Annotated in this window: 48 protein-coding genes and 2 tRNA genes (1 of these 50 running past the window's edge); 19 read left to right on the plus strand and 31 right to left on the minus strand. The window is 36.6% G+C overall.

Annotated features, from left to right (window positions below; genetic code table 11):
- Positions 1 to 834: 834 nt before the first annotated feature.
- The 12 genes from ACUTSE_RS10825 to ACUTSE_RS10880 all read right to left on the minus strand — a co-directional run bounded on the left by ACUTSE_RS10825 (position 835) and on the right by ACUTSE_RS10880 (position 16,182).
- Positions 835 to 2,007: a porin gene (locus tag ACUTSE_RS10825; RefSeq protein ID WP_445640240.1), complete on the minus strand. Its 1,173-nt coding sequence runs from the start codon at positions 2,005 to 2,007 to the stop codon at positions 835 to 837.
- A 28-nt stretch (positions 2,008 to 2,035) separates the two neighbouring features.
- Positions 2,036 to 3,388 carry an anaerobic C4-dicarboxylate transporter family protein gene (locus ACUTSE_RS10830; protein ID WP_002987966.1) on the minus strand — a complete coding sequence of 451 codons (1,353 nt, stop codon included), beginning with the start codon at positions 3,386 to 3,388 and terminating at the stop codon, positions 2,036 to 2,038.
- Positions 3,389 to 3,507: 119 nt separating this feature from the next.
- Positions 3,508 to 4,578, minus strand: coding sequence for a type II asparaginase (locus tag ACUTSE_RS10835; RefSeq protein ID WP_445640241.1), 1,071 nt, complete (start codon positions 4,576 to 4,578; stop codon positions 3,508 to 3,510).
- 17 nt (positions 4,579 to 4,595) lie between these two features.
- On the minus strand, positions 4,596 to 6,005 hold the full coding sequence (gene aspA / locus ACUTSE_RS10840; protein ID WP_060874233.1) for an aspartate ammonia-lyase: 1,410 nt from the start codon (positions 6,003 to 6,005) through the stop codon (positions 4,596 to 4,598).
- 499 nt (positions 6,006 to 6,504) lie between these two features.
- The gene (gene dnaG, locus ACUTSE_RS10845) at positions 6,505 to 8,481 is read right to left on the minus strand and encodes a DNA primase (RefSeq protein WP_115091911.1); all 1,977 of its coding nucleotides are present in this window, start codon (positions 8,479 to 8,481) and stop codon (positions 6,505 to 6,507) included.
- Between the two features lie 154 nt (positions 8,482 to 8,635).
- A complete protein-coding gene (locus ACUTSE_RS10850) occupies positions 8,636 to 9,790 on the minus strand; it encodes a hypothetical protein (RefSeq protein WP_445640242.1) in 1,155 nt (384 codons plus the stop codon).
- Positions 9,780 to 10,400 (minus strand): hypothetical protein, encoded by a 621-nt coding sequence (locus ACUTSE_RS10855; protein ID WP_445640243.1) that lies wholly within the window; start codon positions 10,398 to 10,400, stop codon positions 9,780 to 9,782. The genes ACUTSE_RS10850 and ACUTSE_RS10855 overlap by 11 nt, the downstream gene beginning before the upstream one ends.
- A complete protein-coding gene (locus ACUTSE_RS10860; protein WP_445640244.1) occupies positions 10,382 to 10,954 on the minus strand; it encodes an RNA polymerase sigma factor in 573 nt (190 codons plus the stop codon). The genes ACUTSE_RS10855 and ACUTSE_RS10860 overlap by 19 nt, the downstream gene beginning before the upstream one ends.
- Positions 10,955 to 11,473: 519 nt before the next feature.
- Complete coding sequence (locus ACUTSE_RS10865) at positions 11,474 to 12,451, minus strand: polyprenyl synthetase family protein (protein ID WP_445640245.1); 978 nt, start codon at positions 12,449 to 12,451, stop codon at positions 11,474 to 11,476.
- 95 nt (positions 12,452 to 12,546) lie between these two features.
- Entirely contained in the window at positions 12,547 to 13,587 is a 1,041-nt protein-coding gene (rlmN, locus tag ACUTSE_RS10870) for a 23S rRNA (adenine(2503)-C(2))-methyltransferase RlmN (protein ID WP_115091916.1), read from the minus strand.
- Positions 13,588 to 13,684: 97 nt separating this feature from the next.
- Positions 13,685 to 14,425 (minus strand): SDR family NAD(P)-dependent oxidoreductase, encoded by a 741-nt coding sequence (locus ACUTSE_RS10875; protein WP_259189430.1) that lies wholly within the window; start codon positions 14,423 to 14,425, stop codon positions 13,685 to 13,687.
- Positions 14,426 to 14,580: 155 nt separating this feature from the next.
- The gene (locus tag ACUTSE_RS10880) at positions 14,581 to 16,182 is read right to left on the minus strand and encodes a fumarate hydratase (protein ID WP_353102177.1); all 1,602 of its coding nucleotides are present in this window, start codon (positions 16,180 to 16,182) and stop codon (positions 14,581 to 14,583) included.
- Positions 16,183 to 16,452: 270 nt separating this feature from the next.
- On the opposite strand from ACUTSE_RS10880, the gene ACUTSE_RS10885 reads away from it, so the two are divergent.
- Positions 16,453 to 17,301: an alpha/beta hydrolase gene (locus ACUTSE_RS10885; protein WP_353102179.1), complete on the plus strand. Its 849-nt coding sequence runs from the start codon at positions 16,453 to 16,455 to the stop codon at positions 17,299 to 17,301.
- Between the two features lie 107 nt (positions 17,302 to 17,408).
- Here ACUTSE_RS10885 and ACUTSE_RS10890 read toward each other — a convergent pair whose 3' ends face one another.
- From ACUTSE_RS10890 to hemA, 8 genes are all read right to left on the minus strand, one after another.
- The gene (locus ACUTSE_RS10890) at positions 17,409 to 17,822 is read right to left on the minus strand and encodes a c-type cytochrome (RefSeq protein WP_002987994.1); all 414 of its coding nucleotides are present in this window, start codon (positions 17,820 to 17,822) and stop codon (positions 17,409 to 17,411) included.
- Positions 17,823 to 17,989: 167 nt separating this feature from the next.
- On the minus strand, positions 17,990 to 18,982 hold the full coding sequence (hemB, locus tag ACUTSE_RS10895; RefSeq protein ID WP_115091920.1) for a porphobilinogen synthase: 993 nt from the start codon (positions 18,980 to 18,982) through the stop codon (positions 17,990 to 17,992).
- Positions 18,983 to 19,145: 163 nt separating this feature from the next.
- Positions 19,146 to 20,060 (minus strand): oxygen-dependent coproporphyrinogen oxidase, encoded by a 915-nt coding sequence (hemF, locus tag ACUTSE_RS10900; protein ID WP_445640246.1) that lies wholly within the window; start codon positions 20,058 to 20,060, stop codon positions 19,146 to 19,148.
- A gap of 38 nt (positions 20,061 to 20,098) precedes the next feature.
- Entirely contained in the window at positions 20,099 to 20,458 is a 360-nt protein-coding gene (locus tag ACUTSE_RS10905; RefSeq protein ID WP_002988000.1) for a hypothetical protein, read from the minus strand.
- Between the two features lie 63 nt (positions 20,459 to 20,521).
- Complete coding sequence (gene hemE, locus ACUTSE_RS10910) at positions 20,522 to 21,550, minus strand: uroporphyrinogen decarboxylase (protein WP_445640247.1); 1,029 nt, start codon at positions 21,548 to 21,550, stop codon at positions 20,522 to 20,524.
- Positions 21,551 to 21,586: 36 nt separating this feature from the next.
- A complete protein-coding gene (locus ACUTSE_RS10915; RefSeq protein WP_445640248.1) occupies positions 21,587 to 22,243 on the minus strand; it encodes a uroporphyrinogen-III synthase in 657 nt (218 codons plus the stop codon).
- Positions 22,244 to 22,246: 3 nt separating this feature from the next.
- Positions 22,247 to 23,179 carry a hydroxymethylbilane synthase gene (gene hemC, locus ACUTSE_RS10920; RefSeq protein WP_445640249.1) on the minus strand — a complete coding sequence of 311 codons (933 nt, stop codon included), beginning with the start codon at positions 23,177 to 23,179 and terminating at the stop codon, positions 22,247 to 22,249.
- A complete protein-coding gene (gene hemA / locus ACUTSE_RS10925) occupies positions 23,172 to 24,431 on the minus strand; it encodes a glutamyl-tRNA reductase (protein ID WP_445640250.1) in 1,260 nt (419 codons plus the stop codon). The genes hemC and hemA overlap by 8 nt, the downstream gene beginning before the upstream one ends.
- A gap of 227 nt (positions 24,432 to 24,658) precedes the next feature.
- Here hemA and ACUTSE_RS10930 point away from each other — a divergent pair, with 227 nt between their 5' ends.
- The 5 genes from ACUTSE_RS10930 to ACUTSE_RS10950 are packed head-to-tail and all read left to right on the plus strand — an operon-like array spanning position 24,659 to position 29,367.
- Positions 24,659 to 25,534, plus strand: coding sequence for an AraC family transcriptional regulator (locus tag ACUTSE_RS10930; protein WP_002988013.1), 876 nt, complete (start codon positions 24,659 to 24,661; stop codon positions 25,532 to 25,534).
- Entirely contained in the window at positions 25,534 to 26,553 is a 1,020-nt protein-coding gene (gene hemH, locus ACUTSE_RS10935; protein ID WP_115091925.1) for a ferrochelatase, read from the plus strand. The genes ACUTSE_RS10930 and hemH overlap by 1 nt, the downstream gene beginning before the upstream one ends.
- 8 nt (positions 26,554 to 26,561) lie before the next feature.
- On the plus strand, positions 26,562 to 27,107 hold the full coding sequence (locus ACUTSE_RS10940; RefSeq protein ID WP_445640251.1) for a CopD family protein: 546 nt from the start codon (positions 26,562 to 26,564) through the stop codon (positions 27,105 to 27,107).
- On the plus strand, positions 27,104 to 28,573 hold the full coding sequence (locus ACUTSE_RS10945; RefSeq protein WP_445640252.1) for a sensor histidine kinase: 1,470 nt from the start codon (positions 27,104 to 27,106) through the stop codon (positions 28,571 to 28,573). Before ACUTSE_RS10940 ends, ACUTSE_RS10945 begins: the two co-directional genes overlap by 4 nt.
- A 14-nt stretch (positions 28,574 to 28,587) precedes the next feature.
- Positions 28,588 to 29,367: an enoyl-CoA hydratase/isomerase family protein gene (locus ACUTSE_RS10950; RefSeq protein WP_445640253.1), complete on the plus strand. Its 780-nt coding sequence runs from the start codon at positions 28,588 to 28,590 to the stop codon at positions 29,365 to 29,367.
- Positions 29,368 to 29,453: 86 nt separating this feature from the next.
- On the opposite strand, the gene ACUTSE_RS10955 is transcribed toward ACUTSE_RS10950, so the two are convergent.
- Positions 29,454 to 29,524 (minus strand) — tRNA-Gln (locus ACUTSE_RS10955).
- 511 nt (positions 29,525 to 30,035) lie between these two features.
- Positions 30,036 to 30,106 (minus strand) — tRNA-Gln (locus tag ACUTSE_RS10960).
- Between the two features lie 177 nt (positions 30,107 to 30,283).
- Here ACUTSE_RS10960 and ACUTSE_RS10965 point away from each other — a divergent pair.
- From ACUTSE_RS10965 to ACUTSE_RS11005, 9 genes are all read left to right on the plus strand, one after another.
- Positions 30,284 to 33,523 (plus strand): glycosyltransferase family 117 protein, encoded by a 3,240-nt coding sequence (locus tag ACUTSE_RS10965; protein ID WP_445640254.1) that lies wholly within the window; start codon positions 30,284 to 30,286, stop codon positions 33,521 to 33,523.
- Positions 33,524 to 33,665: 142 nt separating this feature from the next.
- Positions 33,666 to 34,709 (plus strand): thiamine-phosphate kinase, encoded by a 1,044-nt coding sequence (gene thiL, locus ACUTSE_RS10970; RefSeq protein ID WP_002988030.1) that lies wholly within the window; start codon positions 33,666 to 33,668, stop codon positions 34,707 to 34,709.
- 144 nt (positions 34,710 to 34,853) lie between these two features.
- On the plus strand, positions 34,854 to 35,222 hold the full coding sequence (locus tag ACUTSE_RS10975) for a hypothetical protein (protein ID WP_445640255.1): 369 nt from the start codon (positions 34,854 to 34,856) through the stop codon (positions 35,220 to 35,222).
- Positions 35,223 to 35,401: 179 nt separating this feature from the next.
- Complete coding sequence (locus tag ACUTSE_RS10980) at positions 35,402 to 35,779, plus strand: hypothetical protein (protein ID WP_445640256.1); 378 nt, start codon at positions 35,402 to 35,404, stop codon at positions 35,777 to 35,779.
- A 224-nt stretch (positions 35,780 to 36,003) separates the two neighbouring features.
- The gene (locus ACUTSE_RS10985; RefSeq protein WP_445640257.1) at positions 36,004 to 40,362 is read left to right on the plus strand and encodes a CusA/CzcA family heavy metal efflux RND transporter; all 4,359 of its coding nucleotides are present in this window, start codon (positions 36,004 to 36,006) and stop codon (positions 40,360 to 40,362) included.
- Positions 40,363 to 40,366: 4 nt separating this feature from the next.
- Positions 40,367 to 41,530, plus strand: a complete 1,164-nt coding sequence (locus tag ACUTSE_RS10990) for an efflux RND transporter periplasmic adaptor subunit (protein ID WP_445640258.1) — start codon at positions 40,367 to 40,369, stop codon at positions 41,528 to 41,530.
- Positions 41,531 to 41,768: 238 nt separating this feature from the next.
- A complete protein-coding gene (gene blaTUS, locus ACUTSE_RS10995) occupies positions 41,769 to 42,515 on the plus strand; it encodes a TUS family subclass B1 metallo-beta-lactamase (protein WP_445640259.1) in 747 nt (248 codons plus the stop codon).
- Positions 42,516 to 42,601: 86 nt separating this feature from the next.
- Positions 42,602 to 44,146, plus strand: coding sequence for a glycine--tRNA ligase (locus tag ACUTSE_RS11000; RefSeq protein WP_002988053.1), 1,545 nt, complete (start codon positions 42,602 to 42,604; stop codon positions 44,144 to 44,146).
- 137 nt (positions 44,147 to 44,283) lie between these two features.
- Positions 44,284 to 44,859, plus strand: a complete 576-nt coding sequence (locus ACUTSE_RS11005) for a YceI family protein (protein ID WP_445640260.1) — start codon at positions 44,284 to 44,286, stop codon at positions 44,857 to 44,859.
- A 60-nt stretch (positions 44,860 to 44,919) separates the two neighbouring features.
- Here the strand turns inward: ACUTSE_RS11005 and ACUTSE_RS11010 are convergent, their stop codons facing one another.
- From ACUTSE_RS11010 to ACUTSE_RS11025, 4 genes are all read right to left on the minus strand, one after another.
- A complete protein-coding gene (locus ACUTSE_RS11010; protein ID WP_115091937.1) occupies positions 44,920 to 45,552 on the minus strand; it encodes an NAD(P)H-binding protein in 633 nt (210 codons plus the stop codon).
- Between the two features lie 57 nt (positions 45,553 to 45,609).
- Positions 45,610 to 47,016: an aspartate ammonia-lyase gene (locus ACUTSE_RS11015; RefSeq protein ID WP_445640261.1), complete on the minus strand. Its 1,407-nt coding sequence runs from the start codon at positions 47,014 to 47,016 to the stop codon at positions 45,610 to 45,612.
- A 61-nt stretch (positions 47,017 to 47,077) separates the two neighbouring features.
- Entirely contained in the window at positions 47,078 to 47,464 is a 387-nt protein-coding gene (locus ACUTSE_RS11020) for a YchJ family protein (RefSeq protein ID WP_445640262.1), read from the minus strand.
- On the minus strand, positions 47,457 to 47,648 hold the full coding sequence (locus ACUTSE_RS11025; protein WP_002988067.1) for a hypothetical protein: 192 nt from the start codon (positions 47,646 to 47,648) through the stop codon (positions 47,457 to 47,459). Before ACUTSE_RS11025 ends, ACUTSE_RS11020 begins: the two co-directional genes overlap by 8 nt.
- Before the next feature lie 109 nt (positions 47,649 to 47,757).
- Here ACUTSE_RS11025 and ACUTSE_RS11030 point away from each other — a divergent pair, with 109 nt between their 5' ends.
- On the plus strand, positions 47,758 to 48,438 hold the full coding sequence (locus ACUTSE_RS11030) for a ComF family protein (RefSeq protein ID WP_445640263.1): 681 nt from the start codon (positions 47,758 to 47,760) through the stop codon (positions 48,436 to 48,438).
- A gap of 68 nt (positions 48,439 to 48,506) precedes the next feature.
- Positions 48,507 to 50,177 carry an Ig-like domain-containing protein gene (locus tag ACUTSE_RS11035; protein ID WP_445640264.1) on the plus strand — a complete coding sequence of 557 codons (1,671 nt, stop codon included), beginning with the start codon at positions 48,507 to 48,509 and terminating at the stop codon, positions 50,175 to 50,177.
- A 61-nt stretch (positions 50,178 to 50,238) separates the two neighbouring features.
- Here ACUTSE_RS11035 and ACUTSE_RS11040 read toward each other — a convergent pair whose 3' ends face one another.
- On the minus strand, positions 50,239 to 51,471 hold the full coding sequence (locus tag ACUTSE_RS11040; RefSeq protein ID WP_445640265.1) for a hypothetical protein: 1,233 nt from the start codon (positions 51,469 to 51,471) through the stop codon (positions 50,239 to 50,241).
- 40 nt (positions 51,472 to 51,511) lie between these two features.
- Positions 51,512 to 54,016 (minus strand): DUF2339 domain-containing protein, encoded by a 2,505-nt coding sequence (locus ACUTSE_RS11045; RefSeq protein WP_445640266.1) that lies wholly within the window; start codon positions 54,014 to 54,016, stop codon positions 51,512 to 51,514.
- Positions 54,017 to 54,412: 396 nt separating this feature from the next.
- Here ACUTSE_RS11045 and ACUTSE_RS11050 point away from each other — a divergent pair, with 396 nt between their 5' ends.
- Together ACUTSE_RS11050 and ACUTSE_RS11055 are read left to right on the plus strand one after the other, a co-directional pair.
- On the plus strand, positions 54,413 to 54,835 hold the full coding sequence (locus tag ACUTSE_RS11050) for a lipocalin-like domain-containing protein (protein WP_002988083.1): 423 nt from the start codon (positions 54,413 to 54,415) through the stop codon (positions 54,833 to 54,835).
- 20 nt (positions 54,836 to 54,855) lie between these two features.
- The gene (locus ACUTSE_RS11055; RefSeq protein ID WP_445640267.1) at positions 54,856 to 55,272 is read left to right on the plus strand and encodes a lipocalin family protein; all 417 of its coding nucleotides are present in this window, start codon (positions 54,856 to 54,858) and stop codon (positions 55,270 to 55,272) included.
- Positions 55,273 to 55,364: 92 nt separating this feature from the next.
- Here ACUTSE_RS11055 and ACUTSE_RS11060 read toward each other — a convergent pair whose 3' ends face one another.
- From ACUTSE_RS11060 to ACUTSE_RS11070, 3 genes are all read right to left on the minus strand, one after another.
- Positions 55,365 to 56,132: a nitrilase family protein gene (locus ACUTSE_RS11060; protein ID WP_445640268.1), complete on the minus strand. Its 768-nt coding sequence runs from the start codon at positions 56,130 to 56,132 to the stop codon at positions 55,365 to 55,367.
- A 130-nt stretch (positions 56,133 to 56,262) separates the two neighbouring features.
- Positions 56,263 to 57,048 (minus strand): hypothetical protein, encoded by a 786-nt coding sequence (locus ACUTSE_RS11065; RefSeq protein WP_445640269.1) that lies wholly within the window; start codon positions 57,046 to 57,048, stop codon positions 56,263 to 56,265.
- A gap of 128 nt (positions 57,049 to 57,176) precedes the next feature.
- Positions 57,177 to 57,671, minus strand: partial view of a succinate dehydrogenase/fumarate reductase iron-sulfur subunit gene (locus ACUTSE_RS11070; protein ID WP_002988095.1) — the 3' portion only. Its footprint extends 246 nt past the window's final position; 495 of the gene's 741 nt are visible here — the last part of the coding sequence; its start codon lies beyond the right edge, outside the window; it ends in the stop codon at positions 57,177 to 57,179.

Here is a 57,671-nt window from a genome sequence, read left to right on the forward strand (position 1 = left end):
GCTCTCTTCTACTCTTGTTTTTCGAAGCGAGTGCAAAAGTAAACAACTTTTTTGAATTGACAAAAAAAATTTGAGATTTTTTTCTTTCCTTCTTTTCGTTATTCTCTGTCTACCAAAGCGAGTGCAAAAGTAAAAACTTTATTTGAATTAGCAAAACTTTTTTTGAAAAATATTTTCTTTCGTTTTTTGCCAATCCTCAGTATTTACTGAAGCGGACTGCAAAGATAAGACTCTTTATTTCGATTATCCAAATTTATTTTTAAAAATATTTTTGATGTAATCTAAAGTCTTTTCTTCTGCTTTTCTATGAACGTCTGCTTGTTTAATGCGGATGCAAAAGTAGCACCTTTTTCCCCACTTCCAAACTTTACGCAACCTTTTTTTAAAAGTATTTTCGATAATGGTCGCAACTCGCTATTATCATACACGTTACAACTCAAAGTTTTTTTTAGCTTTTTAAAGGAATATGATGTTGCAAAGGTGTGATGTTGCTTTTTTGCCTTTTTGTAGGGGGCATTTTTGAGGAATGCATCAAGCAAAAGAAGGGTTTCTTTTGAAAAAAGTGGTTCAGGCAAAGGGCACATTGCCATGTGCCCGTACAGGCGGGGAAAGATTTTTGTGGTTTTGATGCTCTCCTTATATATATAGGTAGGGGCACATGGCCATGTGCACGCACAGGCACGGAAAGATTTTTATGGTTTTGATTCTCTCCTTATATATAGGTAGGGGCACATGGCAATGTGCCCCTCTAAAAAGATAATCAAGCAACTTTACGAAAAAGCAAAAAAAAGCTCCCCGAAGGAAGCTTTCTCTATAAACGAAGTTCAATAATGTTTAAAAAATCAATAATGGTGCTATAAAACCAACGCTTAATCGGCCAGTATTATAATTTTCTTGTCCTAAATGCTCTTTTGCATAGCTTGAATAATTGTAATATCTACCTACATAAGAAGCATAGAAACGAATATTCATATTTTTAAATGGCAAATATTCTACGGTTGGAATAAAACCATAGCTTGAACGAATGTGGCTTACTCCACTATTTTCTGCAACTAAATTTTTAGCATACGCATTGCTATTCATCAATGTCAAGGTTACATTAACTTTTGGAGCGATCAAATATTCAGCCTTGATCCAATTTTCTAAATATGAAACGTCTTGTTGTGCTGTAACATCATCTCCAGGCATCATACCTGTAATAATTCCTTTTCGATCTATCCCTTCATTACTGTACTTCAAATCATACATTAAAGTAAATTTTCCATCGTGGTATTTATTACCTATCGAATAATAGTTCATTCCACGGTTTTTTGCTTCTTGAAAATAACTATAACTATATATTGTTTCAAATTTCCCATCAAAGAAACTTCCTCTCCAGTTGGTCACGATAGCCATAGGAGCTTTCGCTTTTTCAATTCCCTCTGGCATTTTTCCACGATATACATCTTCGAAATCGGATACGCGAGAATTTAGAACTTGTAAACCGAAGCTGTGATTATTGGAAACTTGATGTGTAATTCCAACTCCAGTCAAGAAATTATCTGCATTTTCAATAATATCATTGTACTCCAAGATATCAATTGGATTTAAATCAAATTCGAATCCTCCCCAATCTGCACTCATTTTACCCAGGTTCAGTTGAGTTTTAGGTGTCAACAAAACACCGATATACGCCATATCTGTAGCTCTACTTATATTATCTTTACTTCCAGGATCTGTACTCTTCGTATAACGATCTCTAAATCTGAAATATACTTTTTCGTGAATCTTACCTTTTATTTCTAATCGAAATTGGTTATTACTAAAGGATGATTCTTCAAATTTACCATCTCGAAACATATTGTCATTAGCAAAACGCATATTAAAAATCATATCTACGTTTTTCAACAGGTCGATTTTCTCTACTGGTAGTAAGGGTTTAGAGATGGTATCGACACTGGTTTGTGTTTCTTGTGCAAATACACCGACTTGCACAACTAACGCGAGAAATAATAAAATTTTTTTCATAGCTCCATTTTATTAAAGTGAGTGTCCCCTAGAGTAAAAAAGATCCGAGTAAGAAGCCCGCTGCGATAGCAACAGTAATAGCAACTAATCCAGGGATCATAAAACTATGGTTCACTACGAATTTTCCAATTTTTGTACTTCCTGTACGATCAAAGTTGATTGCGGCTAGTAATGTTGGATAACCTGGCAATACGAAATCTGCATTTACAGCAGGGAATATTGCAATTAAAGCTGGATTAGAAACTCCTAAAGCCATCCCTAGTGGCATCATTGTTTTTGTAGTTGCCGCCTGACTAAACATCAGTGCTCCTAACACAAATACAGCAATGGCAAAAGTCCAAGGATATAGAGTAACCACCTCACTTAAAAAGCCTTTTATAGCGACCTCATTGTGAGACATAAAAGTAGCACTCATCCAAACCACACCAAAAACAGATACAACAGCAGTTGCCATAGAAGAGAACAAACTTACTTTGGTCACGCTAATCGCACTTGTTTTTGTGATTAACATCATCAATGCCGAGGCAGAAAGTGTGATCATACTAATAACACTTACCATTTGCAATTCTCCATTGGCTTTTACAACTAAACTTGCAGCGCCTGGTTCAAATTGTGGCAATAGTTGTGGAAATGCTCCTGCAATCACAATTAATAAAACTGCAATAGCAAAAATAACCACAGAGGTTTTTGCTCCTTTTTTTAATGGTTTTTTATTTCCTGAGGCATCTTCATCCGCATCTAAACTTTTAGCGAATTCAGGATCTTTCATTTTTTCAATGAAAATAGGATCATCTTTTAATTCTTTTCCTTTGCGCAAGACCACTAAGCATGTAATCAATATACCGATTAGACAAGCGGGAATACACACTTTCATGATATCAATTAAAGCTCCAGGATAAGCGAGAATACTTGCACCAGCAAATGCTGCTGTTGCGGCACTCATTGGACTTCCCGTAATAGCTAAGTGAGAAGCAATAACAGAAACACTCAATGGTCGTTCTGGTCGGATTCTCTTTTTCGTAGCTACCTCAGCAATAATAGGCAATAAAGAATACAGCAAATGCGCTGTTCCTGCGAAAAGACAGAAAAAATACACGGTAAATGGTGCAATAAACACAATGTTAGATGGGTTACTACGAATCACACGTTCAGCTAATCGAACGAGGTAATCCAATCCACCACATGCTTGTAAAGTAGCAGCAGTAGAAACAATAGCCATAATTACCAACATTACATCAATAGGTGGGTCTCCAGGTTTCATCTGAAAGATGAAAACGAATATCAATAACCCAACCATCCCCATCACACCTAATCCAATTCCCTTCATTTGGGAACCGATTAATATCATAGCAATTAAAATTGCAAACTGAATCAATAACATAACATTCAATTTAAAGAGATCAAGCTCATCAATGGGTACAAAAAAGGGAGCGAACAACTACTTGTGTTCTGTACGCTCCCCCCCTTTCCATTATTCCCTTCTGATGTACTCGACGGGATTTAGTATGCAAAGAAAATATCTTGTAATTCTTTTTGATTATTGGTTTTAGTCAATGCTAACATCAATAAAACACGTGCTTTTTGTGGATTTAAGTCATCCGCAACTACAAATCCTAACGCTTGATCATCTACTTCATTAAATAGCGTTACTCTTCCAGCCCCTGCACGAGCCGATCTACAAACTGCAATTCCATTTTTTGCTGCTCTTTCTAAAGCCTCTCCAACAGGAGCATTGAAGTTACCATTTCCCATTCCGGCATAAACGATTCCTTTTACTCCTTCTTCGATTGCTGCATTTACAGCTTTTGGACTAGCGTCTGCATATCCATATACAATCTCCACTTGAGGTAATTTTTTCAAGCCTTTTACATCGAATTTTTGTTCTGGTGAACGAAGTGTTTTATAATAGTAACTCACTTTTCCATCATAAATTAAACCAATAGGTCCGAAATTTCTAGATTTGAATGTAGCCATGTTAGTTGTTACTGTTTTTGTAACATCTCTAGCGGCATATACTTCTTCGTTCATTGCAGTTACAACACCTACATCTTTACTATTAGGAGAAGCAGCTACCATCACTGCATCTAATAAATTGCGGTTTCCATCTTGACTCATTGCTGTTGAAGGTCGCATTGCCCCAACTAAAACAACTGGTTTTGATGATTTTACCGTTAGCTCTAAAAAGTAAGCCGTTTCTTCTTGTGTATCTGTTCCGTGTGTAACCACAACACCATCTGCTTCATTTTTCTCAAAAATCTCATTGATACGGTTACTCAACTTTAACCAAGTATCGACATTCATATCTTGACTTCCGATTTGAGCAATTTGTTCTCCTTTAATTTGAGCCACATTGTGCATTTCTGGTACAGCATTCAACAAATCATCGATAGGCACTTTTCCCGCGGTGTAAGCAGCCTTCGTAGAAGACTCCCCTGCACCAGCGATCGTTCCACCTGTGGCTAAAATAATTACACGAGGTAATTCTTTCGTCGCTTGATTGTGTTTCTTCGGTTGTGCCTGTACTTGAAAAACAAGTAATACAACAAATAATACGTTGATGATCTTTTTCATATGAGGTTTGATTTAGTTTAGGATACAATTAATTTGGGGTGAATTAAATTTTCCAATGAATATACTTCATCCCATTTGGCTTGCGTAATCAATTTTCTTTCTTCTACGACAATTTGATGTACGCTTTTTCCTGATAGCAAAGCTTCCCCTGCTACGCTTGCACAAATTTCATATCCTAAAATTGGGTTCAATTGTGTTACAATTCCGATACTGTTCATTACCAAATCAGCACAATGCGCTTCATTCGCAGTAATACCAACAATACATTTATCAATTAAAGTAGTTAAACTATTTCCTAAATATTCAAGAGACGTAAATAATGCAAATCCGATAACTGGTTCCATTACGTTCAACTGTAATTGTCCTGCTTCAGCGGCCATCGTAACCGTTAAATCTTGACCAATCACATAGAAACATGTTTGATTTACAACTTCTGGAATAACAGGATTTACTTTTCCTGGCATAATAGAAGATCCAGGTTGACGAGCAGGAAGATTAATTTCATTTAATCCGGTACGAGGTCCTGAGCTTAATAAACGCAAGTCATTACATATTTTTGATATTTTAATTGCTGCACGTTTAATTGTTCCCATGATTTGTACATACGCTCCAGTGTCGCTCGTAGCTTCGATTAAATCTGGAGATAATACTAATGGTAAACCTGTTTCTTTAGCTAAATACTCCACACATAGTTCAGGATAAGCCTCTGGTGCATTTACTTTTGTTCCAATAGCTGTAGCTCCCATGTTCACCTCTAAGATTAGGCGTTGAGCTTCGCGTAAACGCAATAAATCTTCTCCAACAGTAGTAGCAAAAGCGTGAAATTCTTGTCCTAATGTCATAGGAACTGCATCTTGCAATTGCGTACGTCCCATTTTAAGTACATTTTTGAATTGCTCTCCTTTGGCAGCAAATGCCTTTTCTAAGTTTGCAATTACTTGGCAGAATCCATCTAATTTATAGTACAAAGCCAAACGAAATGCTGTTGGATAAGCATCGTTGGTTGATTGTGAACAGTTTACGTGATTGTTAGGGTGTACATATTGATATTCTCCTTTTTTATGACCTAAATGCTCCAATGCGATATTAGCAATCACTTCATTGGCATTCATGTTAACCGAAGTACCTGCACCACCTTGAATTAAATCACTTACAAATTGATCGTCGTATTTTCCAGCAATTACTTGATCACAAGCATAACAAATCGCATCTGCAATTTTTGGATCTAACACACCACAATCTTTATTAGCTAATGCCGCCGCTTTTTTAACTTCACCCAAAGCTTTGATTAACCCTTTTTCGTGATTTAAGGTTATACCTGTAATATTAAAATTTTCAACTGCGCGGAATGTTTGAACACCGTAGTATTTGTCATTAGGGATATCTAATTCACCTAAAAAGTCGTGTTCTCTTCTAGTATCTTTCATATGCTTAAATTTTTTTGTTCTATATATAGCATTTGATTGTACAAATGCGTTTCAATTTATTTTATACCTCAAAAATAATGCTAGAATAAAAGTTAGGATATGACAAAAACACAGGGATTATTTTATTTTTTTTACGTATATTAATGAGACAACGAACTATTTATTAATAAAATCACAAGAAAAGAGTAGCGTCCCAGATAACAAATCGAAAAATATTCAAAAACAATCCAAAATTCATTCATCATATAATCCAAACTCTTAAAAAATATAAAAATAACTAAACAAATATATAAAAAAATAGTATTCATATCTTAATAGCGCAGTAAAATCTTAAAAAAGGAAAAAACGTGAATTTTTAAATAAAATGGAATTAATCATTCATTTCAATATTTACCAATACAGCGATTCAACTCTCTTGTATCTTTTTTTTAGCCCTAGCAGTTCAGAAATAGCAAAAAATAGCGCCAAAAAAACCTCATTGAAGAATGAGGTTTATATTTTATAATCGAAATCGAGTCGTTACTTGTCCTAATCTTTTAGAAAAGGTATTCATTAAAGTGGAATAATCGATGATAATCCCGAGTATTTCAAATGCCCGATCTTGCTCTACGCCTCCTAATTTACTCTTGTACTTTTCAATGATAGAATTTACTAAGTGCATGCGAAGAGTCAAGATTGTTTCTGTAGTATATTGAGCAATTCCGTCTTTCTTTTGTTTGACAAAAATATTTTGACTTTCCCAATTGTGCAGGTTCTCTTTTTCTTCTTCCATGAGAATCGTGGTAACCTGTCCCGATAACTCTCCATCTAATCGCTTGAGATATCCCTCTAAGCTCCACGTATTATTGTGATAGTAATCCATCACATCATTATACAGTCGCTTGAAAATAGGATTCGTCAATTGTACCTCATCCTCTTGCAAGCTCAAATAAATTTTCTCGTATACTTTTTGTACTATTTTGTGCTCTACCTCAACAATTTCATCATCCTCATTCGTTTCGAAAACCAATTCCACGAATTGTTCTTCTTCATTTCCATACAGCAGTAAAATCTCAATAATGCGTTGCTCTAGTAAGTAAAGGGCATCAACGGCAACTGTTTCTTGTTGTTTTTCCGCATGCACCACCTCCATTTGCTTGCGTTCTTGTCCAAACTTCTTATTCGCATCCGCAATTTCTTTCTTACTAATCTGAGCTAGCGAACTAAAAATCACCTCTTCCGAAATATCCATGATGCGAGAACATTCTTGAATATAAATTTCACGCTTGATTGGATCTGGTATTTTAGAAATACTCATTACCATATCGCGAATAATCTCTGCTTTTTTGATTGGATCTCCCTTCGCATCTTCCATCAACGCATTCGCTTTAAAACGAATAAAATCGGTTGAATTTGCTTCGAAATAAGCTTCTAACTCTTCTAACGTATGTTTACGAGCAAAACTATCGGGATCTTCTCCATCTGGTAAGGGACAAATGCGAACATTCATTCCCGCTTCGAGAATTAGATCTACTCCACGGAAAGATGCTCGTATTCCAGCAGCATCACCATCAAAAAGCATGGTGATATTCTGAGTCAAACGACTAATCAGACGAATTTGATCTGGAGTTAATGCAGTACCTGAAGAGGCTACTACGTTTTTCACTCCTGTTTGATGCATCTGAATCACATCAGTATATCCTTCTACTAAGTAACAGTTATCTTTTTTGGCAATCTCCTGCTTTGCATGGGATATTCCATAGAGCACTTTACTCTTGTGGTAAATATCACTTTCGGGAGAGTTTAGGTACTTTGCTGCTTTTTTGTCATTGGTTAAAATACGTCCACCAAATCCCAAAACACGACCAGACATACTTTGAATAGGAAACATGACACGTCCTTTAAAACGGTCAAATCGCTTATCCTCTTTGACAATCGTCAATCCTGTTTTCTCTAAATAGTCTAAAGAGTATCCTTTCTTCAAGGCTTCTTCCGTAAACGCATCCCATTTATCTGGCGAATATCCTAATCCAAAGGCCTTAATTGTATCTGACGTAAATCCTCTTTCTTTAAAATAAGATAGCCCTATAGCTCTTCCCTCTTCTGAATTTAATAGGATATCTTCAAAGTAGTTCTTGGCAAATTCAGAAACGATGAACATACTTTCTTTTTCATTCAGTTGTTCCTTCTCTGCATCCGTTTGCTCCGTTTCTTCTATTTCAATTCCGTATTTTCTCGCTAAATAGCGGATGGCTTCAGGATAGGAGAAATGTTCGTGTTCCATCAAAAAGGTAATGGCGTTTCCACCTTTACCTGAACTAAAGTCTTTCCAAATTTGCTTGACTGGAGATACCATAAAAGAAGGAGTCTTTTCGTTGACGAATGGACTCAATCCTCTATAGTTTGCACCCGCTTTCTTGAGATTGACAAAATCGCCAATCACCTCCTCTACACGAGCAGTATCAAAAACGGTATCAATGGTATTTTTGGAAATCATAATTTACATTTGTCCCACAAAGATAAAAAAAGAAGTTGCTTTATAGTAAAACAACTTCCTTTCTATTGGTAAATGATTATTTGAATTCTTCTTCTAAGTTTTCCAAAGCCTTTTGTTCTCTTCTTTGCTATACTAGTAGGAATCGTTACACTTTTTATATATCACTGCGTATCCCCAAAGACCACATGTTTTGGTTGATACTATTATTTTTAAATAGTGGAGTTACATCATATTGAAATTGTAACGACCAAGAGCGATATCCAACATAAGCACCTACTCCATATCTGACCTTACTAATCCCTAAATCTCCTTTTTCATCTACTCGGTATTGTTTACCATCTTCTCTATAGCGATATACTTGATGCCCTTTACTATCTTTATTGGTAAAACTAACATACCCTCCTATTCCACCTCGCCAAGTATGCTCACTTCTGAAGTATTTCTTTCCTGTTTTTTCATCAATTTTGGGTTTTGTAAAATCAAATTCTAAATAAACAGGCACTTGCAAACTCGCCACACTTAATCTTGATTTTCGCAAGTCTTTTTCGTGATCCACTAAAATCGTTTCTCCATCCTGTACTGTGAAATAACGATGCCCCGTAGATTTTAAGTTATTAAAACTACCTACGACACCATAACGTAGATACAATAAACTTTTATCCTTCACTAAACGTGTTTTTAGGTAAAATCCTCCTTGGAATAAATTAGAAGGTATATAGCGGATATCGGAGTTAGCAAATGCGCCTTCCGTTGCCAAGTTACTTATTCCGTATACGAGAGACATGCGAAAGGTTGTTCTTTTTTCACTCCAATGTTTCTCTCCTAATCTATCCCTGTATTCTTTCTGCGGCTTCCCAATCATAATCGTAGCAGTTCGCTTTGTTGTATCCGCCACTTTCAGAAATTCGCCATTCTTCATCGCGTAGTTCACTTGGCTTTGCACCACATTCGTCAGACTATCTTGCATGCGAACGACTTCTTTTTCAATGCGATCAGAAGCTTCTTTTGCAAATTTTGATTTGAATTCCTGTCCACGCTCTTCCGTCATCGCATTTGTATCAATAAGATTATTGATTGAATCTACTCGAATACGCAAATGTTCTTTTTCTTTTACGGTTGCGTTCTGAATATCCACTGCAATTTGGCTTACTTTATAATCAAAGGTTTTTAATGATTGATCGGTCTTTTTGGATATTTTTTCCTTTTCGTCTAATTCCCGTCCTTCACGTGTAATTGTAATTTGCGCGTAGGATTGCGTAATAAACAACAATAACCCTCCTAAAATACTATAGCTAATTCTATTTCTCATATCTACTATCTGATATATCTACCACTGCTTTCTTCGTAGTATCAATAATTTTCTTCAATTTCGTTTCTCTGTATTCTACTTCAATTTCACCCTCAACTTGTTTCAGTAGATGATTACTATCTACCATCACTTTACGTTGGGGTTTGTTCACCCAGATTTCATCAATAGTTAAGGAATCCATCTTTTCTCTCTTTGCCACAGGTGGGATTTGAATATTATTTTCCACTTGAACCAATTGCTCTAAGCGTATCTTTTTCCCCACTTCTTTTTGCTGTACAACTGGATTTGGTCGAATAGATTCTTCGTGAGTTCGTTGTTCCAATTCTTCTTCTTGTTCTGTATCTTCCGTTACTAGATAGTGTTCTGTCGTTGGAACATCAGTAGGATTAGGTTGTATCATCGGTTCAGTTTTCAAAAAAATCAAGCCCAAAATTCCACCTACAACCAAACAAGCAGCAATTCCAATCCAGGTTGTGCGTATCCCTCTTTTCTTCTTCTTATCACGGTCATCCAATTGCTGTGCTAATTTATCCCAAGCGGCAGTTGAAGGAGCAATGGATCGTTCATCCAATTGCTTTTTCCATTCCTTATCTATTTTACTCCATTCCATAACCCTCGATTTTTTAAATGCTCTAATTGTTGTTGTAATAACTTGCGTGCTTGTGCAAGTTGTGATTTTGACGTCCCTTCGCTAATTTGAAGCATCGCTGCGATTTCTTGATGCTTATATTCTTCTACGACATAGAGATTAAATATCGTTTTGCATCCCGCTGGCAATTGATCAATTAAACGTTGTATTTCTTCCAAAGAAAGATCTCCTTCATCATCCTCTATATGTTCTTCTTGATGCTCAACCTGTTCCTCTAAATAAGCAAAAGGCCGTTGTGCGCGTAAAAAAGAGATGGATTCATTGACCATGATACGCCTAATCCATCCTTCGAAGCTCCCTTTATCCTCATACTTATCCATCCTTGTAAAGACTTTCATAAAGGCACTTACCATCACATCCTCTGCATACTGAACATCTGCAATGTATTGCCTACAGACACTCAACATTTTTCCAGACAACAATTGATAGACCTCATGTTGTGCGCTCCGTTTTTCACGCCGCAAATCCTCTATGTAATCTTCTATTTTTTTGGGGTATAGTCGTATCAATTTCATTCTAGTTTATCTCCGCTAATTTCAAAATTTAAAATTTAAAAAACTCTTTTCACTTTCATTTAAGAGATAAATTGATTCACAAAAGAGAGAATCGCATCGACTAAGCTCATAATAAGTAGTAATAATCCTTTCATCGTGTGTTGTTTTATTGGTTTATCTATTACATAGACGCAACAACTTCTAAAAAGGTTGGGAAGAAAAGTGAATTTTTTATTTATTTTTTTAATTCACGTGTTATTTTGGTTTTTAAGAGAAGTGTATAAAAACAAACAAGCCCCAATTTCTGGGGCTTGTTGTACAATTTAAAATACGTTTGCTTACTTAGAAGGGGTAAGAAACAAAACATGTGGTTCATTCTTTCATTTTCTGGTATATCATAGCGTGTAATACAATTCATTCGCTACTTGATTATACCATCTGTAAGATACGCCAATTTTATTAATAATAATAAAATTAAATCACAATTTTTTATTCTTCCGTTCTCGTTTTAGCTTATTTGGTCAACGATTTGGGTTTATTTTATTTTTTTCGTTCAATTACGTAATTCACCATAGTAATCAAAGCTTCTTTGAAAGGTGAATGCGGAAAATCTTCAACCAATTGCAAGGCTTCTTGTTGATAAGCTATCATTTTCTCCGTCGCATAGGTTAATCCCCCAGCTTCTTTGACGTAATCAATGACTTCTTTTACCCTGCGTTTATCTTCGTTGTGGTTTTTTACTGAATTAATCAGCCATTTGCGCTTTTCTTTTGTCGCGGTATTCAGTGCATAAATTAAAGGCAACGTCATTTTTTGTTCTTTGATGTCAATACCCGTTGGTTTTCCAATAGGTCCATCCGTATAATCAAATAAATCATCTTTGATTTGGAATGCCATTCCGATAACTTCTCCAAACTTACGCATTCGCTCGATGAGTTCAGCATTATCTGGTTCAACAGAAGCTGCACCTAAAGCACAACAAGCCGCAATTAGCGTAGCTGTTTTTTGGCGAATAATTTCGTAATAAACATCTTCTGTAATATCTAATCGACGTGCTTTTTCAATTTGGAGTAATTCACCTTCGCTCATTTCGCGTACAGCAACCGAAATGATGCGCAATAAATCAAAATCACCATTGTCAATGGACAGTAAAAGTCCTTTGGAAAGTAAATAATCACCAACTAAAACCGCAATTTTATTTTTCCACAGCGCATTTAAAGAAAAGAACCCTCGGCGTTTGTTGCTATCATCGACCACATCATCATGCACCAACGTTGCCGTATGGATCAATTCAATCACAGACGCTCCTCTATAGGTACGTTCATTTACTTCACCCTGCACCATTTTCGCAACGAGAAAAACAAACATCGGTCGCATTTGTTTTCCTTTTCGGTTTACAATGTAGTAGGTGATTCTATTTAATAAAGCAACTTTTGTTGCCATGGATTTGTGGAACTTCTTTTCAAAGAGTTCCATTTCAACCTTAATCGGTTCCTGTATTTGCTGTACAATATTCATTATAAACAAATTTATGACTTTTTATGTCATACTATACCATTCAAATAAATATCTGGAATACAAAAAGAGCTATTCCTTCCCTTTCAGTATTTTTATTATGATTTATTCGCTAATTGTCCACAAGCCGCATCAATATCCTTTCCACGACTTCTTCTTACAACTACTGTAATATCGTTACTTTCGAGAGCTTTGATATAATTATTGATCGCTTGATTATCTGCTTGTTGAAATTCACCATCGTCAATAGGATTATACTCAATTAAATTGACTTTACTCGGCATCTGTTTACAGAATTTCACTAAAGCATCGATTGAAGCTTTATCATCGTTAATTCCTCTCCACACAACATATTCAAACGTAATTCTGCTTTTTGTTTTACTATACCAGTATTGCAAAGCATCACGTAGATCAGTCAAAGGAAAACTTTTAGAAAATGGCATGATTCGATTGCGTGTTTCTTCAATAGCAGAATGCAGCGAAACGGCTAATTTGAATTTTACTTGATCATCTGCTAATTTTCGAATCATTTTAGGAATACCTGAAGTAGAAACGGTAATGCGTTTTGGCGACATTCCCAATCCTTCATCAGACGTAATTTTATCAATCGCCGCTTGTACGTTGTTGTAGTTCATCAGCGGTTCACCCATTCCCATAAATACAATATTAGACAATGGACGGCCGTGATTCTGGCGACTTTGTTGATCAATCGTTAAGACTTGATCGTATATTTCATCTGGATTTAGGTTTCGCATACGCTTTAATTTTGCTGTAGCACAAAACTCACAATCCAAACTGCAACCTACTTGAGAAGAAACACAAGCGGTAGTACGTGTTTCTGTTGGAATCAAAACAGATTCCACGATTAATCCATCGTGTAATTTTACTCCGTTTTTAATCGTTCCATCCGAACTAATTTGCATATTATCTACGCGAATGTGATTAATCACAAAATGATCTTCTAACATTTGACGAGTAGCTTTAGAGAGATTACTCATATCTTCAAAAGAATGAGCTCCTTTACTCCATAACCACTCATACACCTGATTCCCCCTAAATGATTTATCCCCTTGAGAAACAAAAAAATCTCTCAATTGTTCTTTAGATAAACTACGTATGTCTTTTTTCTCTAATTGCATGCTGCAAATTTACTTTTTTTACTCGAATAATTGACATCTGATGTTTAGATATAAAAAAAGGATGTAGTTCCATGTCCTACATCCTTTTTTTAATTTATTATTTAGCGAGGTATCCTCCTTCAATTGGGTAATATCCTCCTGTGGCAAAAGAGGCTTTATCAGAAGCTAACCAAGCGATTATTTCGGCCACTTCTTCTGGTGTACCCAAGCGTTGCATGGCATGTTGAGACTCTAAGAAGTGTTTTACTTTGGGATCCATAGCACTCAATAAAGGGGTTTCAATAAAACCTGGTCCTACAGCGTTTACGCGAATGCCTTGTGTACCATATTCCCATCCTGCAGATTTAGTTAATCCTACTACTCCATGCTTTGCTGCTACATAAGCTGGAGAACCTGCGAAACCAACTTGTCCCAAAATCGAAGCAATGTTAATAATACTTCCACTGCCATTCTTTAACATGGCTGGAATTTGATAGCGCATTCCATAGAATACTCCATCTAAGTTAATGGAAGTTACTTTTTTCCATTCTTCTATATCATATTCCCCTGTTGGTGCAGTTGCTCCTCCAATCCCTGCATTATTGACAGCAATATCTAGTTTTCCAAATTTTTTCAGGGTTTCTGCAACTAACGCTTCATTATCCGTAGGTGAAGCGGCATTTGATTTTACAAAATGTGCATTCGCTCCAATACTTGCTGCTAATTTTTGCCCTAACTCTTCATTCAAATCAGCAATTACCACTTTCGCTCCTTCTTTACTAAAAAGTTCAACAACGGCTTTTCCAATTCCTGAAGCTCCTCCTGTAACAATAGCGACTTTATTTTCTAACATTTTCATATTTAATATTTTTAGTTCCTATTAAATTACAAACAACATTTGAAAATTTGAGTTTCCAACTAATTAATTAACAGAGTTTTAATCTTACACAAAATAAAAAAAAACTGCCTTACCGAAGTAAGACAGCTTTTCATCGTATTGAGTTCTTGTCTATTTTACAAATTTTGGAAGAAATCGTTTCCTTTATCATCTGTAATAATAAAGGCTGGGAAATCTTTTACTACAATTTTACGGACAGCTTCCATTCCCAATTCAGGGAAATCAACTACCTCAACGCTTAGGATATTTTCTTTCGCTAGGATAGCTGCTGGTCCACCGATTGATCCTAGATAGAATCCTCCGTGCTTCTTACAAGCATCCGTTACCGCTTGAGAACGGTTTCCTTTTGCTAACATAATCATACTTCCACCTACGGCTTGGAAAGGGTCTACATAAGGATCCATACGTCCTGCTGTAGTAGGTCCGAAACTTCCTGAAGGCATTCCCTCTGGTGTTTTAGCTGGTCCAGCATAATAGATTGGGTGATTTTTGAAATATTCAGGCATTTCTTGTCCATTGTCTAACATCTCTTGAATCTTCGCGTGTGCAATATCACGGGCAACAATTACTGTTCCGTTCAACATCAAACGCGTTTTGATTGGATGTTTTGTCAATTCAGCCAATTGCTCTTGCATCGGTTTATCTAAATCAATAACAATAGGATCTTCTAAATGAGGTGCTACTGCAGGTAATAAACGTGCTGGATTTTCCTCTAATTGCTCGATGAATAATCCTTCTGCAGTAATTTTAGCTTTGATATTACGATCTGCAGAACAAGAAACTCCTAATCCTACTGGACAAGAAGCAGCGTGACGTGGTAATCGAATTACGCGAACATCATGCGTGAAATACTTTCCACCGAATTGTGCTCCAATATGAGATTCTTGGCAAATTAACTGTAATTTTTTCTCCCATTCTAAATCACGGAACGCTTGGCCTCCCATATTTCCAGAAGTAGGTAAGTTATCATAGTAGCCTGCAGATGCTTTTTTCACTGCAGCTAAATTAGCCTCTGCTGATGTACCACCAATCACTAAAGCCAAGTGATATGGAGGACAAGCGGCAGTTCCTAAATCCATGATTTTATCTTTAATAAACTCGGTCAAATTTTTGTCATTCAACAGCGATTTTGTTTTTTGGTACAAGAATGTCTTATTTGCAGACCCTCCTCCTTTTGCTAAAAACAAAAACTCGTATTTCTGACCTTGAGTTGCGTAAATATCAATTTGCGCTGGTAAATTGGATCCTGAGTTTTTTTCTTCAAACATACTAATAGGTACAATTTGAGAATATCTCAAATTCTTCTTTTGGTAAGTATTGAAAATTCCTTTGGACAAACTTTCTGCATCATTTGATCCTGTATAAACGTTTTCTCCTTTTTTACCTACCACAATAGCAGTTCCTGTATCTTGACAAGAAGGTAATTGTCCTTCTACTGCTACTACTGCATTTTGCAATAAGTTATAGGCTACGAAACGATCATTATCTGTTGCTTCCGGATCATCTAAGATTGCTTTTAAGCTTTCTAAGTGAGCCGTTCTCAACATAAATGAAACATCAGTCATTGCTGCTTCAGATAAAACTTCTAAAGCCTTTGGATCCACAACTAAGATTTCGCGATCCCCTAATTTTTCGATTTTTACAAAATCAGAAGAGATTTTTTTATACTTCGTATCGTCTTTTTGAATTGGATACGGATCTTGATATATAAAGTCCATTGGATTACTCGTTTATTTTTGTTGGATAAAATTACGAAATATACCAATGAAAAAACCATAGAACGTTTCTAAATAACCCGTGTTTACTGGGTTTCTCAATAAAGAACTTTTTTATTTCACCGTTAATTGAACAAATAGATACTCAGCCAATTGGAATGAATTACATCCTCTCCCGTCACTATTACTTTACTCTAACTTTTCATTTTTATGGGACAAATTGCCATTCCCCACAGCATTTTATTTACATTTGAATTTATTAATTTATAACCTATGACATTTTTAAACAAAATACTAGCTCCTATTTTTTGTCTCGTGGCTTTTGTTGCATTTGGACAAAAAGAAGCACAAAAAATAACAATTGGTGAATCGATTACTTTGGAATCCAATATTCTAAATGAAACGAGAACCATCAATATCTATTTACCTCCGTACTATCAACCTAATGATACCATTAAATACCCTGTAGTGTATATTTTAGATGGTGGCGTAGAAGAGGACTTTATCCATTTGACAGGTATTTTCCGCGTTAATTCTCAGCCTTGGATCAATCGCTTTCCTGAGGCAATTGTAGTAGGCATCGAAAACGTCAACCGTAGAAGAGATTTTACTTTTGCTGTGCCCAACATTGATTTCTTAGATAAGGTAGGCTATAGCAAAGAATTCTTCCCACAATATGGGGGTGCAGAACCATACGCAGCTTTCTTAGAGAGTGAATTAATGCCTTATATTGATCAACACTACAATACCAACGAAGAACGTACGGTTGTTGGAGAATCCTTAGCAGGATTGATGTCTTCTTACCTTCTTATTAAACATCCTCATCTATTTACCAACTACATTATTGTAAGTCCAAGCTTTTGGTGGGGTGAAGAAAAACTGTTAGATGAAACAACGGTGTGTTTGTTGAACAAAATTAAACACCCTGTCAACGTTTATGTAGGTGTGCCTAGCAAAGAAGAAGATGCCATGATGTTTGAAGTAGCGGAGCGTTTTTATTCGTACCTACAAAAAAACCCAGTGATTCACTCTACTTTTGATTATATGCCAGATGAAGTACACGCTACGGTTTTGCATCAAGCCACTCATAATGCATTGAAAAAACAGTTTTACAAAAAATAGAATTGCATAAGCATTCGTGTTTTTATTGATAACAAAAAAAGCTTGAGTCCCCAAAAGGTACTCAAGCTTTTTTATTTAGATGACAATAACTGTAAAAATAGGATGCATTACATGCTGCGCATATAAGCTTCTAAAGCTTCTAATTCAAGATCACTCAATTTTTTGGTGATTTCTAAATTAGCCTGCATGATGATAAATTGTGCAGGGTCAACAATCGCTTCTTCTTGTCCTTTTAAAAAGGAGATAAGACTCACATCGTGTTTATCGTAAATTTCAATAATTTCTCTAATACTAGGTCCAATTACTTTTTTATCTGCCATATGGCAAGAAGCACAAGTTCCTTTTCCTTCAAAAATTTGTTTTCCTAAAGCAATTTTTTCTGCATTAGTCATTTCTGTTGCTCCACCACGTTCAGATTCATATACGGGTTCTGGCATTTGTTGTTTTTCTTCCTTTTTACCACAAGAAACCAATAGAATGGCCGCAAAAAAAGGTATCGCTTTGATGAGATAGTTACGCATAGAGTTGTTTGTTTATTTGTTGTATCAAATGTACAAAAACAATTTTGGTCTGCTCTTTCACAAATCACGCCTTTTCATGTAAAAAAACGACATCTATCCTCAATAATCTCAACGAAATACCCAAACAAGGGAATAAAAAAGCCCAGATAAAATCTGAGCTTTCTTTTTTATTTATTCAGCAAGATGGCTGCTTCTTTTGCAAAATACGTAGAGATGATACTTGCTCCTGCGCGTTTGATACATGTTAATTGTTCCATCATGATTAAATCGTGATCCAACCAACCTCTTTCAGCAGCAGCTTTCACCATGGCATATTCTCCTGAGACGTGATACACTGATACAGGTACATTCACCGCATCTTTTACTTCACGTACAATATCCAAATAGGCGATTCCTGGTTTTACCATCACAATATCCGCTCCTTCTTCAACATCATACAAGGCTTCTTTGATGGCTTCTATGCGATTCGCATAATCCATCTGATAGGTTTTTTTATCTGTTGGAATTTCAACATCTGCTCTTGGAGCACTGTCTAGCGCATCTCTAAAAGGACCGTAAAAAGCAGAGGCATATTTTGCCGAGTAGCTCATAATCCCCACATCAGTATATCCAGATTGATCTAGTGCTTCACGCATGCGCAATACACGTCCATCCATCATATCACTTGGAGCAACGAAATCAGCTCCTGCTTGAGCATGTGAAACACTCATGCGCGTTAAAGCATCCACAGTTGCATCATTCACGACCTTTCCATTTTCAATAATTCCATCATGTCCATAGATTGAATATGGATCCAATGCTACATCTGGCATCACAATCATCCCCGGGCAAGCGTCTTTAATCGCTTTAATTGCCGTTTGCATCAATCCATTAGCATTCCATGCCTCTGTCCCCGCATTGTCTTTTAAATGATCGCTTACCTTAACATAGATATTGACTGCACGAATACCTAATGCATAAAGCTCTTTTACTTCTTTTACCGTTAAATCTACAGATCTTCTATAAATTCCTGGCATAGACAAAATTGGCTCTTCTACATTCGTTCCCTCTGCAATAAACATGGGAAACATAAAATCTTGCGGCGTTACAATCGTTTCTCTTACTAGACTACGAATGGACTCACTTGTTCTTAATCTTCTACCTCTTTGTAATGGGAACATAATATTTGGTTTTTTATTGATAAGACTTTTTGTCGTTTTATTTCTAACTAATATGTACAGGGGCGAATACGTGATTGCGTACCCCAATAAGCATCTACATTTGCTTTCATCTTTATAAAAGCGTGGGGGTATTGCCATACACCCCTACAGGATCCATTAACTATCAACCGTTAACTGTCAACCAATCTTTCGGTTTAGCTAATACGTCTAGTAACTTTGCTTCTTCGCTCCCTGCTTCCGGTTGATGGTCATATACCCATTGTACATGGGGAGGCAAACTCATCAAAATGGATTCGATACGTCCATTGGTTTTTAAGCCAAATAATGTGCCTTTATCATGAACGAGATTAAATTCAACATAACGTCCTCTTCGAATTTCTTGCCAAGTGCGTTGTTCTGCTGTATAATCTAGTATTTTTCTTCTTTCTACAATTGGCACATACGCCTCTAAGAAACTATTCCCTACGGTAGTGACAAAATCATACCACTGTTGGGTTGTTTTTTCGGTTGTTTCTTCCAATCGATCGAAAAACAGTCCTCCAATTCCGCGAGCTTCTTCTCGGTGTGCATTCCAGAAATAGTCGTCACATTGTTTTTTATACTGCGGATAAAAAGCGACATCGTGTTGATCACAAGCGGTTTTACATACCTGATGAAAATGGATGGCGTCTTCATCAAAGAGATAATAGGGCGTTAAATCTTGCCCTCCGCCAAACCAAGAGCGCACCACTTGGCCTTGTTTATCATACATTTCAAAATAGCGCCAGTTCGCATGAACCGTTGGCACCATTGGACTCTTAGGATGGATAACTAAACTCAATCCACACGCATAAAAATCTACATCCCCTACATTGAAATACTTTTGCATCGCAACAGGTAGTTCCCCGTGTACAGCAGAAATATTCACTCCTCCTTTTTCAAAAACACGTCCATGTTCAATGACACGCGTTCTTCCACCTCCACCTCCGGGACGTTCCCATAAGTCTTGTTGGAATTTCGCTTCTCCATCCACTTCTTCTAATCTCGTTGTGATTTGGTCTTGAAGCTGTTGTATATATTGATAAAATTTTTCTTTCATATTGAACCTAAACCAGCGTATCTGTATCGTTTATTCTATTATAGTTGAGCTATTTTAGCCATCCTTTCAAATGAAAAGGCTTTGCTTTCATTTTGAATGAATGTATATAAACTTTTAGCTTTGGCTTTGAATTGATCTTCTTGTTTTGACCAGTTTACCAATACATCTGCAAACTGCTCCATGCGATCCCATTCGAAATTGAATTGAAGTAAATGTGCATTTAATGCTGTTGCTTCCATTTCAAGTAGAATAGCATAGGTCAATCCCATTTTAGCTAATTCAGCATCAATTTCTTCCTTTACCTTTAGATCATCGGGAACAAATCCAATCGATGAAAGTTTTACGACAATCGATTCTATACGTCTGTCTTCTTCGCTTTTAACTCCTTTGTTTAACATAAGCCTTCCTATAAAAAAGCAAAAAAGTTTACGCTCTTCCGTAAACCTTTTTGCGTTATTTTTTTATTTGTGTTCGTATTCTTTTACCGCTTCAATAAAAGCTTTGGCGTGATCTACTGGGATATGAGGCAAGATACCATGTCCTAAGTTCACGATATATTTATCTTTTCCGAAAGCATCGATCATTTCGTGTACCATTTTTTTAATGGTTGGAATTGGCGACATCAATCGGCTTGGATCAAAGTTTCCTTGTAATGTAATCTCTCCACCTGTAAATAAACGTGCATTTTTTGGGCTACAAGTCCAATCTACACCTAAAGCAGATGCTTTAGATTGTGCCATTTCTGGCAAAGCAAACCAACATCCTTTACCAAATACAATAACAGGTGTAATCTCTGCTAGTGCCTCTACAATTTGATTGATGTATTTCCAAGAAAATTCTTGATAATCAACTGGAGAAAGCATTCCTCCCCATGAATCAAAAATCTGAACCGCATTAACCCCAGCTTTTACTTTTTCTTTTAAGTATAAAATCGTGGTATCCGTAATTTTTTGCAATAATGTATGAGCTGCAACAGGATCAGAGAAACAGAATCCTTTAGCCAAATCAAAGCTTTTTGAACCTTTTCCTTCAACTGCATAGCAGAAAATCGTCCAAGGTGAACCTGCAAAACCGATCAACGGCACTTCATCGTTCAACATCTCTTTGGTTACTTTGATGGCATCCATCACATAACCTAAGGTTTCTTCAATGTTAGGAATGATAACTTGTTCCACATCTTTTGCTGAGCGAATAGGATTTGGTACCCATGGTCCTACTCCAGGTCTCATTTCCACATCAATATTCATTGCTTGTGGAACAACTAAAATATCAGAAAATAGAATGGCAGCATCTGGTTTTACAATACGAATCGGCTGTACAGTAATCTCAGCTGCTATTTCAGGCATTCTACAACGGGTAAAAAAATCGTATTTATCTCGTAAAGCACGGAATTCTGGTAGGTATCTACCTGCTTGACGCATCATCCAAACGGGTGGTCTTTCCACCGTTTCTCCTTTTAAAGCTCTTAAGAATAAATCATTTTTAATCATTTCTAAACCATTTAATTACGTCAATTTTAGCTGACACTATTTATAATATGCTAAACAAGCTGCTAAGGTAGCTTCTATTGTCGGTTGACTGGCTACCACTACCTGTGTTGTAATCTCTTTCAGTGCATCTGCTGTTGTATCACCGATACAAAAGCAAACTTCCGTTGTGATGGAATTGTTTTGTAAAAAGCTCTCAATACCCGATGGGCTATAAAAACAGATTCCATCTATTTTCTGTTGTATTTGATGGGGTTGTTTAACCGTTTGATAGGCTTCATATTCATCAAAAACAAGGTTGTGTTGTCTAAAAAATGTAGGCAATACCTCACGTCGAATATTTCCACAACAAAAAGAAAAGCTTTTATTTTTAAAATCGCGTTCAATTACTGCTGTTAATTCTTTGGCATAATGTGTCCAAGCGAGTACCTCCCAACCTTCTTGCTCTAATAAGGCTTTGGTTTTCACTCCTACACAAATCGCAGGTTTGGTCTTCAACACCGCTGCCTTCGCATTATTCAAGACGCTTTTTACTGCATTTTGACTAGTAAACACTACAATATCACGCACAGTTTCAACGGCAAATTCTTGAGGAATTATGGCAATAAAGTCCTCTTCCATCCACTGCACATCAGCTGTTTGTAGGAGTTGACGATGCGCATCACTCAATAGGCGCGTTGATAAAACTGTAGGCATTTCTTATCTTTTTAATTCTTGACGCAGTTTTTCCATCAACGCTTGTCCTCCATTAGCCAAAAGTTCTTGTGCTGCGAAGAATCCCAGTTTTTTCCACTCTTGGATTGGCACTGTCTTATTGATTTCAAACTTTTCTTTTCCATCTAAAGACAAAAGAACTCCTGTAAAATCAATCGTTTCTTCCTTTTGGTTATAAGTAGCGATAGCTCCAATTGGCGCCGTACATCCACCTTCTAATGTGCGCAAGAATTGACGTTCAATATGCGTCGTCATTTCTGCCTCATAATCATTTAATTGACGTAAAGCATCCAATGCAAAAGAATCATCCGCCATAGCAACCACCACCATTGCCCCTTGAGCTGGTGCTGGAATCATCCAATCTAAGTTAATAAATCCTTTGGGTTTCTTTTTGATGCGATCAAGACCTGCAGAAGCGAAAATTGCTCCTTTCCAGGCTTCGTTATCTGTCAATTTCTGCATTCTCGTATTGACATTTCCTCTTAAATCCACGAGTGTGTGTTTAGGGAAACGATTCAGCCACTGTGCTTTTCTTCTTAAGCTTCCCGTTGCTACAATCGCTTCTACTGCTGGATCTAAAAAGGAAGTATCTCCTTTGTGTAGTAAAATATCCACTGTATTTGCTCGTTGTAATACAGCAGCCTGTACAATACCTTGCGGTAAAGCAGTTGGTACATCTTTCATTGAATGTACAGCAATGTCCACTTTTTTATTGATCATCGCCACATCCAAGGTTTTGGTAAAAATACCCGTAATCCCCATTTCATATAAAGGCTTGTCTAAAACCAAATCCCCTTCGGATTTCACCGGAACTAATTCCGTTTTATATCCTAAAGCATTTAATGCCTTCTCCACTGTTGTTGCTTGCCACATAGCAAGCTCGCTATCGCGTGTACCGATACGAATAACTCTATCCATTTTGTCTTGTATCTAATTGAAAAACTTTTTCTATCCATTCAATGCTATCATCTACAACTGTTTCCTCTTGTCGAAGATGATTAGCAAAGTGTGTTGTGATCTTCTGAATAATACGCATTGTTAGTACTTCAGCTTGTTCACTATCAAAGTTCTCATATTTTTTTCGATGGTAGTCAATTTCCCCATCTTTTATTTGTTCTAATCGCGTTTTTAGGGCATGAATCGTCGGAGCAAACTTTCTCATCTTCGTCCAAGCGACAAATTCCGACATCACTTCATCAATAATTTCTTCCGCTTGCGGAATAAATTCTTTTCTTCTCTCAATCGTTTTATCTGTCATTTTTGACAAATCGTCCATGTGGATTAACTCCACCATCGGATGAGAGACAACTGCAGGATCAACGTTTTTAGGAATAGATAAATCCAATATCGTTAAGGGTTTATCCAGCTGCAGCTTCGTTAAATCAATCGTTGGTTGTTGTGCACCTGTTGCCACGACCAATACATCCGATTTGCTGATTTCTTCTTCTAAATTATCGTAGTCTTTCACCACCAAATTGAATTTTCCCGCAACTTCTAATGCGCGTTCTTTGGTTCTATTGATTAAGACAATATGGTCGTTATGCGTATGTTTTACCAAGTTTTCACAAGTATTACGTCCAATTTTACCTGTTCCGAACAACAAGATGTTCTTTTCGGAAATAGCAGGAACGTGGTCCATAATATATTGTACTGCTGCAAAAGAAACAGAAGTAGCACCTGAACTTAGTTCGGTTTCGTTTTTAATGCGTTTACTTGCTTGAATTACCGCATTCACTAAACGTTCAAAGTAGTTGGTTGTCAATCCTTGCTCTTTCGCCAATACAAAACCATTGCGGATTTGACTAATAATCTCGAAGTCACCTAGAATTTGGCTATCCAAACCAGTACCTACGCGGAATAAATGGCGAATTGCCTCATTATTCTTGCATACATAGGCTACTTGTCGGAAATCGTCAACCGTACCATTACTATTATCACACAATAGTTTGATCAATTCAAAAGGATGTTGAGCAAAACCATAAATCTCCGTTCGGTTACACGTAGAGATTACGATTAAACTTTCTATTCCTTCTTCTTTCGCTTGACATAATAGATTTTCTTTGGCCGTCTCACTCAAACTAAACTTTCCTCTCATCTCGGCATCCGCTTTTTTGTAGCTTAACCCAACTGCATAAAAAGTAGCTGATTTGACCTTATCTATTTTTTCCATACCTATTTCAATTTCAAAAGTAAGCAAATTTAACGCTAATGATTCGATAAAAGTAACGCTAGAAGGACTATTAATAACGCTGAAAGAAAAAGAAAAACATTTAGCAATATTTCATTATAATACAGTACATTTGCAGTATTAGCAAGGGTTACAAAAGACTTTATATAGAATCATTCTAAATAAAAAATACAAGATTACGTTTCCTTGCCTTTCAAAAAAATAACGCTATGAGTCCCATAGAAGAAATTAATATAGATCCCGAATTTTCGGTTTATAAAATAGACAATACTAGTCCGCAGCCCTATAGTTTCCACAAGGAAATCGGCACGGATATTATCCAATTTTACTTTTGTTTAAAAGGCAGTGGACAGTTTATTTACAACCACGGAGCCTATACCTTGGATTTACCTGAAGAGAAATCATTGCTTTTGTATAACCCTCAAAAACAATTGCCCGTTCACTTAGAAATAAAGAGTCAATCGGCGATTATTTGCTTGATGATTCCCATTAAAAAATTCCACTCTTTATTTTCATCTGAAGCAGAATTTATTGGCTTTCTAACGGAAGAAAACAAAGAGAAGAAGTACTATACGGAAGAAAAGATTACCCCTGCCATTGCCATTGTACTAACACAAATGCTCAATGCATCCATGCATCCTTCAGTAAAGAATTTATTCTATAAAGGGAAAACTTACGAATTACTCAGCCTTGTTTTCAACTATAACGAGGAACAAAATATAGATAACTGTCCTTTTTTATCGGATGAAGAAGATGTACTTAAGATTAAACAAGCCAAAGACATCATCATTCAACAAATGACAGAACCACCAACACTACAAGAACTAGCGGATCAGATTGGATTAAATATCAAAAAACTCAAAATCGGATTCAAACAGATTTACGGCGATTCGGTATTCAGTTTTTTATTTGATTATAAGATGGAATACGCACGCAAATTACTAGATGAAGGTAATTACAATGTAAACGAAGTTGGTTTAAAGATTGGTTATAGTTCTGCCAGTCATTTTATCTCTGCTTTTAAAAAGAAATACGGCATCACGCCAAAAAAATATTTAATGTCAATTAATTCAAACAATCAATAATGAAAGGGATACTACTTGTAAATTTAGGTTCGCCAAAATCTCCAACACCCGAGGATGTAAAACCTTATTTGGATGAATTTTTAATGGACAAAAGAGTCATTGATATGCCTTATTTACTACGAGCTTTCTTAGTAAAGGGAATTATCCTCAATACAAGACCGAAGAAATCAGCAGAAGCGTATCAAAAAGTATGGTTACCGGAAGGGTCTCCATTAATTGTTATTTCTCAGCGTCAGCAAAAAAAACTACAACAGAAGATTGACTTACCTATTGCCTTAGCGATGCGATATGGAGAACCTTCAATCAAAACAGGCTTACAAGAGTTAAAAGACAAAGGAGTTACGGAGGTATTTATGATTCCTTTATATCCGCAATTTGCTATGGCTACGACCGAAACCATTGAGGTCTTAGCGGAAGAATTGCGCAAAAAACACTTTGCTAACATGACCATCACTAGTATGCCTGCATTTTACAACAAACAGGAATACATTGATGCTTTAGCAGCTTCTATTCAAGCACATTTGGATGAAAACGAATGGGACCATGTCCTTTTCTCTTATCACGGCGTACCTGAACGTCACATCTACAAATCGGATACAACAAAATCACACTGTAAAATTGACGGCTCTTGTTGTAATACTCCTTCTGTGGCACATCAACATTGCTACAGACACCAATGTTTAGAAACAACCAAACAAGTAGTTGAAAAACTCAATATTCCGGAAGGGAAATACACCAATACGTTTCAATCAAGACTAGGCCCTGATAAATGGTTACAACCACCAACAGACAAAACGGTGAATCAACTTGCTGAAAACGGAATTAAACACCTAGCTGTGGTTACACCAGCCTTTGTTGCGGATTGTTTAGAGACCTTGGAAGAAATCGGTATGGAAGCACATGACGAGTTCTTACATCACGGCGGAACTTCTTTTAAAACCATTCCTTGCTTAAATGACAACGATGCTTTTATCGATGCCCTAGCGACTTGGATTACCACTTGGGAACAAACTAAATAACAAGATATATGGCCTACTTATATTTAAAAGCACTCCATGTTATTTTTGTTGTCTGCTGGTTTGCCGGTTTGTTTTATATCGTTCGCCTCTTTGTATACTACGTAGAAGCGAATGCGAAACCACAACTGGAGCAAGACATCCTCAAGAAGCAATACCGCATCATGACGAATCGTTTATGGAATATCATCACCTGGCCCGCGGCTATTTTGACGTTGCTTTTTGGTATCTCGCTTTTTGTAGTCAATCCTTATCTATTACAACAGCCTTGGATGCATGTCAAGTTATTGTTTGTGGTATTCTTAATTGCTTATCATCTGAAATGTCATCAATTTGTCAAGCAAATCAACAACAATACCCTAACCAAAACCTCCTCTTTCTTTCGCATTTGGAATGAAGGAGCAACAATTATTTTATTCTCTGTTGTTTTTTTAGTATTTTTAAAGAATGCTTTCAACTGGATATTTGGTGTAGTCGGACTCGTAGGCTTGGCTATATTATTAATGATAGGTATTAAGCTTTATAAACAAATTCGTCAACGCAAAGGAAATGAATGAAAGACAAGTTTTTTTTAAAAAGTTTCTCCCTTCAAAATAGAATATTTTTTTCTCTAATTTTTTTAAGTATCATATCCTCCATATTGATATCCGCTGTTTCAGTGTATCAATTTAAGGAGGAGGCACGTACTTATCATCAATACCGATTAGAGCGAAAAGAAGGTTCAATTACGGAAAACATCAATTACATTTTGACGACAACTCCTTATGAATTGAACACCGAGAACCTTCCTCTTATTTTTAAAGACAAGATACACGAACTTGCTTCCATTCACAATACGGAATTACACATCCACGATCTCGAGGGTAAATTACTGCTCTCTTCTAAAGGGAGCTTTTCTATTGATGGAGAACAATCGAATATTCCGATTATCATTTTAAAAACCATCAAATCTTCGCCAAACAAGCGCTTTGTCGATATAGAAGAGGTGGATAATACGCGTATTCGAACCGCTTATCGCTACCTCAAAGATCAAAAATTCAAACCTCTGGGAATTATTAAAATTCCCTATGCAGAGGAAACCGAATTTTATGAAAGTGAAGTACGCAACTTCATGTACAAATTTGGACAGGTGTACATTATTATGTTAATCATGTCTATCGCTATTTCTTACTTTTTATCCAATTACATTACGCAGAGTTTGAATAAGCTGAGTATCAAAATGACCAGCACCAAACTAGGACAGAAAAATGAGAAAATTGAAGATATCTCCACAAGTAAAGAGATTTCGAACTTAATTAATGCCTACAATGATATGGTTGAAAAACTAGATGAAACCTATCAGCGTTTGGCACAAAATGAAAGAGAACAGGCTTGGCGAGAAATGGCTAAACAAGTAGCACATGAGATTAAGAATCCGCTAACGCCAATGCGCTTAACGGTTCAGAGTTTTGAGCGCAAATTTGACCCTACCGATCCAGATATTATCAGTAAACTCAAGGACTACTCCGCTGTACTAATTGGACAAATCGATACGATGTCTTCAGTTGCCACCGCATTCTCAAGCTTTGCCTCAATGCCTGCACAGCAAAACGAAACACTGGACGTCATTAAAACGATTCGCATTTCTTTGGATATCTTTACGGAAGATTTTATCTACTTTGAACACGAAGACAAAGAAATCATCGCCATTATTGATCAGACACAACTTATCCGTATTATTACTAATTTAGTAAAGAATGCGATTCAGGCGATTCCAGATAGCAATCCTAGTCCGATTGTTGTTGTAAAAGCCTATCAAGATGGCACAAACATCATTATTTCCGTTACAGATAACGGAGCTGGAGTTGCTATTGCGGATAAGACGAAGATATTCGAACCGAAATTTACCACCAAAACAAGTGGAATGGGACTTGGCCTGGGGATTATCAAAAATATTGTAGAAAATTATGAAGGAACCATTACCTTTGAAACTGAAGCTGGTAAGGGAACAACTTTTACCGTAACTTTACCGCTGACCAAATAAAAAATTTGAGAAATATGGAATATGAAAATATTTTAATTGAAACGGATGATCATATATCGGTTATCACGATTAACAGACCAACGAAATTAAACGCCTTAAACAAGCCTACTATTGAAGAATTACACCGCGCGCTAATCCAATTAGAAGAAGACAAAGCTGTTCGCGTTGTGATTATCACAGGAAGTGGGGAAAAAGCTTTTGTTGCAGGTGCAGATATTAAAGAATTTTCAAGCTTTAACGTGAGCGAAGGCTCTCAGTTAGCAGCAAAAGGACAAGAATTATTATTTGATTACGCTCAAAACTATTCCAAACCAATTATTGCAGCTGTAAATGGATTTGCTTTAGGTGGTGGATTAGAATTAGCAATGGCTTGTCATTTTAGAGTGGCTTCTACAAATGCTAAAATGGGATTACCAGAAGTAACTTTAGGTTTAATTCCAGGATATGGAGGAACACAACGTTTACCGCAATTAATCGGTAAAGGACGCGCCATGGAATTAATTATGACCGCTGACATGATTAACGCAGAGAAAGCGTTGGATTATGGGTTAGTAAACCACGTAGTAGAGCAAACAGAGTTATTGTCATTCACAAAAACAATTGCGCAAAAGATTTCAAATAATTCATCTTCGGCTATTTCTAAAGCAATCAAATCGATTAATGCAAACTTTAGAGACGGTACAAATGGATACCATGAAGAAATTAAACATTTTGGTGAGTGTTTCAATACACAAGATTTTACAGAAGGCACAACAGCTTTCTTAGAAAAGAGAAAACCAAATTTTAAAGGATAAAAAAAAGGTTGGAATTGACATTCCAACCTTTTTTGTTTACACACAAGGTCATAAAAAAAGCTCCTTGAAATTCAAGGAGCTTTTTGTTGGCCTACTAGGACTCGAACCTAGAACGACTGAACCAAAATCAGCTGTGTTACCATTACACCATAGGCCAGTACCACTTTGCTTTCAAAAGTAAATTACTTCTGTATTGCGGATGCAAAAGTAGCATTATTTCTGTACTTACCAAAGATTATCGAAAGAATAATATCAGCTCAAGTTCGACTCCTACTACAATCCATTAATAATCAATTGAAAGCGAAATAAATTTTAACATATTATTTTGTAAGGGGAGATGAGAAGGTGAGGCGGTGTGAAGGTGAGACGATGAGAGGTTGAGTGGTGGAATGATGAAATCGAAACGAAGTGTAAATTCATCGAATACCAAAACAAATATAAACCCATGAGATAGAAGGTGAGACGATGAAATCGAAACGAAGTGTAGATTCATCAAATACCAAAACAAATATAAACCCATGAGATAGAAGGTGAGACGATGAGATGGTGTGAAGGTGAGACCCATACCTCATAACCCTTAATTCATAACCCTTAACCCATATCTCATAACCATTTCCCATATCTTATAACCAAAAAAAAAGCTCCTTGATTTCTCAAGGAGCTTTCTGTTGGCCTACTAGGACTCGAACCTAGAACGACTGAACCAAAATCAGCTGTGTTACCATTACACCATAGGCCAGTACCACTTTGCGACTCAAAAGTAGTATCTACTTCTGCATTGCGGAGGCAAAAGTAACACTTTTTTTATATTATCCAAAAACAAAACGCAAAATTATTTTTTTTTAATGTGACACGTATCTAATAAAAAAAGACTTTCTTTGTATATATTGATTAAAAATACCAAGAATATTCTTATATGTTAACATTCAACTACAAAAAGTGGAATATAATCGGTGGATGGCTGTGCTTCCTCGTTGCATTAATCACTTACACTTTGACGGTAGAACCTACGGTTAGTTTCTGGGATCCAGGAGAATACATTGCCACTTCTGCTAAACTTCAAGTAGGACACCCTCCAGGAGCTCCTTTTTATCAGATGTTAGGTGCCTTGTTTTCTTTATTCGCTATCTCACCGCAGCATATTGCTCTAGCTGTGAATATGGTAGCTGTATTTTCAAGTGCTTTTACGATTCTTTTTATGTTCTGGTCCATGACCAACATTTTAAAAAAGATGGTAACCAAAACATCGGAGTGGAACACTTCCAACGCTATTGCGGTTTTAGGTAGTGCGGCTATTGGATCATTAGCCTTCAGTTTTACGGATAGTTTTTGGTTTAATGCGGTAGAATCAGAAGTTTATGCTTCTGCCATGGTGCTTACTGCAATCCTTCTGTATTTAGGGTTGCGATGGGTAGATGATATGGATCAACCTCGTGGAAATCGCTGGTTGTTATTAATCGGACTTGTTGCAGGATGTTCATTTGGAGTTCACTTAATGGCTTTGTTAACGATTCCTTCTATTGGGCTACTCTACTTCTTCAAGAAATATGAAAAAGTTACTGTAAAGAACTTTATTATTGGAAATATAGCATCTGTTGCTGCCCTATTCTTTTTGTTTGCATTTTTCTTCCCTAAGCTTTTAGCTTTCTTTGGAAAAACGGAGATTTTTGCCATCAATACGCTTGGGCTTCCTTTCAACAGCGGAACAATCATTGCCTTCCTAATCTTAATTGGAGTTACGGTATTTGGTTTATACTACACCCGTAAGAAAGGATATGCAATGATTAATACCTTAATTTTAACGCTAGTATTTGTTTGTGTAGGATTAACCGCTTGGTTAATGTTGCCTATTCGCTCAAATGCCAACGTTACAATTAACGAAAACACGCCTTCCGATGCGGCAGAGTTATTAGCCTATTACCAACGTGAACAATATGGAGATGAGAGTATTTACTATGATTCATACTTCACGAAAGCCTATGTTGGTTTAGATAAAAACAATCCTTGGAAAGATGATAAACCCAACTACGAAAGAGATTATAAATCAGGTAAATACGTAATAGTTAACGAATGGAAAAATGCGGGACAAAACTTCGATGAAAAGCACAAAGGCTTTTTACCTCGTATGTGGAGTACAGATAAGAATCACCGCGTCAACTATATGCGTTACTCTAAACCTTTAGCTTTCAATATCGCTCAAGGGTATACCAACAATGAAAAATTAATCTACCTTGATCAAGGCGTTAAACAAAAGCTAGCAAGTGGTGAATTTGGTGTAGAAGAGTTAGATAATTTCTTTAGCCAATATGGTCAAGCCTTAGATATCGAAGTTCCGTCATTCTCTGATAATATGTCCTATATGTTTACCTATCAATTTGGGTACATGTATTGGAGATATTTGATGTGGAACTTTGTTGGACGTCAAGATGATATCCAAGGACAAGGGGACTTAGAACACGGAAACTGGTTAAGTGGAGTAAAATTCTTAGATGAAATTCGCTTAGGATCTCAAGATAATCTCCCTTCAGATGTATTAAATAACAAAGGAAGAAATACGTATTTCTTCTTGCCGTTTATCTTGGGAATTGTAGGTATTGTATTCAACTACCGCAAAGATCCAAAGATGTTCTGGGTACTATTAGTGCTATTTTTATTTACAAGTTTGGCATTAAAAGTGTTCTTGAATGAACGTCCTTTTGAACCTAGAGAGCGCGATTATGCTGTTGTTCCTTCGTTCTATGTTTTTGCTATGTGGTTAGGTTTTGGTGTTTACTCTATCTACGAAGGAGTAAAAAGATACCTTTCTCCTAAACTAGCTAGTGCTGTTGTACTAAGTGTTTGTACACTAGCTGGTCCAGTCTTACTAGCACAACAAAACTGGGATGATCACGATCGTTCAAATCGCTATACTGCTTTAGCTAATGCAAGAGCGTACTTAGATTCGTGTGATCCGAATGCTATTATTTTCACTATTGGAGATAATGACACCTTCCCACTTTGGTACCTACAAGAAATTGAAGGCTACCGTACGGATGTTCGTGTAGTATGTACGAGTTTACTAACACAAGATTGGTATATTGACCAGATGAAGGCTAAAGCGTATGATTCTGAGCCGTTACCTATCAAATTTACACATGATCAATATGTGGGTAATAAACGAGATGCTATTCTTATTGACCCTCAAACAGAGCAACGTTTTGACTTATCTTTATTGTTAGATGTTATTCGCTCTGATGATCAACGAACAAAACGAATCACTGAAGCAGGGACAACCCTTCACTTCATTCCAACAAATAAATTCAGCCTTCCTGTAGATTCTGCAGTGATTGCAAAAAACAATATTGTATCCCCATATTTAAGAGATCAAATCTTACCTTCTCTTGATATTGATATTACGGATCAAGCGATTTATAAACACCGCTTAATCATGTTGGATATTATCGCGAACAACAAATGGGAAAGACCTATTTATTTCTCTGGAGGTAGCTTTAACAATGACGATTTCGTTTGGATGAAAGATTACTTACAATTACAAGGATTAATTTACAAACTCGTACCGATTAAATCAGCGGGTCAAAATGCACATCCATTGGATTTGGGTATCATTGATTCAGATCGCATGTATGAAACTGTGAAGAAATGGTACTGGGGTAATATGGGAAGTGATAAGATTTACCACGATCCTCAAACACGTAGAAACGCTTTAAGCTACCGTATTAATTTAGGTCGTTTAGCAGAACAATTAGTCGAAGAAGGCAAGAATGCTAAAGCAAAAGATATTCTAGATATAGCGATGACTAATATGCCAATTGAGTATTACGGTTATTACCAATTAGTAATTCCATTCGTTGAATGCTATTACAAGATTGGAGAGACAAAAGTAGCGCAAGGATATGCTAAACAGTTAGCTCAAAAATCGAAGGAGAAATTGTTTTACTACAAAAATCTTTCTTTAGAAGATCAAAACTATTATGCGTATGAAATCCTATCTGAATTAGAGATTTGGAGAACTTTAGTAGCTATTGTGGATGAAGAAGATAAGCAAGCGGATACTGCGAGCCAATTCAAAAGCGATTTCAACGAATATTTCACACATTTCAACTATTTATTCAAACGCTATCAAGGAGAAGAAGCGGAAGGGCAACCAGGAGCTTAATTCTCTTAAAAATAATGTAAACAAAAGCCTTTATTCATTGATAATAAAGGCTTTTGTCTTTTCTATACCACAGCAAAAATTAAATCATATAGGCCTAGTTGAGTTTTCTTCTTAACTTTGCCCTTCAAAAGGAATCACAATTATGATTGAAAATAAAAATCAAAGTAAAACACAAGTAGAGCAATTGGGTGAATTTGGCTTAATTAAGCATTTAACCAAAAACTTCTCTACAACACAATCTTCTACATTAAAAGGAGTTGGAGATGATGGGGCTGTCCTTGACTTTACAGGAGATAAGGTTGTTGTTTCAACCGATTTACTCATTGAAGGTGTGCATTTCGATTTAGCTTATGCTCCATTGAAACACTTAGGTTATAAGGCTATTGTTGTCAATCTATCTGATATCTGCGCGATGAATGCAGTTCCTACTCAAGTGACTGTTTCCATTGCGGTTTCTAATCGCTTTCCATTGGAAGCCTTAGAAGAACTCTATGAAGGAATTGCACTAGCTTGTAATTACTACAAAGTAGATTTAATTGGAGGAGATACTACTTCTTCTCAAAAAGGATTAATCATCAGTGTAACCGCTTTAGGTAAAGCACAAGAAGAGGATCTAGTATACCGTACTAATGCACAAGATAACGACTTATTAGTCCTTACAGGGGATATTGGCGGTGCTTATATGGGATTACAAGTTTTAGAACGCGAGAAACAAGTATACCTAGTTAATCCAAACAATCAACCTGATTTGTCTCCCTATGATTATATCATCGAAAGACAACTTAAACCAGAAGCGCGTACTGATATCAAACAATTATTAGCAGAACTGGATGTAAAACCAACAAGTATGATTGATGTATCAGATGGATTATCTTCTGAAATCATGCATTTATGTACTGAATCAAAAGTAGGTTGTAACTTGTTTGAAGAAAAGCTTCCCTTAGATCCACAGTTCATCAATACTTGTGAGGAATTCAATATTGACTCAACTACCATTGCGATTAATGGTGGAGAAGATTACGAATTGTTATTTACGGTTAAGATGGAGGATTATGACAAGATCAAAGGAAATCCAAACTTAACAGTCATTGGACATATGACACAAGAAAGCGAGGGAGTACACCTCATCACAAGAGACAATACCAAGATTCCAATCAAAGCAAAAGGTTGGAATGCATTACAATAAATGATAAAACTGGCGTCATGCCAGTTTTTTTTATGCCTTATTTGTCGAACTAATTTGTCATAATACCTCAACTAAAATAAAATATTAACTATTTTTCACAACTATTTAATAAAATGTTTTAAATTTGGGTAAAAACACACTATTATGAACACAAATTACCCAGAAGAAAATCAGGAGCACCAAATAGAAGTTCAACAAGAAGAAACGGTTACAACTCCTACAAACGGTGGATACCAAACCCCTCCTCCTCCCCTTTATCAACCTGCAGTCGAGAAAAATCCGATCGGATTGACTGGATTTATCTTATCTATTGTTGCCATTGTTTTATCATGGTTACCCATTATTGGATGGTTGTGTTGGTTAGTTGGATTAGTTCTTTCTATTGTTGGTCTTTTCAGAAGACCCAAAGGATTTGCTATCGCAGGGTTAATCATCTCCCTTATTGGTTTCGTTATCATGTTCATCTTATTAGGTCTTTTAGGACTAGCCTTTACAGCGGCTGCCCTATCCTAGATTTAAAATACACGTAGAAGCAAGGCTCGATGCCTTGCTTTTTACGTTAAGAAATTATTAGATTTTTATTAGAATTAAGCCAAATCTTATTTTGAATTTGAACAAATTACTACCTTGCGTCAGTCAAATCGAAAAGATTACTTAATTTTGTTTCATCTAATAAACTCATAACAAGCGTCGTGAAAAGAAAAATAGCCGTATTTTTTATGCTTATGTTTCTGATTTCAACAACTGAATTTGGTCAGCTGTTGAAATTTCCATTGCTTGTGGAGCATTATGTTGAACACAAGGGATTAAATCCTGATTTGAGTATTTGGGGATTTTTACAAATCCACTATGACAATAACCACAAAGAAGATGGGGACCCTACGGATGAGAAACTGCCTTTTGTTTCCCACGCTCCTATTATTCATCTTGTGGCAACAACCCCACCTACTATGCTTAAAATCGATCGTGTCAAAATTCCAACGAACAATACCCCGGTGGAAAGCTTTCACGATACCGTTTTTGAAAGTAATTTCTTATCCTCTATTTGGCAACCGCCGAAACACTGTTAATACATCTAGACCCTTACCCCGTCCATCACTTTTTAGTTAGATGACGTGGTTGTATCGTATTTATGTATCAACTCAATAGCAGTATTTATCCAATAGTGCCGTGATTTCACATGAACCTTAGTCTGTCTTTCCTCAAACACCTAGTTTAAGGAACGGTGATGCTGTGGTTTATATTGGATTTCGTCCTTGGATTGAGACTTGTTTTTGAGTACAACAGTCGTATTATGTTAAATAAAATAATTGAATATTCTGTAAAGAATAAATTGATCATAGGCTTAATGGTACTCGGCCTAATCGGTATTGGTATTTTTCAAATGACCAAATTACCTATCGATGCTGTACCCGATATTACAGACAACCAAGTGCAAGTAATTACTGTAGCGCCCAATTATGGAGCAACAGATATTGAGCGCTTAGTTACCTTCCCGATAGAACAAGCAAATAGCAACATCCCAGGGATGAAAAGCATTCGAAGCTTTTCTCGTTTCGGCTTGTCTTTAATTACCATTGTATTTGAAGAAGATGTCGACATCTACTGGGCTAGACAACAAGTAGGAGAACGTTTACAACAAGTGCAAAACGACATTCCTAAAGAAGTGGGACAACCAGAATTAGGACCTATTTCTACCGGATTGGGAGAAATCTACCAATATGTTGTCCGCCCTGAAAAAGGATATGAAAAACAATTTGATTTAACGGAATTGCGATCCATTCAAGATTGGATTGTCCGCCGTCAGTTGATTGCAGTAAAAGGAGTAGCCGAAGTGAGCAGCTTTGGAGGAAAATTAAAACAATATGAAATTGCCATTGATCCTAATCAGCTTGACGCGAATGGATTGACCATCAAAGATGTTTTTGAAGCCCTCAATCAAAACAACGAAAATACTGGGGGTGCTTATATTGAAAAAGGCCCAACGGTATTGTACATTCGTTCTGAAGGATTAATCGGAACAGTAGAAGACATCGAGAATATCGCAATTACCTCAAAAAACAAGGAGTTTCCGATTCTCATTCGCGATATTGCCAAAGTACAGATTGGGCATGCTACCCGTTATGGAGCGATGACTTATAATGACCAAGGAGAAGTGGCGGGTGGAATCGTCATGATGCTAAAAGGTGAAAACAGCAATAACGTGATTCAAGATGTCAAAGCTAGAGTAGCTGAGATTCAAAAATCACTTCCGAAAGGAGTGGTTATTGAACCTTTCTTAGACCGTACCAAAATGGTAAACAACGCCATTGGAACCGTTGAAACCAACTTATTAGAAGGAGCCTTAATTGTAGTCTTAGTACTGGTTTTATTCTTAGGTAATTTCCGTGCAGGATTATTAGTAGCTTCGATTATTCCCTTAGCCATGTTATTTGCCATCTCGATGATGAATTTATTTGGCGTAAGTGGAAACCTCATGAGTTTAGGTGCATTGGATTTTGGTTTAATCATCGATGGTGCCGTCATCATTGTAGAAGCCGTCCTCCATCAATTCAGTCACAACAATAAGTTCAAAGAAAAAGTCTTGCTCAAACAAGAAGAAATGAATCAAACCGTCGTGCAATCTGCATCAAAGATGATGAATAGCGCGGTATTTGGGCAAATCATTATTCTTATTGTTTATATTCCAATTTTAACGTTACAAGGGATTGAAGGAAAAATGTTTAAGCCTATGGCCCAAACCGTAGCTTTCGCCTTATTGGGTGCTTTTTTACTCTCCTTGACGTATGTGCCCATGATGAGTTCCCTTATTTTGAGTAGAAAAGTAAGCACAAAACCTAATTTTGCCGATCGTTTTATGGCAAAATTGGAAAAAGTATACCAAAGTGCCTTGGTGAAGGTATTGGAAATTCCTAAAACGATCTATGCTATCGTTGGTTTATTGTTTGTAAGTGCGATTTATATCCTATCCACCCTAGGAGGTGAATTTATTCCATCCTTAGAAGAAGGAGATTTTGCAGTAGATACCAAAGTATTAAATGGAAGTAATCTTACTACAACCATAGAAAGCACACAAAAAGCCGTGCATATCTTGGTGACTCAATTTCCAGAAGTAGAAAAAGTAGTGACTAAAATTGGAAACAGTGAAGTACCGACCGATCCCATGCCGATGGAAGCAGGAGATATGATGGTTATCCTGAAAGATAAAAAAGAATGGACTTCAGCTTCTTCTTTCCCTGAATTAGCAGAAAAAATGACACATGCACTGGAAGAAGTCCCTGGAATTACCGTGGGGTTCCAATTTCCTGTGCAAATGCGCTTCAATGAGCTTATGACAGGAGCTCGACAAGATGTTGTAGTCAAAGTATTTGGAGATAATTTAGACACCTTAGCGACAACTGCCAATCAAATTGGACAAATCATCAATACCATTTCAGGTGCAACAAACCTATATGTAGAACCAATTACAGGAATGCCGCAATTACTGATTGAATATGATCGTGCGGCTATTGCTCGTCATCGCTTGTCTATTAGTGATGTCAATCGCATTGTCAATACTTCCCTAGCAGGGCAAAGTACAGGTATGGTGTATGAAGGCGAGAAGCGATTTGACATTGTGGTGCGTATGAATGAACAAAGTAAAAAAGACATTCAACAAATCCGCAATATCCTAATCCCTACTCCATCTGGATCCCAAATTCCATTGAGTCAATTGGCCTCTGTTGAGATCAAAGAAGGACCGAATCAAATTCAACGTGAAAATGCACAACGTCGTATTTTTGTTGGTTTCAATGTAAAAGGCCGTGATGTTCAGAGTATTGTTGAAGAATTACAACAAAAAGTAGAAGCAAAAATTACAATTCCTACGGGTTATCGCATTACCTATGGTGGGCAATTTGAAAATCTAAACGAAGCGAAAGAACGCTTAGCCATTGCCGTTCCTTTGGCCTTAGTGCTCATCTTTGTCTTGCTGTTCTTTGCTTTCCGCGATATCAAAGAATGTCTGATGATTTTCACTGCCATTCCACTCTCTATTATTGGAGGTGTATTTCTACTCGCATTAAGGGGGATGCCTTTTAGTATCAGTGCGGGGGTTGGTTTTATTGCCTTATTTGGAGTTGCCGTATTAAACGGGATTGTATTAATTGCTGAATTCAATCGCTTGCGAAAATCGGGGAATACCAATATTGTATATGTCGTTGTTCGCGGAGCAAAAAGTCGTTTGCGCCCAGTCTTGATGACTGCTTCTGTAGCTTCCTTTGGATTTCTTCCTATGGCACTGAGTAATGGCGCTGGAGCGGAAGTACAACGCCCTTTGGCAACCGTAGTAATTGGAGGATTAATCCTCGCCACTTTCTTAACTTTATTTATTTTGCCTTTATTATACATCACTTTTGAACAAAAGCTGAACTTTTCATTCTTCAAAAAGAAAAAAGTAAGCACGCTAACAGTAATGATTGGTTTACTATTCTTAACAGCAAACCAAACCTTTGCTCAAACTCCAATCGGCTTAAACGATGCGATTGAACGCGCGATGGCCAACAACCACGCCATTCGCACAGAACAGTTGCGTACTGCCTTCGCTAAAGCGTTTATCCATACAGCCACGGACCTTCCACAAACAACAGTGGCAGGTGAATTCGGACAGATTAACGGCCCTTATACGGACAACAAATTTAGCATCAGTCAGGATATTGCCTTTCCAACGATTTACAACAAACAAAAAAAGGTCTATCAGAAAACATGGCAAAAGAGTATTTTCGATTTAGAGCTCAAAACAGTTGAAATCAAAAAAGAAGTTACACAAAGTTTTTTTGATTATTTCTATTGGAATGAAAAAGAACAGCTACTACATCAAGCAGATAGCATGTATACCTCTTTTTACAACAAGGCGACGTTGCGCTTTCAAAAAGGAGAAAGTACAGTACTAGAACAAACCACAGCTAAAAATCAATTAATTAAAATTCAAATGCAACTAGGTGAAATAGCACAAGCGAAGAGTCTAGCTAAATTGCAATTGAACTATTTACTCAACACAGAAGAGGATTTGCTTCCTGTATTAGAAGGAAACAAAGTAGAGTTATTGGGATTAGAACAAGACCTCGATTACAATCCACAGCTAAAGATAGCAGAACAAAATAGCATAATTGCACAGGCACAAACCCAGTTAGAGCGATCAAAGCTATTACCTACGATTCAGTTGGTCTATAACAACAGCAGTTTTATGGGATTAGCAGCCAATGATGTATATTACAATCGAAACGATCGTTTTCATGCTTTTCAGGTTGGTTTAACCTTACCGCTCTTTGATTTTGGTCAAAAGGGAAGAATACGTGCTTCCAAAGAAGCAGAAAAAGTAGCAGAAGCAGAATTAACGATGACCAAACAAAATATCGTCAATCGTTATCAACAATTGTTGATAACCCTCAACAGTAGTCAACAAATACTAGCAAGTTATGAACAACAGGCCCCGAAAGGCGCTGATGTGATTATGAAAACGGCAGAATTGCAATTCGTCAATGGAGAGATCAACTATCTTGAATATGTAATGCTGACCAATCAAGCCTTAGAACTGTTAAGTAACTACTTTGACTCATTGAAAGCATACAATGACACAGTCATCCAAATCAATTATCTAACTTCAAATAACTAGCCTTATGTCTATCTTATATAAAACTATTCGCCGATTTTCTATTGTAATGGTAGCTCTTTCCTTATCCACTGTGTTCATTCAATGCAAAGACAAAGAAACGGCTACAGCAGAAATGGAAATTCAAGAAGAAACGGATATCGTACAATTAACGGATGCTCAACTCAAGCACGTTGATTTAGCAACTACTAAAATCCAAGAACATACCATTGCTACTGTATTGAAATTAAATGGAAAAATTGATGTTCCCCCACAGAACTTAATTTCAGTAACCAATCCACTAGGCGGGTATATCAAGCAAACCAAATTAATGCCTGGTATGCACATCAAAAAAGGCGAGCAAATTGCCATCATGGAAGATCCGCGTTACATTGAATTGCAACAAAATTACCTCATCGCTAAAGACAAGTATGAATTTGCAAAATTAGATTACCAACGCCAGAAAGACCTAAATGCAAGTCAAGCTAGTAGTGATAAAGTCATGCAGCAAGCCCAAGCAGAAATGAATACTCAGCGCATTGCGATGAATGCCCTAGTACAACAGTTGAGTTTGATTAACATCAATCCCAATACCTTGACGTACAATTCAATTAGTCGATCTATTGCTATTTACAGTCCAATCAATGGTTTTGTAAGCAATACTTATGTGAACATCGGGAAATATGTTACCCCCTCTGATGTCATGTTTGAACTCATTGACCCCACCGATATTCATTTAAATCTAAAAGTCTATGAGAAAGACTTAGACAAACTAGAAGTAGGACAACGCGTGGTAAGTTTTACGAACAACAACCCAACGAAGAAATACGAAGGAGAGATTGTACTCATTAGCATGGATGTCAATACAGAGGGAACATCTGAAGTACACTGTCATTTTGAAAATTTTGAAAAAAACCTTTTACCAGGAATGTATATGAATGCAGAAATTGACACGCATTCTTCCTTAACCAAGGCCTTACCGGAAGAGAGTGTGGTCTATTTTGAAGGAAAACACTTTGTTTTTGTAGTAACAGGTAAACAGACCTATCAATTAACTGCTGTTGAAGTTGGAGAAACTGAAAATGGCTTCACGGCTATTCTTCATGCAGATGCCTTAATGAATAAAACCATTGTTTCGAAAGGAGCTTATACCCTGCTCATGAAATTAAGAAATACAGAAGACGAAGAATAAAACGAAAAGTCCAGCTTAGGCTGGACTTTTTTTATGATTTAATACAATAAATCATCTAAATTTCACTCAAAAATGCTTTTCCCGCAGTTTCAAATCTTAAACGATTTTCTTATTTTTGTTCCCATAAGACACTTACGCAAGAAAACACCTCCTTGTTGGTTATTTTTTGTACTCTCTTATCCATTATTCAAAACAAGGGATCAGTTTTATTTTTCTATTTCTAATTTAAGTTCCATTTATGTACCACTACTTTAGCAGTTTATTTTTACTGATTTTCTCCACTTTGGTCTATCCTCAATCGGATAAATTAAAAATTGAGCCGTTAAACGATCATATGTATGTCTATACGACCTACCAAGTATTTCAAGGCGTCGAATATTCTTCCAATGCCTTGTATGTAGTGACAGATGAAGGAGTAATTCTCATTGACACCCCTTGGGATAAAGATCAGTATGTTCCTTTAGTAGAACACATTAGACGTGAACATAACAAAGAAATAAAATGGGTCATTACCACACACTTCCACGAAGATCGTTCGGGTGGACTTGATTATTTCAATAAAGCCGGAGCAGAAACCTATACTTATGCTTTGACCAACGAAATCTTAAAACAGCGCAATGAACCACAAGCGACTTTTACTTTTGGTTCAACAAAGCAGTTCAACTTGGGCAAAGAAAAAATAGAAGTATACTTCTTGGGAGAAGGTCATAGTAAAGATAATACGGTGGTTTGGTTTCCAGAAGAAGCGATTTTATACGGTGGTTGTTTGATTAAAAGTGCAGAGGCAACGACTATTGGCAATATCGTCGATGGCAATGTAGAAGCTTGGCCTGCGACAATCAAAGCCGTAAAGCGCAAATTCAAAAAGGCCAAAGTGATTATTCCAGGGCATGATGCTTGGAATCAATCCGGTCATCTTGAAAATACAATGCGTATCTTATCGGCTTATCAGGCACAAAAATTAAAGAACAACAAGCAATTATAATAGTAACCCAATAAACTTAAGATTATTAACAGCAAATAGCTTGTGGTGAAGTTTTTAATCTTAAAGTCTTTTATTACTTTTGCACTATGGCAAAACAAGATGATATTTTTAAGAATGTTATTTCGCACGCAAAAGAGTATGGATACATTTTTCCATCTAGCGAAATATACGATGGTTTAAGCGCAGTATATGACTATGCTCAAAACGGTGTAGAATTAAAAAGAAATATTAGAGAGTACTGGTGGAAATCCATGGTACAAATGCACGAAAATATTGTAGGAATTGATGCCTCAATCTTTATGCATCCAACCACTTGGAAGGCTTCAGGTCACGTTGATGCATTCAATGACCCTTTAATTGACAATAAAGACAGTAAAAAAAGATATAGAGCAGACGTTTTAATTGAAGACTACTGTGAAAAATTACACCAAAAAGCATTAAAAGAAATTGAAAAAGCGAAAAAGCGCTTTGGAGAAGCTTTTGATGAAGAGCAATTCGTTGCGACTAATCCACGCGTTGTAGAATACTACGCAAAGAAAAAAGAAATTTTAGAGCGTATGGCTCGCGGTTTAGATACAGGAGATTTGGCTGATGTAAAAGCACTTATCGAAGAGTTAGAAATCGCTGATCCTGATACAGGTTCTAAAAACTGGACGGAAGTACGTCAATTCAACTTGATGTTTGGTACAAAATTAGGGGCTTCTGCAGATACGGCAATGGATTTATATCTACGCCCTGAAACAGCTCAAGGTATTTTTGTAAACTTCTTAAACGTTCAAAAAACGGGACGTATGAAGATTCCTTTTGGTATTGCCCAAACAGGAAAAGCATTCCGTAATGAAATCGTAGCACGTCAATTCATTTTCCGTATGCGTGAATTTGAGCAAATGGAAATGCAATTCTTCGTGAAACCAGGAGAGGAAATGAAATATTACGAGTATTGGAAAGATACGCGTTTAAAATGGCATTTATCTTTAGGTATGGGCGCAGAAAACTACCGCTACCACGATCACGAAAAATTAGCGCACTATGCCAATGCTGCAACCGATATTGAATTCAACTTCCCATTCGGATTTAAAGAATTAGAAGGAATTCACTCGCGTACAGACTTTGACTTAAAAGCACACGAGCAATTCTCAGGTAAAAAATTACAGTTCTTTGATAACGAAACAAATTCATCTTATGTTCCTTATGTTGTAGAAACATCAGTAGGATTGGATCGTATGTTCTTATCTATCTTCTCTAAATCACTTCAGGAAGAGACTTTAGAAGATGGAACAACAAGAACCGTATTGAAATTACCTGCGGTTTTAGCACCAACAAAAGCAGCAATCTTCCCTCTAGTGAAAAAAGATGGTTTACCAGAAATTGCACAAGAGATTATCGAAGACTTGAAATGGGATTTCAATGTCGCTTATGATGAAAAAGATGCAGTAGGACGTCGTTACCGCCGTGCAGATGCTTTGGGAACTCCTTTCTGTATTACAGTGGATCACCAAACATTAGAAGATAAAACGGTTACGATTCGCCACAGAGATACAATGAAACAAGATCGCGTTGCAATTGCAGATTTACGCAATATCATCAACGAAGAAGTATCAATGAGAAATTGGTTAAAAAAAATGATGTAATCCATCATTGTTATTCCATATAAAAAGTTCCTCAACGAATGTTGAGGAACTTTTTTTTATTCTTAATGTAGGTTAAGTCTCTATTAATCAGAACATCCCTATCTTTGTATTATTGATAATCACAAAATATAATAGATATGAAAAAATTAGCTTTACTCGTTGTAGCTACCTTATTCTCAGTTACTTCATTTGCACAAACGAAATGGAATGTTGACCCAATGCACTCGTTCCTAAACTTTTCAGTAAAACACTTAGGTATTTCTTTTGTTGATGGTAAATTTGACAAATACGAAGGAACGTTTGTAGGAAACCCTGAAGATTTGACAAAAGGAACCTTCAGCTTTACTGTAGATGCAAACAGCATCAATACAGGTGTTGAAATGCGCGATAACCACTTAAAATCGGCGGACTTTTTTGATACTGCAAAATTCAATTCAATGAAATTTGACACAAAATCAATCAAGAAAACAGGAAAAGATAAATATGAACTAGTAGGAAACTTAACAATTAAAAATATCACAAAACCTGTAACCTTCCGATTAGTATATGGTGGTTTATTAGCAGATGATGGAAGTGGAAATACAAAACTTGGTTTTCAAGCGACAACGACAATCAACCGTTTTGACTTTGACGTAGCGTATGATCCAACAGGACAAGCTATTGGAAAAGAGATTGATATTACAGTGAATTTAGAATTCAGTAAGGCTAACTAATCCTTTATATATCTTTAAAATGAAAAGGGTTTGCTATTGATAGCAAACCCTTTTTCTATATTATATTTCATCATTTTCAATGACAACTAAATTATACGTGACGTGTTCTACAGCTTCATTTCGAATGCGATCAGCTACTTTAGAAACAGCTACTGGGCTATACGATTTAAACAAACCCAATCGATTGAGAAACAGCAATACCTTTACGCCTATTTTTTCACCTCCACGATCGGAATTCGGTCGAATTAGCGAACTTGGTCGGATGATAATAGTACGACTAAAATGCAATTGGGCAATCGCTTGTTCGATTCTGCCTTTCAGGTAAAGATAAAATACCTTACTGCGATAATCTGCTCCTTTGGATGAAACTAGAACGAAGGTTTCGATTGATTTAACCTTACAATACTTAGCAAATTGAACCACATAATCATAATCGATATGCCATTGTGCTGCTTTTCCTCCTGCTTGCTTCTTGGTTGTTCCCAAACAACTAAAAGCGACATCGCCTTCAATGAGATGATGCCATTGTCCCATTTGTTCAAAATCTACGACATGACAAATCAGCTTAGGATGTTGAATATCCCAAGGGCTACGTACAAAAATTTCGACAAAATGATAGCGCTCGTCACACAATAGTTGACGGACTAATACTTTTCCAACGGCTCCTGTAGCGCCAATAATTACAGCTCTCATACTAGTAATTTACAAAAAAAACTAAAACGATTGATTTCTTTTTACACTTTCTTACACTTACTTGGTTACTCCATGTGGTGCAAGCATGTGTTTCGGGTCCAATAATTCATCCAATTGCTCTTTAGTCATCAACTGATGAGCGAGGATTAAATCATAGACTCCTTTTCCAGTTTCCAGTGCTTCTTTGGCAATTTTGGTACTCGCTTTATATCCAATGTAAGGATTTAAAGCAGTCACAATTCCGATGCTCTGTAATACTTGTTCTTTTGTATGATCCGCATTCGCTTGAATTCCTTTGATACACTTCTCTTGTAAAGTATCCATAGCTTGAATCATCCATTCCATAGATTCCATCAAACTATGTACCAAAACAGGTTCCATTACATTCAATTGCAACTGTGCAGCTTCCGAAGCCATCGTAATTGTCATATCATTTCCGATTACTTTAAAACACACCTGATTCACAACCTCTGGAATAACAGGATTTACTTTTCCTGGCATAATAGAAGACCCCGGTTGCATTGCGGGTAATTGGATTTCAGCCAATCCCGTGCGCGGTCCAGAAGATAGTAAACGCAAGTCATTACACATTTTGGATAACTTAATGGCAACTTTTTTCAATGCATTAGAATACGCCACCAATCCACTTGTATCGGATGTTGCTTCGATTAAATTGGCTGCTGAAACTACAGGTTGCTGCATCAGCTCTCCTAAATTCTGAGCACATAAAGTCGCATACCCTGGAACTGCATTTAGTCCTGTTCCAATAGCCGTAGCCCCCATATTAATTTCTAAAAACGAAAGACTCGCTTCTTCCAATTTATTGATTTCACGTGCTAACGTAAATGCAAAAGCACCAAATTCTTGTCCTAAAGTCATCGGAACAGCATCTTGCAATTGCGTACGTCCCATTTTAAGGATATCCTGAAACGCAACCTCTTTTTCTTCTAAGGCTTGAACGAGCGTTTTTAAGCTCAGTACAACGCGTTGATTCATCTCAAATAACGCCACTTTAAATGCCGTTGGGTAGGCATCATTCGTTGATTGAGATAAATTCACATGATCATTCGGTGAACAATACTGATATTCTCCTTTCGCATGACCTAGAATTTCCAAGGCGCGATTAGCAATCACTTCATTGGCATTCATATTCGTAGACGTTCCCGCTCCCCCTTGAATCATATCAATAGGAAAATCTTGATGGAATTGACCCGCTATTAGTTCTTTACAAGCAGTTTCAATGGCTTGATATATTGTTGAATCTAAGAGTTGAAGTTCATAATTAGTCTTAGCTGCCGCCCATTTTACCAACGCCAATCCTTTAATAAAAGACGGATAATCTGCTAACTTTTGCTTCGAAATTGCAAAATTAGCAATGGCTCTTTGGGTTTGCACACCGTAATAGGCATTAATTGGAACTTCAATTTCTCCTAGTAAATCACTTTCAATTCTTGTTTGTTTCATAACTTTTTTCTTTGCTTACACTACTTTGATTTATTCTTTTGCATCCTAATCTAGGATTGTACTACTCTTCGAAAGTACCCGACACATAGTACAGTTTTTCACCTAAAAATTCAAAGGTTGAATTTTCATAATGTTGGTGTTCCTGCCCCTTTGTGTCTTTGAAATAGGCGCGAAACACAACTTGTAAAGCGGAGGCTGATTCAATTTCCAATCGCATCCATTGATTTTCCTTGGCCCATTGCAAAATTGATTTTTTGCTATACAGATGACGCGTTCGCGGATGTGTCGTATCAATCAAATACGTTGCATTGGCTACTACATACGCTGTATATCTGGAACGCATTAAAGCTTCTGCTGTTGTTGGGTACTGTGCTCCTTGAAGAAAAGGCATACAACAGTCCGCTAATTTATGTTCACTACCACAAGGACATTCCATATCGTTAAGCATCTAGTTGTTGTTGTAAATCGCCTACAATCTTTTGCATCTTGGCAAAACGCACCAATTCTTCATCTGTTTCAGCACAATCAATCATCATCTTTAATCGTACTTGTATCTCTTCTGCTAATCTTCGAGCCTCTACGTGTTTTCCTTGATCCACCATTTGCTTTAAGATGATTATTAACTTTTCCATACAGTTTTACTTTTTGCTTATACATTACAAAGATATTGGTTGCTTTCATTTAAAGTGGTTTTTTATTCCTCCGATTTCTGTTATTTTTAAGTCAACAAACCCCTTTTTTATGTTCAAAGACTTCATCAATCTCCTTTTTCCGAAAAGCTGCTCTGGTTGTTTTACCATTCTCTTGGCTCAAGAAGAATTGCTTTGTACGGCTTGTCGAGCAGCCTTGCCCTTTACCAACCACCATTTGCATACCGCTAACGAAGCCATGGGGAAATTCTATGGCAAAGTCAAAATACAGCAGGCAAGTTGTTTGTTCTACTACGCCAAAAATGGCATTGTTTCCAATCTCCTTCATCAATTGAAATACAACAACCAACCAGCAATTGGTTTTACTCTTGGTCGTTTATACGCAGAATTTCTTGCGGAATCCCAGGCGTTTCCCATGGTCGATTTCCTTGTTCCCGTGCCCTTGCATCGAAAAAAGCTACGTCAACGGGGCTACAATCAGGTAGATGGATTTGCAAAAGCCTTAAGTCAGCGGTTTCAAGTCCCACTCCATCCATCCGTTTTAATCAAAGCAAAACAAACAGCCTCACAAACAACAAAGAGCTTTCAAGAACGCATACAAGCGAAACCTACGGTTTTTCAATTGCAATCCACCGCTGATTTGGCGGGGAAACACTTTTTGCTACTAGATGACATTCTAACTACAGGTAGCACCCTAGAAACTTGTGCAAGGCTTTTATTACAAATCCCTGATAGCAAGGTGAGTATTTTGTGTTTAGCGTACACAAAATAAAGTTTTTAGGGGCTGATATTTTCTAAGTAAAAAATATAATTGTTACTTTGCCTTTTCAAAACAAAACTATGTCGAAGTTTCGTCTTTATTTTTTTACTTGTTTACTCATTCTATGTGTAACCTGTTTTTCTAATTGTGCTAAAAGAGGCTATATTTCAGGTGGACCGATGGACACCTTACCTCCTGTTGTATTAAAAAGTTATCCTGAAAATTATTCGATCAACTTTGATAAGGATGAAATTAGAATTGAGTTTGATGAATTCATCAAATTAAAAAATGCCAATCAGAATTTAATTGTTTCTCCACCATTGAAGAACAATCCTGATATTTCACCTATGGGAAGTCCTAAAAAGGTCATGACAATTAAGCTTAGGGATACACTATATCCCAATACGACTTATAGTTTCAATTTTGGAGATGCCATAACAGATAATAACGAAGGAAATGTATTGCCTCAATTTAAATATATTTTCTCAACCGGAACTTATATTGATTCACTCAAATTAGAAGGAACCATACAATCCGCTCATCAGCTAAAAACAGACAACTTTGTCAATGTTATGTTATATGATGCCACGACATTTAAAGATTCGACCGTCTACAAAGAGAAACCCTTGTATATCACCAATACACTGGATTCTCTAACGACTTTTTCTATTGAAAATATCAAAGTAGGAACATATTATGCTGTTGCGTTAAAACAAAAAACGAATACGTATATGTTCAACTCCGATCAAGATAAGATTGCTTTTATCTTGGATACGATTGTAATTCCTACAGATAAAAAATACAATCTAGTACTATTCAAATCAGAAGAAAAGTTTACGGCTAAACGCCCTGCTCAAATTTCTGAAAACAAATGGTACTTGCCTTATAAGGGTAATAAAGAGGGAGTAAAAATTAAAGTATCTAAAAATGATAGTTTAATCCAGAGCGTATATACACCATTAGAAGGAAAAGATTCCCTTCAGGTTTGGTTCCCTAAGGTCATTGCGGATTCACTTCATATTGCTGTTAGCAAAGAAGATTACTTGGAGACCTTTACGGTACGTCCTCGTGCAAAAATGAAGGAAATTGATACCTTAAGTGTGACAGCGAAGAATAATAACATTGACTTCAAGGAAGATTTCACCTTAAAAACAACCACACCTATTGCGACCGTAAATAAGAATTTGATTCAAATTATCAACAAGGATTCTCTTCCTGTTGCTTTTGAAGTTCAGGAAATATTAGACGAGCAAAAAGTATCCTTACTATTTGAGAAAAATCAAGAAGAATTATATGCCATTCAATTGTTACCTAAAGCGTTAACAGATGTTTTTGGCTATGCTAACGATACACTAAGCTATGCGTTGAAAACAACCAAGCACAGTGATTATGGAAATTTAAATCTCAATTTAAAATCGGTTAAACGCTATCCGATCATTGTAGAACTGATTGACGAACAAGAAAAAGTATATGCAACGCAAATCATCAAAGAACCGCAAACGGTCATCTTTGATTTATTATCACCGCGTAAATATTATGTGCGCATCGTTTATGACGACAATGAAAATGGCAAATGGGATACGGGATACTATTGGGATAGATGTCAACCAGAGGAAACCTTTTATACAGACGAACCAATTGATGTTCGCGCAAACTGGGATATCAATCAAGATATAGATTTATTGGCTGTTCCTAAACAGAAAACGTCAACCAATCCGACGAAACCGAATAAAAAACCAGCTAAGAGATAAAACAAAAAGCAGCAGCCAACTACAAGTGACTGCTGCTTTTTGTTTCTAGACCTTTCTTCTTTTATTTCTCTAATTTCTGAAAGGTTTTATAACAGATATAGACAATAAATAATCCGACAACAATTAAGACCGCCCATAGTATTTTATTTAGACGATCTCGATTGCTTTGCTCTTCATTCGCTTCTTCTTTTACCGCTGTTACAACCTTAAACTCTTGCGTCTGAACGAGAGGTAAATTCGAAGGGATATCATTTTTAAAATAAGTGATATCATATTCTGGTGAGCCTTTTGTTGCACTATTGACTTCTATGTCATAACTTTCATTTGCCTCAAGATAGGCTGTAGCAAATCGAGTTAAGGAATAGAGTTGAACCGATTGGATGGTAAGTGGAATATTATTCCCATTCTCAATTTCTAAATAGGGATTGCGAACCAATACATCATCCAAAATCCACTCATTTCTTTGTTTAGAAGATAGCACAAGAGGAACAGCTACTTTCGTTACTGAATCTCTTAAAACAGCCTTGCGGTAGTAATCTCGTGGTGATTCCACCTCTAATACTACTTTATTTAATTTATAGTTCAGCTCCTGAGGCACAAACGACACTATCGTTTTTTTCTCTTTCGAATGGGTTATACTCTGATCATATTGCAACAGCATTGGGCTAAATTGACCATACGTCTTTGTCCCAACTACTGTACTTACTTTATTTACTTTCAAAGGAGTTGACTGATTGTTAATCAGCTCCATCTCATAATAAGGATAACGTCCTTCGGGAATAGAAACAAACAAGGTTTCCTCTTCTCTTTCGGACGAGGTATAGGTATAAATAGGTGTTTTCTGTTTGACAATAAACCAATCTTTCTTATTGTTACTTCCTCTTACTGAAGCCATAATTGCAACATCTGCTTTATTTATAGTAACATAAAAATCGGTACTCTTTTTTTCTTCTGGGTTGTGAATAACAAAGCGATTGATACTATCTCTTTCTACGCGATCCATCAAAGGGTACTCAACCATCTTCGTTTCTTTAGATGTTGGCTGTACTGCCCGAATAAAGTAAGGAACTTCAATAGCTTCTCCTTGTTCTTGTTTAAAAATACGAAGATTGGACAAATCTGCTTTAGCATTCCCTACTAATCGATTATCCAATTCAATCGAGTAATATCCACTCGTTGTTACAGGAGGAAGACTGGCCTTATACGTTTTAGTTTGAGCATATCCCTGTGATATACTCAGCAAACAAGTACTCCCTACCATCCAAGCTACTGCTATCTTGTGTATTTTTTTCATGTCTAACTCTTTTAATTGCAATAAAAACAAGAGACTTATTCTATTGCTCACGATGCTGCTCTTCTTTATCTTTTAGCAATAATTTAATGCGTTCTAAGAGGAAAGATACCACTAAAAGGATTACCCCTAACACGACAAAAGATGCAATCTTTCCACCTTGATTCATGCGCCAAACATCATATAAATAGAATTTCAATATGATAATCCCGAAACTGATTAATGATAGCTTTCTCAATTCTGCTTTCTCTTTATTCATACCAATAATCATGAGCAACATCGCCATCAAGCCCCAAAGGATTGGATAACCATAGGCATGGACATCCGATAAAACAGCTTTATAAGCCTCTTCTGTACTAACCATCCATACAACGAGGTTATCAAGTTCTACTGACGAAAGCAGTACTAGCGAAGCAAATAACAACGCGTGTACCCATTTATAACTTTCGACGGAAAGCAACTGAATGTTGTTATATAGCCTAAAGTAGAAATAAGCAAAAGCTCCAATTGCTACGAGATGTAAAGTAAAATACACAGATGAATACTCGCCAAAATAGAAGATATCTTTTCTCAAGGAACATACAGCAATTGCGAAAAGCAGAAGTAATATACCCGATACCGCAAGGTTAATGGAATAGAAGAGTTTGGTCATCTTCTTTTTATAAAATACCAAATATACCGCCGCATATACTACTGTATACGTAACTAAGCTGAAAAACTTATAGATACCATCTGTAACACCTAGATTAGGATATTCTATTCGGGCGCCTACCTGATACGAGATTTCCAAGAATCCGATTCCATAAGCTAATACCAATAATAAACTAGTTAAAACCTTGTGTATCTCGGCAGATGTTGGCTGTTGCATGCTTTTCAAACCTATTGTATCTTCCTCAACTACTGGTTTTTTTCCTGTGATGTAATAAATAAAGAAAAACGACAACAAGATGACAATTCCCGTTAAGGTATACTGGTTTATTATAATAGGCAGGATATCAACGATACTATTTTTATCTTCTTCTATATCGTAGATCAATGTTGGATTAAAGCTTCGAATATCCATCAAATAAGAAACCAGTGTAAGAACTCCCAATACAATTGAACCTATTCGGAACAGATTGGCTTTGGAACGCGTCCAAATCCAAAATAGAACACTCATTTCTACAGCCCATACTATTGTAATATAAACCTTACTTAACTGTACAGGTATCGCCAAAGACACCAACCCGATAGTAATGGCTAATAAAGTATAGGTGAAATTTTTATCGATTGGCGCTGTTTTAGCTCTTGTTGTCAGCACAATAAATAAAGTATTAATTAAAGCCATACCTACAATAATTACCCCTAGATAATTAGTCCCCATGCTATTTGCTTGTATCATGAAGAAACAAATCAAAGAAGTAAAATTAACCACTGTGATATATAGTAGTTGGCCCACATCTGATTTTTCTTTCGAATTCTTGATGTAACGCAACACCAACAAAACCATAAACTGCAAGAAAAATAAAGAAGTAAAAAAGATGGCATCTGCTTGATATTCCTTATTCACTTTTAGCACAATCCAGGCAACTAAATATAAATAAGTCAATACATAACTAAACTTATCTACCAACAACCATCTTTGGCGAACAGCTACAATCAATACCCCTGTATTCAACAAGAATATATATGAAAACAACACCAAGTGATTTCCATTACCCGTACTAATTAAGAGCGGCGCTAACATTCCTCCAATAAAGGCAAAAATAGCGAGTTCTTGTCTCTTATAGGCGATAGATAAACACACGGCTAATACCGTGATGACACTTAGTATAATAAACGTGACAGTCTGATTAAATAGTTGATATTCTCTAAAAGCCAAAGTAATCGTCGTATACAATATCGCTAAACTTCCTCCCATTAATACAGAGGAGAAAACGTGGTACTTTGTACTTAATTTATGGGCTATTCCCGCGACTATTCCTCCAACTGCAACTCCTAACGCCACACGTCCAATTTCATTAATCCAATCTTGGTCTATCGCATACTTCACAAAGAATCCAATTCCCAATACCAACGTGATAACACCAATAGCATTCAACCAATTTAACTCTTTCAACGCTTTGACAAACTTGCTATCTTCTTGCTCTCGTACTACAGCATGCCCCTTAGGGTGCACTTCATCCGCAACTTGATATACACGATCTGCCATAGTAGGTATAGGAGGAGGTAGAATTTCTTCTTTTGGCTCAACTACCGTCTGAATCGGTTCGGATATAATCTCCTCTTCTTCTACTGGAGGAAGTATTGTTTCTACTGGATGTTCAGTAGGAATCGGTGATGGCACTACCACTCGTTCTACTTCCTGCTCTGCAGTTGTAGGTGTTGAACCGATCTCCTTACCTTTGAGGCTATCTATATCCCCTTGTAGTTTTTTTAGCATGTGAGACAAACCATCCACCATTCGATTGGATTGTTCCAGTTGCGTATTGACTTTATCAAATTTATTAGTCACCCTAATAAGCAAGATCATTGCGATGACTAGTATAAGTAAAATTAAAAACTCCATATCGTTTCTGCTTTAGTTGAGAATAGCAATCCCTGAACAATCTAAGTTAGGCAAGTACCTTTTTGGTTAATTACCAAAATTAACCAAAAAAACAAACACTTTTACTCCCTAATGATAGTGAATCTGAACATCCTTTTACACAAGCTTCGATTCAGTAAGATTCATGCACTTACTCTAGGTGTTTTTTTAAAACTTTTCACCATTTTACCCTTGTGCAAGAATCTTTTAAAAAGCACCTCGTAAATATTTAACTAAAAAAAGGAAAACAACGAAAAACAACCAACATAACAAGCTGTAATAGTGATAATTACAAACATAGTTAAATTAGTATTAAAATGATTTTTTCACACTTTCCTGCTATACATTTGATCTAACAAAATTAAAATTTAATCCACGATGAGATTAACAAAAATGACTTTAGCTATCGCATTTTTAGCTATCGCTTTCGCTTCTTGTAAAGACCAAAAAGAAGCTCCTGTGACTGAAGAAACAACAACTACTGAAGTAGTAGAAGAAGTTGCAGCACCTGCTGTAGACACCAAAGTATTAGTTGCTTCTTGGACACAACCTAACCCTATTAATGACAAAGAAGTACAAGGTTTCGAATTAAAAGAAGACGGAACAGCAGCTTCAATTAATATGGCTACACTTCAAACTAAAAAGTGGTGGGTAGAAGGAGATAAATTATTCTTGGAGCAAGAAAGCATCGGTAATGGTACATCAAGTATTGATACTGTATCTTACCAATTTGAAGTAGTTGATGGTAACACATTAAACCTACTTAATGGGGAGTCAAAAGACTCTTTCACTAGAAAGTAATCTGTTTTTAGATTTAGTAGATGAAAACAAAACAAACTGTACTTGCTTTGGCTTTTGTAGCTTTAGCATTCGCTTCTTGTAAAGATCAAAAAGAAGCAACTGTAGTGGAAGAAACTCCAGCAGTAACAGAACAACCTACTCCAGAAGTAGTTCCTGCAACTTCCTTAGTTGGTATTTGGACACAACCTAATCAAGCAAATCCTAGTGTACTACAAGGTTTTGAATTAAAAGAGGATGGTACTATGGTTGCAGTAAATGATACGACAATGATCTTTACGAAATGGAAACTTGTAGATAATACGCTTGTTTTCGAAAGTGAAGTTGCCAATAATGATCCTGCTTCAGTGAAAATCAGTACATTTAAATACGAATTAGTAGCAGGTAACACCCTGAAACTAGACGTCGATGGAACGATCGAAACGTTTACAAAACAATAAAAGGCATTTCTTTTTATATGAAGAGCTACCCAATAGGGTAGCTCTCTTTTTTTGGTTCCATTGGAACATCCTATCTTTCTTCTTGTACGCTTCTATTTTAGTTCAATCTCATCTGCATCTTTCAGAAAAGCAAATCGATTTCTCGCTTTGTCTTGTATTGTTTTATCTAGCGTACAATAACGCACCACTTCGCCGTGTTGTGGTTCAATGAGGTAGTGTCCCATATAGTCAATCACTTGCGAATGCCCTGTATAGTGGTTGTCATTTTGGTCTTCACCACATCGATTAACCCCTACGACATAACTCATATTCTCAATGGCGCGTGCTTTTAGCAGTGAATCCCAAGCATAAATGCGCTGATCAGGCCAGCTAGCTACGTACAACAATACATCATAGGCCTCCCCAACATTACGGGCAAAAGCTGGAAAACGCAAATCATAACATACCAAAGGACAGATATTCCATCCTTTGTATTCAACAACTAAGCGGCTTGTTCCGGGCGCATATACCTTTTCTTCTCCTGCCAGCGTAAACAAATGACGTTTATCATAGGTTTTAAATTCACCCGTTGGCCAAATAAAAAACAACCGGTTATAATACAACTCTTCTTCTTTGATGACCATACTACCAATTAACGCAAAATCAAGCGATTTACAGCACGATTGTAGTTCAGCAATAAACTTGTCTTGCATGGTCATAAAAACGCGCTCAGGATTCATTGTAAAGCCTGAAGTGAACATCTCTGGCAATACAACCAAATCTGTTCCTGGTTCAATTTGGTGTAATTGATTTTTAAAGTATGTTGTATTCTGTTCTATATTCTCCCAAACTAAGGGAGCCTGAATTAAAGCTATTTTCATCCTGCTCATTTTAATCACTCAAAAATACAAAATATTCTTAGGATGTTATTTCCGCATCCAAGAGAAACCTCCCCTTTAGGTTAGTCCTAAAAAAGATAAAAGGAGAAACAATTGTTTCTCCTTTTATCTTTTAATGATTTTCATGTGTACAAAGTTCACTGTATTTGGCTAATATTTGTCTAAAAAAGACGAAATCTACTTCGCTTTTATATTCCAATTTAGCCAATTTCTTCGAAGATCCATTTGCTATTCTGTTTGCAATAAATTCCTTTTTAGTTGCTTTAAAATCTGCCAAAGCCTGTTTATACTCTTCTTTATAGTTCTTTGAATCAATATAATTTTCTTGCAAATACGTCTGAAAAGCTTGGCAATTTTTATCCATTAGCATCATAAACTGAGCAGTCTCGCGATCCGTTCTGCGATAAGCGGCATGGAAAAAGAAAAAGTAATCGGTATTGGCTACAGGAAAATAAAAATGGGTAAAAATTAATCTCCCATTATCTAAAAATAACAGTTTGGCATACGGAACATCTTTATATGTATTCAACGGAAAGAAATCAACAACATACTTATCTGAGAACTCATATTTTTTATCAAATTTTCGAATGCGAACAGGATAATATACGGTAGAATGTTTCTCATCCTTTTTATCGTAAACCTCTACTGAAATTACATCTCTAGATGAAACAGGACGATAGTCCTTTGCTCCATCGCCCTTAAACTTAAATTCGTACGGATCGGTATATTGAGAGCCAAAAGCGGTGAATTTCTCTCTAATTTTCCCTGTTTCTTTTGAACCGTTTTTAAATGTGAGGACTGTTTTTCCATGATTTACATCTGTAGCTGCGAAACCGAGCTGGCCATAGGAAATAAGAGAAGAGAATAACAATAAAATGCTAAGTAGTAAGGTTTTCATCAAATTTTGAAATTTGTGTTAATAAAAAGCAAATATATGTTAACGAATCCAAAATGCAAATTGCGCTAATAAAAAAAAGCAGCACAAATGTGCTGCTTTTTCCTTTTTCAAAAAAATATTAAAATCAATTATAAGGCTGCTTTTAAGTATTCTCTGTTCATACGAGCAATATTCTCTAGAGAAATACCTTTTGGACATTCAACCTCACAAGCACCTGTATTAGTACAGTTACCGAAGCCTAAAGCGTCCATTTCAGCTACCATGTTCATTACACGGTCTGCAGCTTCTACTTTACCTTGTGGCAACAAAGCAAATTGAGAAACTTTTGCAGATACGAATAACATAGCTGAAGAGTTTTTACACGTAGCCACACATGCACCACAACCAATACAAGTAGCAGCGTCAAATGACTTATCTGCATCGTGCTTTGGAATTGGAATAGCGTTTGCGTCTTGTGTATTACCAGAAGTATTTACCGAAATAAATCCTCCTGCGTGTTGAATTTTATCAAAAGCGGTACGGTCAACTACTAAGTCTTTGATTACTGGGAAAGCTTTTGCTCTAAATGGCTCAATATAAATAGTATCACCATTTTTGAACTTTCTCATGTGTAACTGACAAGT

The organism is Myroides sp. TSA_177.3 (assembly GCF_052691955.1).

What these genes read in the sequence shown, in the direction of transcription:
- ACUTSE_RS11030 (WP_445640263.1), top strand. Translation starts at nt 47,758, where the DNA reads ATGTTCAAAGACTTCATCAATCTCCTTTTTCCGAAAAGCTGCTCTGGT.
- ACUTSE_RS10990 (WP_445640258.1), top strand. Translation starts at nt 40,367, where the DNA reads ATGTCTATCTTATATAAAACTATTCGCCGATTTTCTATTGTAATGGTA.
- ACUTSE_RS10850 (WP_445640242.1), bottom strand. Translation starts at nt 9,790, where the DNA reads ATGAGAAATAGAATTAGCTATAGTATTTTAGGAGGGTTATTGTTGTTT.
- ACUTSE_RS11025 (WP_002988067.1), bottom strand. Translation starts at nt 47,648, where the DNA reads ATGGAAAAGTTAATAATCATCTTAAAGCAAATGGTGGATCAAGGAAAA.
- ACUTSE_RS11040 (WP_445640265.1), bottom strand. Translation starts at nt 51,471, where the DNA reads ATGAAAAAAATACACAAGATAGCAGTAGCTTGGATGGTAGGGAGTACT.
- ACUTSE_RS10860 (WP_445640244.1), bottom strand. Translation starts at nt 10,954, where the DNA reads ATGAAATTGATACGACTATACCCCAAAAAAATAGAAGATTACATAGAG.
- dnaG (WP_115091911.1), bottom strand. Translation starts at nt 8,481, where the DNA reads ATGATTTCCAAAAATACCATTGATACCGTTTTTGATACTGCTCGTGTA.
- ACUTSE_RS11010 (WP_115091937.1), bottom strand. Translation starts at nt 45,552, where the DNA reads ATGAGAGCTGTAATTATTGGCGCTACAGGAGCCGTTGGAAAAGTATTA.
- ACUTSE_RS11020 (WP_445640262.1), bottom strand. Translation starts at nt 47,464, where the DNA reads ATGCTTAACGATATGGAATGTCCTTGTGGTAGTGAACATAAATTAGCG.
- ACUTSE_RS10985 (WP_445640257.1), top strand. Translation starts at nt 36,004, where the DNA reads ATGTTAAATAAAATAATTGAATATTCTGTAAAGAATAAATTGATCATA.
- ACUTSE_RS10965 (WP_445640254.1), top strand. Translation starts at nt 30,284, where the DNA reads ATGTTAACATTCAACTACAAAAAGTGGAATATAATCGGTGGATGGCTG.
- ACUTSE_RS10875 (WP_259189430.1), bottom strand. Translation starts at nt 14,425, where the DNA reads ATGAAAATGTTAGAAAATAAAGTCGCTATTGTTACAGGAGGAGCTTCA.
- ACUTSE_RS10825 (WP_445640240.1), bottom strand. Translation starts at nt 2,007, where the DNA reads ATGAAAAAAATTTTATTATTTCTCGCGTTAGTTGTGCAAGTCGGTGTA.
- ACUTSE_RS11060 (WP_445640268.1), bottom strand. Translation starts at nt 56,132, where the DNA reads ATGAAAATAGCTTTAATTCAGGCTCCCTTAGTTTGGGAGAATATAGAA.
- ACUTSE_RS10890 (WP_002987994.1), bottom strand. Translation starts at nt 17,822, where the DNA reads ATGCGTAACTATCTCATCAAAGCGATACCTTTTTTTGCGGCCATTCTA.
- hemC (WP_445640249.1), bottom strand. Translation starts at nt 23,179, where the DNA reads ATGGATAGAGTTATTCGTATCGGTACACGCGATAGCGAGCTTGCTATG.
- ACUTSE_RS10950 (WP_445640253.1), top strand. Translation starts at nt 28,588, where the DNA reads ATGGAATATGAAAATATTTTAATTGAAACGGATGATCATATATCGGTT.
- ACUTSE_RS10855 (WP_445640243.1), bottom strand. Translation starts at nt 10,400, where the DNA reads ATGGAATGGAGTAAAATAGATAAGGAATGGAAAAAGCAATTGGATGAA.
- ACUTSE_RS11015 (WP_445640261.1), bottom strand. Translation starts at nt 47,016, where the DNA reads ATGAAACAAACAAGAATTGAAAGTGATTTACTAGGAGAAATTGAAGTT.
- ACUTSE_RS10975 (WP_445640255.1), top strand. Translation starts at nt 34,854, where the DNA reads ATGAACACAAATTACCCAGAAGAAAATCAGGAGCACCAAATAGAAGTT.
- ACUTSE_RS10905 (WP_002988000.1), bottom strand. Translation starts at nt 20,458, where the DNA reads ATGTTAAACAAAGGAGTTAAAAGCGAAGAAGACAGACGTATAGAATCG.
- ACUTSE_RS10945 (WP_445640252.1), top strand. Translation starts at nt 27,104, where the DNA reads ATGAAAGACAAGTTTTTTTTAAAAAGTTTCTCCCTTCAAAATAGAATA.
- ACUTSE_RS10830 (WP_002987966.1), bottom strand. Translation starts at nt 3,388, where the DNA reads ATGTTATTGATTCAGTTTGCAATTTTAATTGCTATGATATTAATCGGT.
- hemH (WP_115091925.1), top strand. Translation starts at nt 25,534, where the DNA reads ATGAAAGGGATACTACTTGTAAATTTAGGTTCGCCAAAATCTCCAACA.
- ACUTSE_RS10835 (WP_445640241.1), bottom strand. Translation starts at nt 4,578, where the DNA reads ATGAAAAAGATCATCAACGTATTATTTGTTGTATTACTTGTTTTTCAA.
- ACUTSE_RS11045 (WP_445640266.1), bottom strand. Translation starts at nt 54,016, where the DNA reads ATGGAGTTTTTAATTTTACTTATACTAGTCATCGCAATGATCTTGCTT.
- hemB (WP_115091920.1), bottom strand. Translation starts at nt 18,982, where the DNA reads ATGTTCCCATTACAAAGAGGTAGAAGATTAAGAACAAGTGAGTCCATT.
- ACUTSE_RS11005 (WP_445640260.1), top strand. Translation starts at nt 44,284, where the DNA reads ATGAAAAAATTAGCTTTACTCGTTGTAGCTACCTTATTCTCAGTTACT.
- ACUTSE_RS11000 (WP_002988053.1), top strand. Translation starts at nt 42,602, where the DNA reads ATGGCAAAACAAGATGATATTTTTAAGAATGTTATTTCGCACGCAAAA.
- ACUTSE_RS11065 (WP_445640269.1), bottom strand. Translation starts at nt 57,048, where the DNA reads ATGAAAACCTTACTACTTAGCATTTTATTGTTATTCTCTTCTCTTATT.
- hemF (WP_445640246.1), bottom strand. Translation starts at nt 20,060, where the DNA reads ATGAAAGAAAAATTTTATCAATATATACAACAGCTTCAAGACCAAATC.
- hemE (WP_445640247.1), bottom strand. Translation starts at nt 21,550, where the DNA reads ATGATTAAAAATGATTTATTCTTAAGAGCTTTAAAAGGAGAAACGGTG.
- ACUTSE_RS10940 (WP_445640251.1), top strand. Translation starts at nt 26,562, where the DNA reads ATGGCCTACTTATATTTAAAAGCACTCCATGTTATTTTTGTTGTCTGC.
- ACUTSE_RS11050 (WP_002988083.1), top strand. Translation starts at nt 54,413, where the DNA reads ATGAGATTAACAAAAATGACTTTAGCTATCGCATTTTTAGCTATCGCT.
- hemA (WP_445640250.1), bottom strand. Translation starts at nt 24,431, where the DNA reads ATGGAAAAAATAGATAAGGTCAAATCAGCTACTTTTTATGCAGTTGGG.
- ACUTSE_RS10880 (WP_353102177.1), bottom strand. Translation starts at nt 16,182, where the DNA reads ATGGACTTTATATATCAAGATCCGTATCCAATTCAAAAAGACGATACG.
- ACUTSE_RS10930 (WP_002988013.1), top strand. Translation starts at nt 24,659, where the DNA reads ATGAGTCCCATAGAAGAAATTAATATAGATCCCGAATTTTCGGTTTAT.
- ACUTSE_RS10885 (WP_353102179.1), top strand. Translation starts at nt 16,453, where the DNA reads ATGACATTTTTAAACAAAATACTAGCTCCTATTTTTTGTCTCGTGGCT.
- ACUTSE_RS11055 (WP_445640267.1), top strand. Translation starts at nt 54,856, where the DNA reads ATGAAAACAAAACAAACTGTACTTGCTTTGGCTTTTGTAGCTTTAGCA.
- ACUTSE_RS10915 (WP_445640248.1), bottom strand. Translation starts at nt 22,243, where the DNA reads ATGCCTACAGTTTTATCAACGCGCCTATTGAGTGATGCGCATCGTCAA.
- blaTUS (WP_445640259.1), top strand. Translation starts at nt 41,769, where the DNA reads ATGTACCACTACTTTAGCAGTTTATTTTTACTGATTTTCTCCACTTTG.
- thiL (WP_002988030.1), top strand. Translation starts at nt 33,666, where the DNA reads ATGATTGAAAATAAAAATCAAAGTAAAACACAAGTAGAGCAATTGGGT.
- aspA (WP_060874233.1), bottom strand. Translation starts at nt 6,005, where the DNA reads ATGAAAGATACTAGAAGAGAACACGACTTTTTAGGTGAATTAGATATC.
- rlmN (WP_115091916.1), bottom strand. Translation starts at nt 13,587, where the DNA reads ATGCAATTAGAGAAAAAAGACATACGTAGTTTATCTAAAGAACAATTG.
- ACUTSE_RS10865 (WP_445640245.1), bottom strand. Translation starts at nt 12,451, where the DNA reads ATGAATATTGTACAGCAAATACAGGAACCGATTAAGGTTGAAATGGAA.
- ACUTSE_RS11035 (WP_445640264.1), top strand. Translation starts at nt 48,507, where the DNA reads ATGTCGAAGTTTCGTCTTTATTTTTTTACTTGTTTACTCATTCTATGT.